This window comes from Xanthomonas sp. NCPPB 1754 (genome assembly GCF_041475725.2).
In the GTDB taxonomy this organism is placed as follows: Bacteria; Pseudomonadota; Gammaproteobacteria; order Xanthomonadales; family Xanthomonadaceae; genus Xanthomonas; species Xanthomonas euvesicatoria.
In genome coordinates this window covers 1,954,193-2,010,516 of record NZ_CM192982.1, presented here as the reverse complement: position 1 = coordinate 2,010,516, position 56,324 = coordinate 1,954,193, and the positions used below count along the sequence as shown (strand labels likewise).

Here is a 56,324-nt window from a genome sequence, read left to right as displayed (position 1 = left end):
GCTGTTGCTTCAGGCGATCCATCGCATCGCGCAGCGCCTTGGCATCGAAGCCCTCCAGACGCACCGCGACAACCTTGACTCCGGCGACATCGATCGCGCTAGCGCCCAAATCGGCAGTCGCACCCGACGCCAACTTGGCCTTGAGCGATTCCAGCTCGCGCTCCAGCCGCTTCTGGCGCTCGGTCAGTGCGCGCACCTTGTCCACCACCTCGGTGGTGTTGCCGCCGAGCAGATTGGCCGCTTCCAGCAGGCGACGTTCCTCGTCAGCCACATAGTCCAGCGCGCCCTGCCCGGTCACCGCTTCGATACGACGCACGCCCGACGACACGCCGCCTTCGGAGGTGATCTTGAACAAGCCGATGTCGCCGGTGCGGGTGACGTGGGTACCGCCACACAGCTCGGTGGAATAGCCGCCCATCTTGAGCACGCGGACATTTTCTCCGTACTTCTCGCCGAACAGCGCCATCGCGCCGAAATCCAGCGCCTCCTGCATGGCCATGTTGTGCACTTCCACGCCATGGTTGGTGCGCACTTCGGCGTTGACCTTACGCTCGATCACAGCGAGCTCGTCGGCAGTGATTGGCTGGAAGTGCGAGAAGTCAAAGCGCAGACGATCAGGCGCGACCAGCGAGCCCTTCTGTTGCACATGCGTTCCCAGGACTTCGCGCAGGGCGGCGTGAAGTAGATGGGTGGCCGAGTGGTTGAGGATGGTCTTGCCGCGACGTTGCGTGTCGATCCCGCCGGCAAGCACATCGCCAAGCGCGAGCGCGCCTTCGCTGATGCGTCCCACATGCCCGTGGAACTGGCCTGCGAACTTCTGCGTATCGGTAACGTCGATCGACACGCCGGGGCCGCTCAGCTGGCCGCTGTCGCCGACCTGACCACCCGACTCGGCATAGAACGGCGTGCGGTCAGTGAACACGATCACCTCATCGCCCGCTTCCGCACGTTCGACCGGGCGGCCCTGCTTGAGCAGTGCCACGACCTTGAGGGCATCGGCATCGTACGCTTCGTAGCCCAGGAACACGGTCGGCGACATGCTGGCGACCAGGTCCGCCGGCAATGCGACGCCACCGCCGAACTTGCCAGCCGCGCGCGCCGTCTCGCGCTGGCGCTCCATCGCGAACTCGAAGCCCTCCATGTCCACGCGCATGCCGCGCTCGCGCGCGATGTCGGCAGTCAGGTCGACCGGGAAGCCGTAAGTGTCGTACAGCCGAAACGCGTCGGCGCCCGGGATGATGTCCTGCGAGCGCGATGCGACCTCGTCGAAGATCTTCATGCCGGCGTCCAGCGTCTCGGCAAAGCGCTCTTCTTCGGCCAACAGCGCGCGCGCCACAGTGTCCTGCGCCACCACCAGTTCGGGATAGGCTTCGCCCATCAGCTCCACCAGCGTGGGCACCATCTTGCTGAAGAACGGCTGGCGCACGCCCAACATCCAACCATGGCGCAGCGCACGCCGGATGATCCGGCGCAGCACATAGCCGCGGCCTTCGTTGGAGGGCAACACGCCATCGACGATGAGGAAAGAACAGGCGCGGATGTGATCGGCGATTACCCGCAGCGACTTATTCTCCAGATCGGTGATGCCGGTCAGCGCACTGGCCTTGCCGATCAACGCCTGGAACAGGTCGATTTCATAGTTGGTATGGACGTGCTGCAGGATCGCAGCCAGACGCTCCAAGCCCATGCCCGTGTCCACGCACGGCGCCGGCAGCGGCACCAGGGTGCCGTCGGGCTGGCGATCGAACTGCATGAAGACCAGGTTCCAGATCTCGATGAAGCGGTCGCCGTCTTCATCCGGGGACCCCGGTGGACCACCGGCGATGTGATCGCCGTGGTCGAAGAAGATTTCGGTACACGGGCCGCAAGGGCCGGTATCGGCCATCTGCCAGAAATTGTCCGACGCGTAGGGGGCACCCTTGTTGTCGCCAATGCGCACGATGCGGCTTTCAGGGATGCCGATCATGTCGCGCCACAACGCGAAGGCTTCTTCGTCGGTGTGATAGACGGTGACCAGCAGGCGGTCGGCCGGCAGCTTCCAGACCTGGGTCAACAGTTCCCATGCCCAGGCGATGGCGTCCTTCTTGAAATAGTCGCCGAACGACCAGTTGCCGAGCATTTCGAAGAAGGTGTGGTGGCGTGCAGTGTAGCCCACCGAGTCCAGATCGTTGTGCTTGCCACCGGCACGCAGGCAGCGCTGCACGTCTGCAGCACGGACGTAGCTGCGCTTCTCCGCGCCAAGGAAGACGTCCTTGAACTGGACCATGCCGGAGTTGGTAAACAGCAAGGTGGGGTCGTTGCCCGGCACCAGCGGCGCGGATGGCACGATGGTGTGGCCCTTCCCCTCGAAGAACGCGAGGAAGTCACTACGAATCTGGGAAGTGCTGAATTTGGCAGGTGCGTTCATGTGCTGGCATTGGGCGGGCGGCAGTCCCGGTCACCCAATGACATGTGGGCGCAGATGAGCGGAACAACCTGAAACCACGAAGGGTAGCAGGCCTGACGCCCTCAGTCCTCAAGGTCGAAGCGCGTGGCGGCGCGAATGCTGTTGCCGTCGAAACCCCGCCGGGCCAGCAGATCGGCGGCCTTGCGCCGCTGCGGAAGGTCGGTTGGGCCTTGTTCGCCGAACCGACGGCGGATCAGGTCGCGCGCGTTTTCGGTCCAATCCCCTTCGAAGGTCGCCAAAGCGGCACTGATGGCCTCGCTATCCAGGCCATGGGTCCCGAGCTCGGCACGAATATGCAGCGGGCCATAACCAGAACCGGCGCGATTGCGCACCACTGCAGCAGCGAAGCGGGTGTCGTCCTGCCACCCCTCGTCCGTGAGCCGATCGACGGCCGCCTGCGCCGCATCTGGCTCGATCCCGCGGGCCAGCAGCTTGCGGTTCAATTCCTTGCGCGAATGTTCGCGCCGCACCAATAGGCCGAGTGCGCGCTGGACCGGCGTCTGTTCCTTGAACCGGCGCCCCCGCTTTGGTGCGGGCTCTTGCTCGTCCATCGTTGAGGTGTCCCAAATGGCCAAGATCAGTTACGACATCAATGCGCCGTCCATGGCGCCTGCCCTCCTGGCCTTCGATAGATCTACCGCGAGAAGCGACGGCACTGACTCCGCCGTCCTCGCGATAGAAAAACTTCAACACGCTCGAACCTGCTGCCCCAGCGCCGGGCGGACGTGGGCGGCAATGGAGCGGTGGCGTACCGTGCGAGGTTCCGCCCACCGCTCACCAATAGCATCACCGTCACCGACTCCCGGCAAACCGACTCCGGCGACTGGTGATGTTGTGCGGCTGCAACTTATTCCTTGTCTTCGTCGTCGCCGGCCTCGCGCGGTGCTTCGGCAGGCTGGAACTTCTCACGCAACTCGGCTTCCAGCCGGGTCGCAACCTGCGGGTTGTCGCGCAGGTAGGTCCGTGCGTTGTCCTTGCCCTGCCCGATGCGCTCATCGCCGTAGCTGTACCAGGCGCCGGCCTTGTCGACCAGCTTGGCTTCCACGCCCATGTCGATCAATTCGCCCTCGCGGCTGATGCCTTCGCCATACAGGATTTCGGTCACGACCTGCTTGAACGGAGGCGCCAGCTTGTTCTTGACCACCTTGATCTTGGTCTGGTTGCCGATGATCTCGTCGCCCTTCTTGATCGCACCGATACGGCGAATATCCAGACGCACCGAGGCGTAGAACTTCAGCGCGTTGCCGCCGGTGGTCACTTCCGGGCTCTGGCCCGGCATCATGACGCCGATCTTCATGCGCAGCTGATTGATGAAGACCACCAGCGTATTGGAGCGCTTGATATTGCCGGTGAGCTTGCGCAGCGCCTGGCTCATCAGGCGAGCCTGCAAACCAGGCAACTGGTCGCCCATCTCGCCTTCGATTTCCGCCTTTGGCGTCAGTGCGGCAACCGAGTCGACCACCACGATATCAACCGAACCCGAGCGCACCAGCATGTCGGCAATTTCCAGTGCCTGCTCACCGGTATCGGGCTGCGACAGCAGCAGGTCGTCGACGTTGACGCCCAGCTTGGCCGCATAAATCGGGTCCAGCGCGTGCTCGGCGTCGATGAAGGCAGCGGTGCCGCCGTTCTTCTGGCACTGGGCAATGGCTTGCAGGGTCAAGGTGGTCTTGCCGGAAGATTCCGGGCCGTAGATTTCGACCACGCGGCCCTTCGGCAGGCCGCCGATCCCCAGGGCGATATCCAGCATCAGCGAGCCGGTCGGGATGACTTCGACCGCCTCGATGACGCGGTCGCCCATGCGCATGACCGAACCCTTGCCGAATTGCTTTTCGATCTGGCTCAGTGCGGCGGAAAGGGCGCGCTTCTTGTTCTCGTCCATCTGGGTGATCCTCGTCAGTGATTTCGGTATGGGGCTAATGTAGCGGCGGTGTATCGCACAGGCTGAGACTGCAGGCGACACACTCAGATTAGGGAGGCGGAAGGTCCCGCGGCAGCGGGAAATCCTGCGGTGCCAGCTCGGAGAAACGCCGGCACGGCCATCGGCGCAGACCTCAGCGGTTAGGCCTCAACAGTCCGCAATACAGTCCTTCAATCGCGAAATCCTGATCCGGTAGCACCTCAATGGGCGCGTAGTCCGGATTGCGCGGCAACAGCCGGATGCGGTCCTTGCCGATCTTCAGCAGCTTTACCGTGATTTCCTCATCGATCCGCGCCACCACGATCTGCCCCGAGCGCGCGTCGCGGGTACGGTGCACGCCGATCAGGTCGCCATTGAAGATGCCTTCGTCGCGCATCGAATCGCCTTGCACCTTGAGCAGATAATCCGGCGAGGGCGAGAAAAACACACGATCCAGTACAACGAAGTCGTCCGAGCCGATATCGGCACCGATCGGCAAACCCGCCGCAACGCGGCCCAGCACCGGCAGGCGCAGCACATCGTCGCGGGCCGCCTCGCTCACCGGAGCCGTGCGTGTCTGCCCACCCTGCCCGGCCAGCCGTATCCCGCGCGCCTGGCCCGGAACGCGGCGGATCGCCCCCGCATGCTCCAGCGCTTCCAGGTGATATTGCGCCGCGCGGACGCCCTTGAAGCCGAACGCGCGCGCGATCTCGGTCTGCGACGGCGGAACACCATCGGCATCGATGCGCTCGGCGATCAAGGCCAGGATTGCTTGCTGGGTATCGGTCAGGTCCATGGTTAGTAGTATTACTACTAACGAGCGCCTGCGCAAGTGTTCGCCGCGCCCTACCTGACGCCACCACGATGCCCGCGCGTCGCGCTAGCGCCGGCTTCGCCAGATCGAAAACAGGATCCAGATACCGCATAGCGCCGCGCCGATGAAACCGCCCACGCCCAGCGCGAGCAACCAGCGGCTGGCGCTCCCGCCGACGCTGTTCATGACGATCGAGGAGCCGATCACCAACGCGGCAGTCACGATCCCCATCGTGAGGCGATTGGCCGCGCGGTCGACCTGCTCGCCGAACTCGCGCAATGCGCGTGTTTCGATCTGAAGCTGCAGCTTGCCGCGGCGTGCGGCTTGCAACAGGCGCTTGAGGTCGCGCGGCAGATCGCCGATCAGGTCGATTGCGCCAGTCACGGTCCGCCGGCCGCGCCGCACGATGGCGCGCGGCGCATAGCGCTGCAACACCACGCGTTCCAGATATGGGCGCGCCTCGGTGGCCATGTCGAAGTCCGGATCGAGCTGGCGCCCCATGCCTTCCAGGGTGAGAAAGGCCTTGATCATCAGCGCCAGATCCGATGGCAGCGTCAGTCCGTGATCGCGCAGGATGGAAGTGACGTCGCCAAGCATTGCGCCAATACGCAATTCTTTCAGCGGCACGCCGCGATACTCGTCGACGAACGCGCCGATGTCTTGCTGCAAACGCGCCTCGTCGATCTCCAGGCTGGTGCCCGCCCATTCCAGCAAGACGTCGATCACTGCTTCGGCGTCGTAGCTGACCATGCCGTGCAGCAGCTGTGCGACCTGAAACCGACGCTGCTCGGAGACGCGCCCGACCATGCCGAAATCGATGACCGCGATGCGCCCGTCGCGCAGGTAAAAAATGTTCCCCGGATGCGGGTCGGCGTGGAAGCAGCCGTCCTGCAACACCATCTTGAGCACGATGCCGGCACCGGCACGTGCGAGCGCCCTGCGATCCAGGCCGGCCGCATCGACGGCGAGCAGATCGCGCCCCGGAATTCCATCGATGAATTCCTGCACGTTGAGCGACTCGCAGGTCCACTCCCAGTACACCGCCGGCACCACCACCTGCGTATCGTGCGCGAAGTTGGCGGCGATGCGTTCGGCGTTGCGCCCTTCCGCAGCGAAGTCCAGCTCGCGTCGCAGCGAGACGGTAAATTGCTGCACCACCTCGGAAGGACGGTAGCGCTTGAGATCCGGTGCGCGGGTTTCGACGATTTCAGCAAGCCGGGCGAGCAGGCGCAGATCCGCGTCGATGGTGTCACCGATATCGGGACGACGAATCTTCAATACCACCGGCGTGCCATCGACCAACCACGCGCGATGGGTCTGTGCCAGCGAGGCGGCCGCCAGCGGCTGTTCGTCCAGGCGCGCGAAGACGGTTTCCGGCTCCATGCCCAGCGCAGCAACCAGCTGTGGGCGAATCTGCTCGAACGGCAGCGCCGGCACCGCGTTCTGCAGCTCGCTCAATTCTTCGATCCACTCCGGTGGCAGCAGATCCACACGCGTGGCCAGCACCTGGCCCAGTTTGACGAAGGTGGGTCCGAGCTCTTCCAGTGCACGCCGCACGCGCATCGCTGCGGACATGCGCAACCGGCCCTCGGCGTTCTGCCAATGCAACAGCCTGCCGGCGCGCTCAAGCACATCGGCCATGCCGATACGACGCACCACATCGCCGAAGCCGTAGCGGATCAGGACCGAGGCGATTTCCTGCAGACGCCCAAGATCACGTACCGTGCCGAGTGCTTCCCACATCAGCGCACCGCCTGCGAGCGCGTTGCGCTCAGGCGCTGCGTGACACTGCAGTAGATAGCAGCCTGCAACGCGGCGATCGATGGGACAGAAGCAAGAAACGAATGCATTGGCACGCTGGGCGGTGAGCAGACCTTGTTTGTAGCCGATCTGCCCTCCGCTGTCGCGCTCTCGCCTCGTCCAAGCTCAGCGCAGGTTGCAAGGCGCGCGGTACATGCGCAACAGGCAGCGTTCGCTGATGAGCTGCCTGCACCCGGGTTGCGCCATTGTCGCTTCGCAGCCTCGTTGCCGCATGTGCCAAGTAACGCGTCCGCGCAGCGTGCTGCAGCGGCGTGTCGACAACGAGGCCAAGCCAGTTCTTGGGACGGCGCTCGGTTACGGCCTTGGGTTCCCAGGCTGTGCGAGATTGCGCCGGAAATGGGGCGCCGCGGATCTGCTGCCGAACGCCATCAGCGAACCGGACGACCGCTAGAGCAGCGCGCTCAACCCGCGCAATGCTGCGACGACGGTCTGACGACGCACCGCATCGCGGTCGCCATTGAACTGGAACAGTTGTGCGGTGGCATAACCGCCACGGCGTTTCCAGCCGATCCAGACCGTGCCGACCGGCTTGTCCTCACTGCCGCCGCCGGGCCCGGCGATGCCGGTCACCGCCACCGCGATGCTTGCGCCGGAATTCACCAGGGCGCCAGAGACCATTTCGATCACCGTTTCGCGACTGACCGCCCCGTGCACTTCCAAAGTCTGTGGGCGGACACCGAGCAGCGCCTGCTTGGCCTCGTAGCTATAGGCGGCCATGCCGCAATCGAACCAGTGCGAGGAGCCGGCGACATCGGTCACCGCCTTGGCGATCCAGCCACCCGTACAACTCTCGGCAGTGACCAGGCGCTCGCGCGCGGCAAGCAATTGCTGTCCGAGGGCTTCGGCCAGCTGCTGCAGTTCGGAATCAGCGGAAAAAGACATGGGCACGGCAAGGAAGGGGCAGCGGACGTTTTAGCCCAATTCGTCGCGCCTGTCTGCCGCTGGCGCCGATTCCGGGTGGGCGCGAGGTGGCCAAGGTTCAGTGGCGATGTGCGGCCAATATGCGGTACGGCGGGTCTGGACGGGCTTGCATGTGCGCCGCTGTGCCGGCCGCACGTGGTCAACGTGCAGCGCCGCCTCCAAGCACCGAATCACCGCACCCAGGGCGTCATTCCTGATCACAGGTGTGATGCGCCACATGAGCGCACCACTGCACTCTTGCGCAGCACGCACTGCTCATATTGATTTCTGTGAGTTCCGGCTGGCCGGGACGAGGCCTGGCAACTGCCGCACAGCGACGCGCTCCACCCTTCCCCATGCGCCTTGAAGCAGCAGCACGGTCGTGTGCGACCGACCGTGCCGCGCCTATCACGCTTCCCAGTCTTCGCGACGATCCGGCAGCATCGCGCGCAGCGGCGCACCGTCCTGCCCGGCGGCCAACCGCTCGGCCTCGACCATCGGCAGATCGACCTCGAGCAACCAACCCTCTTCGTCGGATTGCTCATTGCGCACCACTTCCAGCTGATGCAGCTTGGAACGCAGGCGACCGGCAGACGGTGGTAACCGTAGCTGGCCGGTCAGGTGGCGCAGATCCAGCCGCTGGCCGAGCGCGTGCTGCAATTCTTCCAGCCCACGTCCGTCGCGCGCCGACACCCAGACACGCTCGCGGCGTGCCGGGTCAGGAATGCCGTCCTGCGCGTCGTGGCGCACTTCGGCGCCCTCGATCTTGTCGATCTTGTTGAATACCAGCAGTTGCGGCAGATCGCCGGCACCGACGGCCTGCAACACTTCATCGACCTGCAGGATGCGTTCTTCGCGCAACGGGTCTGCTGCATCGACGACGTGCAGCAACAGATCGGCATCGCGCGCCTCCGACAGCGTGGAGCGGAATGCGGCGACCAGCTCGTGCGGAAGATCGCGCACGAAGCCGACCGTGTCGGCAAGAATCGCGCTGCCACCCGGCAACGCAATGCGTCGCACGGTGGGGTCGAGCGTGGCGAACAATTGATCCGCCACGTAAGCCTCTGCACCGGTCAACACATTGAACAATGTCGACTTGCCGGCATTGGTGTAGCCGACCAGTGCAATCCGTGGCAATTCGCTGCGCATCCGCGCACGACGCATCTGGGTGCGCTGCACCTCGACCTTTTCCAGCCGCTGTTGCAACTGTTCGACGCGTTTTTGCAGCAGGCGGCGGTCGGTTTCCAGCTGGGTTTCGCCGGGGCCGCGCAGGCCGATGGAGCCACCGCGCTGACGCTCCAAGTGCGTCCAGCCTCGTACCAGCCGCGTGGCCATGTGACGCAACTGCGCCAGCTCCACCTGCAGCTTGCCTTCGTGGCTACGCGCACGTTGCGCGAAGATGTCCAGGATCAACCCGGTGCGGTCGATCACACGCCGCTCCAGATACCGCTCCAGGTTGCGCTCCTGGCCGGGCGACAAAGTGTGGTTGACCAGCACCAGATCGGCACCGGTGGCCTCGGCTGCGGCCTTGACCTCTTCCAGCTTGCCGCTACCGATCAAGGTCGACGGGCTGGGCTTATCGATGCGCGCGGTGAGCGTGGCGGCCACCGTGGCGCCCGCCGACTTTGCAAGGTCGGCGAACTCCTCCATCACATCGTCTTCGGCAGGCCCGCCGGAGTGGGTCTGTATCAATAACGCGTGTTCACCCTTGCGGGACCGATCAAACACGCACTGCTCCGTTACTGCTCGACGTCGTCATCTTCCGCCTGATTGCCTTCATTGGATTGCACATACCCACCACCGGGCCCCACGCGCACATTGCGCGCCGGCACCACCGTGGAAATGGCGTGCTTGTACACCATCTGACTCACGGTATTGCGCAGCAGGACCACGAATTGGTCGAACGACTCGATCGTGCCCTGCAGCTTGATGCCATTGACCAGATACACCGACACGGGCACCCGCTCGCGCCGCAGCGCATTGAGGAATGGGTCCTGTAAAGATTGCCCCTTAGCCATCGAAAAATCCTCTTCATTATTGTTCTTATTGTTCCGGTCGACACCTGCTATCCCCAGCCGGTCCCGGAAACGGGATGTTACACGCCTGAAGCCTGCCGTACAGCGGGACGATCAGCGAGGAAGCCGACAATTGCGTCCTCCAATTGATGGCGGTCACGCTCCGGGTCGAACCAGCGCGCGTCCAGCTCGCCGCGCAGCCAGGTGAGCTGCCGCTTGGCCAGTTGCCGGGTCGCCTGGATCGCCTTGTCGCGGAACTCGGCCAGGCCGCCAGCCCCATCCAGGTACTGCCAGGCCTGGCGGTAGCCCACCGCGCGCACGGCCGGCAAATCCAGCGGCGCTGCCACCGCCTGCATCTGCGGCAGCGCCCGCAGACGCTGCACTTCCCCCAGAAAATCCTGCGCCAACATCGCATCCAGCCGGTGTGCGATCCGTGCATGCAGCACCGCGCGCTCGCGTGGGGCCAAGACCACCTTCAACACGCGTACCGGCAGGCGCGGCCCTGCCGGTAGCGCCTGCCACGCGCTGATCGGCCGCCCGCTGATGCGGTAGACCTCCAGCGCCCGCTGGATCCGCTGCGGGTCGGTCGCATGAATGCGCGCTGCCGCAACCGGGTCCACACGTGCCAGTTGTGCGTGCAAGCCGGCCCAACCGATCTGCTGAGCTTCGGCCGCGATGGATGCACGCACCGTTTGGTCGGCTTCGGGCAGGTGCGACAAACCTTCCAGCAGTGCACGAAAATACAGCCCGGTGCCGCCGGCCAGAATCGGCAATTTGCCGCGTGCCACGATCTGCGCGATCGCCTGGCGTGCATCGGTGGCGAACTCCGCTGCCGAATACACCTGCCAGGGATCGCGCAGGTCGAGCAGATGATGCGGCACCGCCGCGCGCATTGGCGCGTCCGGCTTGGCCGCACCGATCTCCAGGCCGCGATACACCAGCGCCGAATCGACGCTGACGATTTCCCCGTTCCAGCGCTCTGCAGCTTCCAGCGCCAGCGCCGTCTTGCCGCTGGCGGTGGGGCCCATCACGGCGATCGCCAGCGGGCGTTGGTCGACAGGCATCAGTCCTCGTCCGGCCAACGGATCGTGGGCGCGACGGGCGCGCTGACACGCGGTACCGGAATCGCCGCCATCGCCGTCCACACCTTCAACGCATCCACGGTTGCCGCCACATCGTGCACGCGCAGCAACAGCGCGCCATGTTGTGCGGCGATCAGATGCGCGGCCACCGAGCCGTGCACACGTTCGGCGGCGATCTCGCGCCCGGTCAGTTCGCCGATGCTGCGTTTGCGCGACAGCCCGGCCAGCACCGGCAAACCGAATTCCTGCAGCCGCTGCAGCTGCGCAAGCAGGGTGAGGTTGTGCGGGGTGGTCTTATCGAATCCAAAGCCCGGGTCCAGGACCAGCCGGCACTTGTCGATGCCGGCCATCTCGGCAGCGAAGATGCGCTCGGCCAGAAACCGGTGCACTTCACCCACGATATCGTCGTAGTGCGGCGCATCCTGCATGGCGTGCGGCGCGCTGCGCGCATGCATCAAGACCACAGGCACGCGCAGGTCCGACGCCGCTTCCAGCGCACCGGGCGAACGCAGGGCATAGACGTCGTTGATTATGCCGGCGCCGGCCGCGACCGCCGCGCGCATGACCTCCGGTTTGAACGTATCCACGCTGATCGGCACGCTGGTGCGCTGGGCCAGCGCCTCAATGACCGGAACGACCCGCTGCAGTTCTTCTTCAACCGAGACCGCCGCAGCGCCCGGGCGGGTGGATTCACCACCGACATCCAGCACCGCAGCGCCCTGCTCCACCAACGCCAGCCCATGCGCGATCGCCGCTTCGCAGGTCGCATGCTGGCCGCCGTCGGAGAACGAATCGGGTGTGACATTGACGATACCCATCACCTGCGGTGCATCCAGTCGCAGGCTGCGGCCGGCGCAATCCAGTGTCAGGGTGGTATCGAACATCGGCAGTGTCTCCTGGGTTGGTGATGGTCGCCCATACGTGGGCATCGATGCGGCCCGATAACGCATCAAGGCCGGGAATTGCTCCCCGGCCTTGATGGATGCCTCGCAGATCAGCGCATGGCCGGCTTAGAGTTGCTCGGCGGGTCCGGCGATGGGCGGCAATGGACGCGGGCTACCCTTGTCGTTGTTGTTGCCACCGTCCTTATCGGACTTGCCCCAACCCGCCGGCGGCGGCGGCTCGCGGCCTTCCATGATGGCGTCGATCTGAGGCACGTCGATGGTCTCGTACTGCAGCAACAACTGCGACATCGCGTGCAGCTTGTCCAGATTCTCGGTGAGGATGGTCTTGGTCTTGCTGTAGGCCTTGTCCAGGATCGAGCGCACGACTTCGTCGATCTTGCGCGCGGTTTCGTCGGAGACGTTCTTGTGCTGGGTCACCGAACGGCCCAGGAACACCTCATCCTCTTCCTCGCCATAGGCCACCGGGCCAAGCTCGTCGGACAGCCCCCACTTGGTCACCATGTTGCGCGCCATCTTGGTGGCCCGCTCGATGTCGTTGGACGCACCGGTGGTGACCTTGTCGCCACCGAAGATCAGCTCTTCGGCAACGCGACCACCGTACAGCGAGCACAGCTGCGATTCGATCGCCACGCGGTTCATCGAATAGCGGTCGCCTTCCGGCAGATACATCGTCACGCCGAGGGCGCGGCCGCGCGGAATGATGGTGACCTTGTAGACCGGGTCGTGCTCCGGCACCAGGCGGCCGACGATGGCGTGGCCTGCCTCGTGATACGCGGTGAGGGTCTTCTCGTCCTCGCTCATGGCCATCGAGCGGCGCTCGGCACCCATCAGAATCTTGTCGCGGGCACGGTCGAAGTGGTCCATGCGGACTTCCTTCTCGCTGCCACGCGCCGCGAACAACGCTGCTTCGTTGCACAGGTTAGCCAAGTCGGCGCCAGAGAAACCCGGGGTACCGCGGGCGATGACCATCGGCACGACATCCTCGGCCAACGGCAGCTTGCGCATGTGCACGCGCAGGATCTGTTCGCGACCCTTGACGTCCGGCAGGCCGACCACGACCTGGCGGTCGAAACGGCCAGGACGCAGCAGCGCCGGATCCAACACGTCCGGCCGGTTGGTCGCCGCGATCACGATCACGCCTTCGCCGCCTTCGAAACCGTCCATTTCGACCAGCAACTGATTCAGGGTCTGCTCGCGCTCGTCATGCCCGCCGCCGAGACCGGCACCGCGATGACGGCCCACCGCATCGATTTCGTCGATGAAGATGATGCACGGCGCGTGCTTCTTGGCCTGCTCGAACATGTCGCGCACGCGGCTGGCACCCACGCCGACGAACATTTCCACGAAGTCCGAGCCGGAGATGCTGAAGAACGGCACCTTGGCCTCGCCGGCGATCGCCTTGGCGAGCAGGGTCTTACCGGTACCCGGCGGGCCGACCATCAGCACGCCGCGCGGAATCTTGCCGCCCAGCTTGGTGAACTTGGTCGGGTCGCGCAGGAAGTCCACCAGTTCGCCGACTTCTTCCTTGGCCTCGTCGCAACCGGCAACGTCGGCAAAGGTGATCTTGATCTGGTCTTCGCCCTGCAGCTTGGCGCGCGACTTGCCGAAGCTCATCGCCCCCTTGGCACCGCCGCCGCCGCCCTGCATCTGGCGCATGATGAACAGCCAGAAGCCAATGATCAGGATGACCGGGAGGAAATTGAGTACCAACGACCAGAAGCCAGGACCGGTCGAGGGCTTCTGGCGGGTCATTTCGATGCTCTTGCTGTACAGCACGTCGACCAGCTTGTCGTCGCGCGGACCGTAGACGGTGGCTTCGCTGCCGTCGGTGCGCTTGAAGCGGATCGCGTTGACGGCCAGGTTGGTTTCATCGGTGTAATCCACCGATTTGACGCGCCCGGAGTCCACTTCCTTCAGGAACTGGGTGTAGGTGATCGAGTCGGCACCGACGCCGCCCGCCATCCGCGGCGAGAAGCTCTGGAAGACAACCATCAGCACAACTGCGACGACCACCCACAGCAGCAGATTCTTGGTCAAGTCGTTCATCCTCATTGGCTCCGGTGCCCTCTACTCTTCGATGCTTGAAATACGATGGTCATTGGCAGCTTACTTGATCTGGACACGCTTGCCCTGACCGAGCGCATAAACTTCCGGGGAGCGCTTGCGCGAGGCCGCCGGCTTGCGAATCGTCACCTTCTCATAGCGGCGGCGAAGCTCGCGAATGTAGTCGTCAGACCCGACACCCTGGAACAGCTTGATCAGAAATGCCCCGCCCGGCTTGAGGTGGGTGTCGGCAAATTCCATGACCAGTTCCGCCAGGTGCATCATCCGCGGTTGGTCGACCGCATCCATGCCACTCTTATTGGGGGCCATATCCGACAGCACAAGGTCCACCGGCACATCGCCCAGCATCGCTTCGAATTGGGATAGGACGGCCTGCTCCCTGAAGTCGCCGTGAAGGAACTCCACGCCTGCCAGTGCCGGCATGTCCAGGATATCCAGCGCCACCACCCGGCCGCTGTCGCCCATGGATTTGCGCACCTGTTGCGACCACCCGCCCGGGGCCGCGCCCAGATCGACCACCACCATGCCGGGCTTGAGCAGGCGGTCGCGCTGCAGCAACTCTTCCAGCTTGTAGGCCGCGCGCGAGCGCATGCCCTCGGCCTGGGCCTTCTTCACGTAAGGGTCGGCGAAGTGTTCCTTGAGCCAGCGCTGGCTGCTTTTACTGCGGGAAGGCATTGGCAAAGGGGTCCGAACGGGTCGCCATGATACCCTGAACACCCTTTGCTTCCCTTCGATCCTGCATGTCCATTGTTCTCACCTCCGCCCAGAACCGTTTCCTGCGCGGTCAGGCCCACGACCTCAAAGCCTTGCTGCAGACCGGCGGCAAAGGGGTCACGCCGGCATTTCTGGCTGAACTCGAGGAAGTGCTCGAGCGCCACGAACTGGTCAAGGTGAAGGTGGCATCGGAGGATCGCGAGACACGTGATGCGCTGATTGCCGAGCTGATCGAACAAACCGGCAGTGCGTTGGTACAGCGCATCGGCCACGTCGCCATCCTGTACCGCCCCAGCAAGGAAAAGCGCCAGATCGTGCTGCCGCGCGGCTGAGCCAGCGAGTTCGTCATGCCTTTAAGTCAGGAACACCCCGATTACGCCTACGCGCTGCGCGCGGCCGACGGCCGCCATGCCAAGGTGAACGAGCAGATCCTGCAGCAGAGCTTCATCCTGATGCCGGATGAGCTGGTGGAGCACTGGCCGGTCCAGACGCTGGAGCAACTCCAGGCCAGTCACATGGAGGCGGTGCTGGCGCTCAACCCGGCCGTGATCCTGCTCGGCACCGGCGAACGCCAGTTATTCCCCAAGACCGACGTGCTGGCGGCCTGCCTGACCCGCGGCATCGGCCTGGAGGCGATGACCAATGCCGCCGCCGCACGCACCTACAACGTGCTGGCCAGCGAAGGCCGGCGGGTGGCCTTGGCGATGGTGTTGCCGGGCTGATTGGCTTGGGACGGGATTCGGGAATCGGGATTGGGGATTCGTAAGAGCGGGCTTCCGCAAGCTGCGCCTTCAATCGCCAAACCAGGCTAGAGCGTCAATTGGTCCAAGTGGTGAGTCCGAAGAACCCACTCTCTGTCCGGATACGAACAGCCCAGGGCCGTTGCGAATCCCGAATCCCAACTCCCCAATCTCATTTCTTCGGCAAATACAGCAGCGGATCGACCGGCTTGCCGTTGTAGCGGATCTCGAAGTGCAACATGTCGCGGGAGGCGCCGCTGCGGCCCATTTCGGCAATTTGCTGCCCCGCCTTGACGCTCTGGCCCTCGTTGAGCAGGCGCTTGCGGTTGTGACCGTACGCGGATAGCCACTGGTCGTTGTGCTTGATGATGATCAGCTCGCCGTAGCCGACCAGGCCGGCGCCGGAATACACCACCACGCCATCGGCGGCGGCACGCACGGCCTGACCGCTGGTGCCGGCGATGTCCACGCCCTGCTTGGTGGTTTCGCCAGTGACGAAGGTGCCCACCACGACGCCATCGGCCGGCCAACGCCACGAAAATCCGCTACTGACCGGTCCGGCGATCGGCGCGACGGGGCGCGGCGGGGCCACGGTGCCGCCAGCCACCGGCGCGCTGCCACCCGGCTTGCTGGTACCGGGCGGATACAACTTGAGCGTCTGGCCGGGATAGATGGTGTTTGGGGAAGACAGGCCATTCCAGGCGGCCAGATCCGCGGCGGTGATATTGGTCCGGCGCGAGATCGCGTACAGGGTGTCGCCGCGCTGCACGGTGACCGTGGCACCCGGACGCGGCACCGAAGGACGCGGCGCGGCGCTGGGGCGCGACGACGACCCGCCACCGCTCGCTCCGGGCGAACGCACCACCGTTGCGCTGCTGCAGGCGGTCAGTCCGATGGCCATTGCGAGCATGACTGCTGTCTTGCGTGCCGAATTCATCTGCGTCTTGCTCATCCGTTCGTTGTCTTCCACACCAACCAGCCCGCACCGACCGCCAGCACCGCCATTGCAACCCAGCCCAGCGGCTCGATCCAGCGATGCAGCGCCGCTTCGGCCCGCGCACCGCCCAGGCGGATCGCGCCGGCCACCAGATACACGCGCTTGCCGCGCCCGACCAACATGCTGGCGATGAATGGCAGGATCGGCACGCCGACCACGCCCGAGGCCCAGGTAAAGATCTTCAGCGGGATCGGGGTGAACCCGACCAGGACCAGCGCCCAGAACGCCTTCCACGGCGAATCGGCCACCAGCGTGCGCAGGGTTTCGATCTGCTGCTGGATCTTCGCGCTCCAGCCCAGCCATTCGATCAGCGGCTGCAGCGCGGCGAAGGCGAAATGGCCAAGCAGATAACCGACCAGGGCGCCGCAGATCGAGCCGATCAGGCTCAGGGTCGCAAACCAGAGCGAGCGCTTGGGCTCGGCCAGCGACATCGGTGCCAACATCACTTCCGGCGGCACCGGGAAAATGAAGCCCTCAACGAAGCTGAGACCGGTCAGCAGCGCGGGTGCGCGGCGATGGCGCGACCAACGGATGGCCACGTCGTACAACGGCCCAAAAATCTTCATCGAAGAACTCTCATGGATTCAATCCAGCATGCCCGACAACAGCGGGACGAACGTGACCGGCGCCAGAACCTGTTGTTCGATGGCGCCATCGGCCCCGCGGGTGAGTTGCACCAACGATTGCGAGGAAGGCCCTCCGACCGGCGCGACCAGGCGCCCGCCGACCGCCAGCTGGTCGACCAATGCATCGACCAACGCCGGTGCGGCAGCGGTCACCACGATGGCGTCGTACGGCCCGTGTTCGGGCCAGCCGATGCGGCCGTCGTCGTGCTTGCTGCGCACATTCATGCCCAGGTGCCGGAAGCGCTTGCGCGCCTGCCGCAGCAGGTCGCCGATGCGCTCGACGGTGTAGACCTCCAGCCCCAGCGCCGCCAGGATCGCGCCTTGGTAGCCGGAGCCGGTGCCCACTTCGAGCACCTTGGTCGGGGTCACCTGCAGCACCGCTTCGGTCATGCGCGCCACCACCCAGGGCTGGGAGATGGTCTGGCCATGGCCGATCGGCAGCGCAGTGTCTTCGTAGGCGCGCGAGGCCAGCGCCTCATCGATGAACAGATGCCGCGGCACGGTGCGCATCGCGTTGAGCGTGGCCTCGTCCTGGATGCCCGCCTCGCGCAAGCGCTCGACCAGGCGGTCGCGCACGCGTTGCGAGGTCATGCCGATCCCGACCGACTCCGGTTGCAGGCGCAGCCTCGGCGTCATGCCGGGCCGTCCAGCGCTGCGGTCAGCCCACCCACCCAGCCGGCAACGGTGTCCAGTGCCTGGTAGCAGGTGAGATCGACGTGGATCGGCGTGATCGAGATATGCCCGGTACGCACAGCGTGGAAATCGGTACCGGCGCCAGCGTCCTGCTCGGGACCGGCCGGGCCGATCCAGTACACGGTGCGGCCGCGCGGATCGCGCTGCGGCACGCACGGCTCGGATCGGTGGCGGTTGCCGAGCCGGGTGACTTCGAAACCGAGCACATCCGACCATGCCAGATCCGGCACGTTGACGTTGAGGATGGTGTCGGCGGGCAACGGGTCGGCCTTCAGCCGCGCCACGATTTCCACCGCTGCGCGCGCGGCGGTGTCGTAGTGATGCGCCTGGTGATTGTGCGTGACCAACGACACCGCCACCGCCGGCAAGCCGAGGAAGCGGCCTTCCATGGCGGCCGACACGGTGCCCGAATAGATCACGTCGTCGCCCAGATTGGCCGAATTATTGATCCCGGAGACCACGATGTCCGGGTCGTAATCGAGCATGCCGGTGAGTGCCAGATGCACGCAGTCGGTCGGCGTGCCGGCCACTGCGCAGGTCTGCGCATCGACGCGGCGGGTGCGGATCGGCACGTCCAGCGTCAGCGAATTGCTGGCGCCGGAGCGATCGCGGTCGGGCGCGACCACCATCACTTCATGACCGGCATGGCGCAGCGCCTCGGCCAAAATCTGGATGCCGGGGGCGTCGACACCGTCGTCGTTGCTAACCAGTACGCGCATGGGACTCCTCGGAAAACCGGGCCATGATACCGGATGCGTCCCGCGCCTTCGCGCTTGATCTTCGCGTGCGTCTGCGCTTGGACCGGGTACGCTGTGCAGATGTCGCATCCTGAAGACGAAGACGACGGCGCGTTGTTCCGCGCAGCGATCGGCGCGGTCAAGCCGATTCGTGAAGTCGCCCCACCGGCCAACGCCAAGCCACGCCCCAAGCCGCGCGCGCGCATGGCCGAGCGCGATGACGCCCAAGCGCATACCGAATTTGCGCGCCTGCTGCGCGACAGCGCGCCGTTGGAAGCGGGCGATACCGCCAGCTATCGGCGCGAGAATCTTCCCACCCGCTTGTTTCAACGGCTCAAGCGCGGGCAATTCTCGGTGCAGGACGAACTGGATCTGCACGGCGCCACCGCAGCGCAGGCCGAATCGTTGCTGCGCCAGTTCCTGCTGGACGCACACGCGCACGAACATGGTTGCGTGCGCATCATCCACGGCAAGGGACTGCAATCGGACACCGGTGCGCCCGTGCTGAAGAACCTCATGGACCGGCTGCTGCGTCAACGCAACGATGTGCTGGCGTTTCATTCGGCGCCGCCGACGCAGGGCGGTACCGGGGCGCTGCTGGTGTTGCTGGCGCGGCGGCGATAGGCCGATGATTACGCGCGAGTGATGCTAAACGGCAGCCATTGCGCATGGCGACGTGTTGTCTGGAAGGTCTGTCGCGCATGCTCGTCGGGCACGAGCCGATTCCTGTTGCGCGCCTTGTGCAGCTGGCCATCGCTCGTGGCGCCGCGACCGGCCACTATCGCCTCAGCGACCGCCGAGGCCGCTTTTGCGCGCATCGCATGATTGGACCGTCCATGCTGCCCAGCGCGATCGGCCGGCGTTTGTGCGCGATCATGCGTCGGCGCGCATGCCGACGTTGAAGCGACCGGCGTCGGTGACATCTCCCAGTTCCCACAGCACCGCGGTGGCATAACAGCCAGGCGGCAGCGCGAACTCCAATTGCAGGGTCTGTGCCTCCAGCCATCGATAGTCCAGACCCTGCGGGCGCAAGCGCAGCGCGCGGCGCTCCTGCTTCAGCCCCGCTGCTTCCAGGCCTTGGCGCAATGCTTCGGATTGCGGATCGGACAACGCGCCCTGCTCCAGCGCTGCCGCTTGATCGGTCGAGCGCAACGCGCCAATGCCCCACAACGGCCCGCTGGGATGGATATCGAAACGTGCCAATCGCTCTGCCAGGGCCTCGCTCCACGGCTCCGGGCCGAAGACGCTGCGCGAGCCGTCCAGCATCCACGCCTCGCCCTGCAGTGCGCTATCCCAACTGCCCTGCGCCAAGCGTGCGCCAAGCACGCGATTGAACAGGACCGAACGCGCTGCCGACAGCAACATCGAGCGCTGATCGTTGCGCAGCCGCCGCCTGGATGTGGGCGCCGGCAGCAACGTTCCGTCCTCAGCTTGCACATGACCGAACATCGCCAGCGCAGCCGCCACATTTGCGCCATCGCGACCGAAGCGTTGTTCGCCGAACCAATTGGGAATGCCACGCGCAGCAATCGCCTGCAGCCGTTGCTCGATCGCCTCGCGCTCGCCCTGCACCTGGCGCAGCGTCAGCACGAAGCGGTTCCCGTGCAGCGCACCGCGTTGCAGCTTGCGGTTGTGCCAGGCGCTCTGGACCACCTGCATCTGCGCATCATCCAGCGCGGCGATATCCGGCGCGATGCGCTTGGGCAGATGCACGCTGAAGCGCTGGGTGGTCACTGCATGGCGATCTTTCAGACCCGCATAGCTGACGCCCATCTCGGCGATGCCGGCCCAGTGCGCAAGCTGTTTGGCGATATACGCGGTGTTCTGGCCACGCTTGCGCACGGTGAGCAGCAGATGCTCGCCTTCGCCGGAGGGCTCGAATGCCGGCAGCTCGTCGACCTGGAAATCGTCCGGGGTGCTGCGCATCGCCGCGCTGAGCACGGCAGCGCCATGCGCACGCGGCAGCAAAGAGGTCTCGCTCATGGTGTGGTTCGCCTTCGCGCCGGACGTGGCGCGCTGTGCGCCGAATGATTCGGCGCGGTGATTGCGTCGGGCAGCATCGGCGCCGGCTCCGGCCCCAAGCGCTGCCTGTGTCGCTATTGATGAGGCACAGCGGTCCTGCCCAGCAACACCGCGGCCTGTGCAGCGATCCCTTCGCCGCGGCCGGTGAAACCCAACTGTTCGCTGGTGGTGGCCTTGACGCTGACCGCATCGAGTTCGATCGCCAGCAGGCCGGCAATGCGCTCGCGCATGGCCACCGCATGCGGGCCGACCTTGGGGCGCTCGCAGATCACGGTGATGTCGGCATTGCCGACGCGCCATCCGCGCTCGCGCAGCAAGCCATCGCAATGCTGCAGGAACTGTGCGCTGTCGGCGTCTTTCCAACGCGCATCGGAAGGCGGGAAATGCTGGCCGATATCGCCCAGCGCCAGCGCGCCCAGCATCGCATCGCACAGGGCGTGCAACACCACATCGCCATCGCTATGGGCGAGCACGCCGTGGCTGTGCGCCACGCGCACACCGCCAAGCATCACGTGGTCGCCAGGGCCGAACGCATGCACGTCGTAGCCTTGGCCGATTCGGAATTTGAAGGACATGGATTAGATCTCTTCGGGCCCGGAAACCCGGGACCCCGGGCCGGAGAAAGCAGAAGCCAGAACGGACGACTGGGGATGTGCGCTTTCCGGGTCCCGGGCTCCGAGCCCCCGGTTGACCAGTTCAAATTCGAAGCGCGCCAGATCCGCAGGGGTCGTCACCTTGAAGTTGTCTTCGGCGCCTTCCACCAGCAAGGGGCGCAGCCCCATCCGCTCCATCGCCATCGCTTCATCGGTGACCTCGACACCGGCCGCCGCGGCCTCGGTGAGTCCACGGATCAGTTGATGGCGACGAAACAGCTGCGGGGTGAGTGCGCGCCACAGGCGTTCGCGCGGTTCGGTGCCGTCGATACCTCCATCGTCGCCGGCACGCTTGAGCGTATCGCGCACCGGTGCAGCCAGGATGGCGCCGACCGGGTCGCCACGGCCGATTTCCAGCAGGCGGTCCAGATCGGCCAGGGCCAGATTCGGCCGCGCGGCATCGTGGACCAGCACGAAATCGTCGGCACGTACGCTCTCGGGCAAGGCCAGCAAGCCAGCCAGCACCGAGGCTGCGCGACTCGCACCCCCCAGGCAGGTCAGCACGGGCGTGGACTGCACGGCGGTCCAGCCGGGCCAATCGGCATCGCCGGGGGCGATTGCCACCATGATGCCGGCCAGCGCCGGATGCGCCGCCAGCGCAGCTAACGTATACGCCATCAGTGGCTGACCGCCGGCCGGCAAATACTGTTTGGGAAGCGGCCCGCCAAAACGGGTGCCGCGCCCGGCGGCCGGCACGATTGCCCAGATGGACCCGGTCATGGGTGATCCACCGGATCGATCGGCTCAGGCGCTTGCTGTGGGGGGGCCGGAGCCTCAGGCGATGCAGGTGCCGGCAGCGGCGCATCCTCGACCACGCGATAGAACGTCTCGCCCGGCTTGATCATGCCCAGCTCGCTGCGCGCGCGTTCCTCGATTGCCGCCTCGCCGTCCTTCAAATCCTTCACCTCTGCTGCCAACGCCTGGTTGCGTTGGCGCAGACCTTCGTTGTCCTGTGTCTGATGCGCGACCTGGGCTTCCAGCATCATCACCTCGCCGGAATTCCCAGGCCCGAACCAGAAGCGGTACTGCAGCCAAGCCAGCAGTACCGCCAGCACCAGCAGTAGCCAGCGCCAGTTGCGCACGGCTTATCGCTTGATCGAAACGAACGCGTCGCGGCCGGCGTAACGCGCGCCGGAGCCCAGCGCCTGCTCGATGCGCAGCAACTGGTTGTACTTGGCCACGCGGTCGCTGCGGCACAGCGAGCCGGTCTTGATCTGGGTGGCGGTGGTGGCTACGGCGATGTCGGCGATCGTGGTGTCTTCGGTTTCGCCGGAACGGTGCGACACGATCGAGGCGTAGTTGGCCGCGTGCGCCATCGCGATGGCTTCCAGCGTTTCGGTCAGCGTGCCGATCTGGTTGACCTTGATCAGGATCGCGTTGGCGGTGCCCGAATCGATGCCCTGCTTGAAGATCTTCGGGTTGGTGACGAACAGATCGTCGCCCACCAACTGCACCTTCTTGCCGACGCGCTCGGTCAGCAGCTTCCAACCGGCCCAGTCGTCCTCGGCCAGGCCATCTTCGATGCTGATGATCGGGTACTGCGCCACCCAGTCGGCCAGGAAGTCGACGAACTGCTCGCTGGTCAGGCGCTTGTTCTCGCCGACCAGGTTGTACTTGCCGTTGTCGTAGAACTCGCTGGAGGCCACGTCCAGGCCCAGCAGGATGTCTTCGCCCGCGGTGTAGCCGGCCTTGCCGATCGCTTCGAGGATGGTGTCCAGCGCTTCGACGTTGCTGCGGAAGTCCGGCGCAAAGCCGCCTTCGTCGCCCACCGCCGTGCTCAGGCCATGGCCCTTGAGCACCGACTTGAGCGAATGGAAGATTTCCGTACCGGCGCGCAGCGCTTCGGAGAACGAGCTGCAACCGACCGGCAGCACCATGAACTCCTGGAAGTCGACGTTGTTGTCGGCATGCGCGCCGCCGTTGATGATGTTCATCATCGGCACCGGCAGCGCCACGTCGGATTCGGTGATGGTGGACAGGTACTGCCACAACGGCTGCTTGCGCGAGGCGGCTACGGCATGCGCGGCGGCCAGCGAAACACCCAGCAGCGCGTTGGCGCCCAGGCGGCCCTTGTTCTCGGTGCCGTCCAGATCGATCAGGCGACGGTCCAGGCCCTGCTGGTCGGCCGCATCGAAGTTCTTCAGCGTCTCGGCGATGGTCCCGTTGACGTTATCCACCGCGTGGCGCACGCCCTTGCCCAGGTAGCGGGTCTTGTCGCCATCACGCAGCTCCACCGCTTCCTTGGTACCGGTCGAGGCACCCGACGGCACGGCCGCGCGGCCGAACGAACCGTCGTCCAGCGTGACTTCGGCCTCCAGCGTGGGATTGCCGCGGGAGTCGAGGATTTCGCGGGCGAGGATCTTGGCGATAGTGGTCATAGGTCCGTTCGGTTACCAGTAAGGGGGGAAGTACACCGGAAACAAGCTGCCGGATTATCGCTGCACACCGGTCCATTGCCAAATCGCATGTCGCCGCTACACGCAGCACGTCGCGGGCGGACCGCTACGCCATCAAGCCCAACAGCGACAAACCAGACAGCAGCAGCAAGACCAACAGCAGGATCAGCGCGGCGATCGCCGCACCAGGCTGGCGACTCAGCCGCAATGCAGCCGAGCCCGTGGCCAGGCTACTGACAACGGCCATGGTGGCCATGATCAGCGTGATGCGCATCGGCAGCTGCGTGGCTTGCATGGCATGGTCGCCATCGCCCGGCATGCCGATGCTGGCGGTAAACAGAACGGCCATGACCGCCATGCACGCCCACGCCGCGATCGACGCGGCCAGTGCCCACCAGCCCCAGGGCCACTGGTGCCACCGCCGCTCCCGGCGGCGCGCTGCAGCGGCCGCGCGCTGATCAGAACTCACGCAAAGCGCGCAAACCCGTGCTTCTTGGTGACGGCGTCCAGCTCCATCAGGGTTTCGAGCAGTTCTTCCATGCGATCCAGCGGCCACGCATTGGGACCATCGGACAGCGCCTTGGACGGATCCGGGTGGGTTTCGGCGAACAGGCCGGAAATCCCGACCGCCACCGCCGCGCGCGCCAGCACCGGCACGAACTCGCGCTGACCACCGGAGCTGCTGCCCTGCCCGCCCGGCAACTGCACCGAATGGGTGGCGTCGAACACCACCGGACAGCCGGTGTCGCGCATTACGCTCAGCGAGCGCATGTCGCTGACCAGGTTGTTGTAGCCGAACGAGGCGCCACGCTCGCAGACCATGATCTGCTCGTTGCCGGTGGATTTGGCCTTGTCCACCACCGGCTTCATGTCCCATGGCGCCAGGAACTGGCCCTTCTTGATGTTGACCGGCTTGCCGGCGGCGCAGACGTTCTTGATGAAGTCGGTCTGGCGCACCAAAAATGCCGGGGTCTGCAGCACGTCGACGACGGCCGCGACCTCGTTCATCGGGGTGTATTCGTGCACGTCGGTGAGCACCGGCACGCCGATCTGCTTCTTCACCGCATCCAGCACCTTCAAACCCTCTTCCAGGCCCGGGCCACGGAAGCTGGTGCCGGAGGTGCGATTGGCCTTGTCGAAACTCGACTTGAAGATGAAGTTGACGCCGAGCTTGCCGGTGATCTCCTTGAGCCTGCCGGCCACGTCGAGCTGCAGCTGCATCGATTCGATCACGCAGGGGCCGGCAATCAGGAACAGCGGCTGGTCGAGGCCGACTTCGAAGTCACACAGTTTCATCAGGTCACCTAAGTAATTAAGCCCCTCTCCCGTCGGGAGAGGGGTTGGGGTGAGGGTACGGGTTGCAAGCGCTTGTAAGGCCAGATGGTTTGCCCTGGTTGGCGCGGGGCGACGCGTTCATCACAGCTGCCATCTTCCAGTGCGTTGCGGTGCCCCTCTCATCCGCCCTACGGGGCACCTTCTCCCATGAAGGGGACCGAGGTCCCGATGGGAGAAGGAACTCACGCACGCGCTTCTTTGAGCAACTTGCCGCCAGCCTTCTTCTCGCGCGCCGCACGCACGAAGCCGATGAACAGCGGATGGCCGTCGCGCGGGGTGGACAGGAATTCCGGATGCGCCTGGCAGGCCAAAAACCACGGGTGCGTGTCGCGCGGCAGCTCCACCACTTCCACCAGGGTGTCGTCCATCGACTTGCCGGAGATCACGAGACCGGCGTCTTCCAACTGCGTGCGATAGCGGTTGTTGAACTCGTAACGGTGACGGTGCCGCTCGGCCACCACATCCTTGCCATAGACCTCGCGCGCCAGCGTACCGGGCTTCAGGCGCTGCTCCTGCAGGCCCAGACGCATGGTGCCGCCCAGGTCGGATTTTTCGTCGCGCTTTTCGACTTCACCGGTGGCGGTGCGCCATTCGGTGATCAGGCCGATCACCGGGTGCGGCGACTGGCGATCGTTCTCGGTGCTGTTGGCTGCATCCAGGTCGGCGACGTGGCGGGCATAGTCCACCACGGCCGCCTGCATGCCGTAGCAGATACCGAAATATGGCACCTTGTGCTCACGCGCGAACTTGGAGGTCTGCACCTTGCCTTCGAAACCGCGGTCGCCGAAACCGCCCGGCACCAGGATGCCGTCGATGTCTTGCAAGGCAGACATGTCGCTGCCCTCCAGATCCTGCGCTTCCAGCCACTTCAGGTTGACCTTGGTGCGCTGACGCAGGCCACCGTGACGCAGCGCTTCTGCCACCGACTTGTAGGCGTCCTGGTGATCGACGTACTTGCCGACCACGGCGATGTTGACCTCGTCCAGCGGATGCTTGACCGCATCCACCACCGCCGCCCATTCGGACAGGTCGGCCGCGGCGACCTTGTCGCGCAGCTTGAACTGCTCGATGACCAGTTCGTCCAGGCCTTGGCGCAGCAATTCCAGCGGCATGCCGTACAGCACGTCGATATCCGGGCAGCTGATCACCGCACGCTCGGAGACGTTGGTGAACAGCGCGATCTTGCGGCGCTCCGAATCCGGCACTGCCTGCTCGGACCGGCACAGCAGCACGTCCGGCTGGATGCCGATCGAGCGCAGTTCCTTGACCGAATGCTGGGTCGGCTTGGTCTTCAGCTCACCGGCCGCCGCGATGTACGGCACCAGCGTGAGATGCATGAACATGGCCTTTTCGGCGCCGCGCTCGGTGCGCACCTGGCGAATCGCTTCCAGGAACGGCAGCGATTCGATGTCGCCGACGGTACCGCCGATTTCGATCAACGCGACATCGAACCCGGCGGTGGCCTCGTCGATGCAGCGGCGGATCTCGTCGGTAATATGCGGAATCACCTGCACGGTGGCGCCCAGATAATCGCCACGACGCTCCTTGCGGATCACGTTCTCGTAGATGCGGCCGGTGGTCACCGAATTCTTGCGCGACAGGCGCGTGCGTACATAACGCTCGTAGTGACCCAGATCCAGGTCGGTTTCGGCACCGTCGTCGGTGACGTAGACCTCGCCATGCTGGAACGGGCTCATCGTGCCCGGGTCCACGTTGATGTACGGGTCCAGCTTCATCATCGTGACCTTCAGGCCACGCGCTTCAAGAATGGACGCAAGCGAAGCGGCGGCAATGCCCTTGCCTAGCGAGGACACTACGCCGCCGGTAACGAAAATCAGGGGGGTCATGGGGCTTGAAGCCTCCCGGAAAGCCATAGTTTAGCGGGTGATGGGCGAATGCCCAAGGGTTGCGTGACGACGAGGTCATCACACGTTGAAACAGTGCATGTCGTGCAGGCCTGAGCGGCTGGCAGACATGACGGGCAGTGGCCAGGCGATTGCGGGCTCTCTGCGGGGGCCGGAATGCATGCGCGTTACATGCCAGCCCCAGGCACCGGCTACGCCAACAGGGCGAATGCTGCGTGGTCTTACATAGCTGCCCCAAAAGCGAACGCCCCGGCAATGCCGGGGCGTCGGTGGCACCTGGCCGCTAGGCCGCGCGATCAGCGTGCAGGCTTTTCTTCTTCCTCTTCCTCGCGCGGGGCGCTGTCGGCCTTGGGCTTCTGCGCAGCGGCGGCAGCGCGGCGTTCGGCCTTGCGTTCGGCTTCGGTCTTGGCCTTCGCGTCATCGGCCTTTTGAGCTGCGGCGCCCTGTCCGGTCTGCTGCGGAGCGGCCTGGGCCATGGCGGGAAGCGCTGCGACTGCGGCCGCACCGAGGGTGAGCATCAGGATGTGCTTGAACTTCATGGCGTCCTCTTTGGCTTCGGTGACATCCTCAGGTGGGGACGTTTGATTGCGAAACCAACGCCAGGGTAGCCAATGCTGCCCGGCCCCCCACTGAACGCCGGTCGCGTGCAAAAAATCGGCTCAGCCCCCACACTTGCGCGTCGTTTCACGTGCCAACGAGATGCATGAACACCCGTTATAACGCCGCCGATATTGAAGTGCTGTCGGGCCTGGACCCGGTCAAACGCCGCCCCGGCATGTATACCGATACCGCGCGCCCGAACCATCTGGCGCAGGAAGTGATCGACAACTCTGTCGACGAGGCGCTGGCCGGCCACGCCAAGCAGGTCGAAGTCACGCTGTACAAGGACGGTAGCTGCGAAGTGTCCGACGACGGCCGCGGCATGCCGGTGGACATCCATCCGGAAGAGAAGATTCCGGGCGTGGAGCTGATCCTGACCCGGCTGCATGCCGGCGGCAAGTTCAGCAACCGCAACTACACCTTCTCCGGTGGCTTGCACGGTGTAGGCGTAAGCGTGGTCAACGCGCTATCGACCAAGGTCGAACTGTTCATCAAGCGCGAAGGCAGCGAGCACCGCATGGAGTTTCGCGATGGCAACGCCGCGTCCAAGCTGGAAGTGGTGGGTACCGTCGGCAAGAAAAATACCGGCACGCGGCTGCGTTTCTGGGCCGACCCCAAGTATTTCGATACGCCCAAATTCAATGTGCGTGCGTTGCGGCACCTGCTGCGCGCCAAGGCGGTGCTGTGCCCCGGCCTGACCGTCAAATTGCACGACGAGGCAACCGGCGAGCAGGACAGCTGGTATTTCGAAAACGGCCTGCGCGATTACCTGAAGGGTGAGATGGCCGAGCACGAGCTGCTGCCGGCCGACCTGTTCGTCGGTAGCCTGAAAAAAGACACCGAAATCGTCGACTGGGCCGCGGCCTGGGTGCCGGAAGGCGAGCTGGTGCAGGAAAGCTACGTCAACCTGATCCCCACCGCGCAGCATGGCACCCACGTCAATGGCCTGCGTTCGGGCCTGACCGATGCGCTGCGCGAGTTCTGCGATTTCCGCAATCTGCTGCCGCGCGGCGTCAAGCTGGCACCGGAAGATGTCTGGGACCGGGTGACCTTCGTGCTCAGCCTGAAGATGACCGATCCGCAGTTTTCCGGTCAGACCAAGGAACGCCTGTCCTCGCGCCAGGCTGCCGGCTTCATCGAAGGTGCTGCGCACGATGCCTTCAGCCTGTATCTCAACCAGAACGTGGAGATCGGCGAGAAGATCGCGCAGATCGCCATCGATCGCGCCAGCGCACGGTTGAAGACCGAAAAGCAGATCGTCCGCAAGAAGGTCACCCAGGGCCCTGCCCTGCCCGGCAAGCTGGCCGATTGCATCAGCCAGGATCTGTCGCGTACCGAACTGTTCCTGGTCGAAGGCGATTCGGCCGGCGGCTCTGCCAAGCAGGCGCGCGACAAGGATTTCCAGGCCATCCTGCCGTTGCGCGGCAAGATCCTCAACACCTGGGAAGTGGCTTCCGGCAGCGTATTGGCCTCCGAGGAAGTGCATAACCTGGCGATCGCGATCGGTTGCGACCCGGGCAAGGACGACATCACCGGGCTGCGCTACGGCAAGGTGGTGATCCTGGCCGACGCCGACTCCGATGGCCTGCATATCGCCACGCTGCTGACGGCGCTGTTCCTGCAGCATTTCCCCGCGCTAGTGGCCGCCGGCCACGTGTTCGTGGCGATGCCGCCCTTGTTCCGTGTCGATGTGGGCAAGCAGGTGTTCTATGCGCTGGACGAAGAAGAAAAGACCACGCTGCTGGACAAGATCGCGCGCGAAAAGATGAAGGGCCAGATCAGCGTCACCCGCTTCAAGGGCCTGGGCGAAATGAATCCGCAGCAGCTGCGCGAATCCACCATCCACCCGGACACGCGTCGACTGGTGCAGCTGACCATCGACGACGGCGAGCAGACGCGTTCGTTGATGGACATGCTGCTGGCCAAAAAACGCGCAAGCGACCGCAAGCAGTGGCTGGAGACCAAGGGCGATCTGGCCTCGCTTGAAGTCTGAGTGCTGAAACCGATAGCCCCTCTCCCGTGGAGGCGAGAAGGCACGGCCTGCGCGTGCTAGCGGCGCGCGACTTTGAGCGCCCGCGCCGCAAGCGCGGGCGGGGCGCAGCGCGGCGTTTGGGTGCGGGCGTATGCACTTGCGAAGTGAGTAGCACGAGGCTTCGCCCGCACCCTCATTCCCCTTCGGAGCACCGTCCGCATCAGGCGGGACAATGTCTCGACGGGAGAAGGAAGCGCCTTGCATAGGCGCTCATTTCGGCGGGCCGCACACACCTGCCTTTGCGTACCACCTCGGTCCGCGCGACATCCATGCCTTCCTGCACATCCACCGGGCTCTGCAGCAGCCTAGCATCGGCGCTTCCCTGCAACCACGTCGATGCCCATGCCCTTCTTTCTCCGTGCCGGCCTGCTGGCCTGCGTGCTGTTCAGCGGGACAGCGCTGGCCGAAGCGCCAGACAAAACCGATAAAAGCGATGCCAAACCCGATGCCGCTGCCGCTGCCGCCAAACAGGCGCCATTGCCGGCCGACGCCAGCGTGCGCCAGAGCACACGCGTGGCTGGCCGCAACCTGAGCTATACCGCCACGGTCGGCACGTTGCCGGTGCGCGATGCGCAAGGCAAGACCACGGGGGAAGTGGTATTCACCGCCTATACCGTCGATGGCAAGGACCGCCCGGTGACCTTCGCCTTGAACGGTGGGCCGGGCGCCGCATCGGTGTATCTCAACATGGGCGCGATCGGGCCGAAGATCGTCGGTTTCGGCGCCGAGGGCGACAGTGCGTCGGCACCGGCCACACTGCGCGACAACCCGGGCACGTGGCTGGACTTCACCGACCTGGTCTTCATCGACCCGGTGGGCACCGGCTTCAGCCGCGCGCTGATCGGCGACGACGATGCCAAGAAGCAGTTCTACAATCCGCAGGCGGATGTGGAATATCTCTCGCGGGTGATCTACGACTGGCTGCTCAAGAACCGCCGCCTGCAGGCGCGCAAGTATCTGGTCGGCGAAAGCTATGGCGGCTTCCGCGGCCCGCGCATTACCCATTACCTGCAGACGCAGCTAGGCGTGGCGATGAACGGCGTGGTGCTGGTGTCGCCGTATCTCAACCCGACCCTGGACGACAACGGCGATGTGTCGCCCCTGGCATGGATGCTGACGCTTCCCTCGATCGCCGCTGCGCACCTGGAGCGCCAGGGCCAGCTCAGCGACAGCGCGATGCGCCAGGTGATCGACTACACCCGCGGCGATTACGCGGTGGCGCTGATGAAAGGACGCACCGACCCGCAGGCCACCGAAGCGATGCTGCAGCAGGTCACCCGCATGACCGGGCTGGACCCGGCATATGTGCGGCGCTCCGGTGGACGCCTGGAAACCCAGGCCTATCTGCGCGAAGTGTTTCGTGACAAGGGCGAATTGGGCAGCCGTTACGATTCCAACGTGACCGCCTTCGACCCGTTTCCCAACGATGCCGAACAACGCGCCAACGACCCGCTGCTGGACAGCATCATTGCGCCCACCACCACCGCAATGGTGGACTTCGTCACCCGCGTGGTCGGCTGGAAGATCGATGCGCAGTATCGCGCGCTCAACTACGACGTGAACAAGCTCTGGGACTGGAACGACGAGCTTCGCAAAGGCGCAGTGACCCAGCTGCGTCAGTCGGTGGCGATCGATCCGAAGCTGCGCGTGTTGATCGCGCACGGCTGGAACGACCTCTCCTGCCCGTTCATGGGTTCGGTCCTGACGGTGGACCAGATGCCGGCCATGGGCAGCGACAGCAAACGCGTGCAGGTACGCGAATATCCCGGCGGCCACATGTTCTACAACCGCCCCGACAGCCAGGCCGCGTTCCGTGACGACGTCAAGGCGATGTACGAAACGCGCTGAGCGCAGCCAGCGCCGGCCGCACACGCGGCCGGCGACCAAGCCGTCGGGCAGCACCATCGTTTCCGAGTGCCGCGCATCTGCGTTGCCATCGTCAATCTGGAACTGGCAAGCACCGTCGCAAGTACATCAGCCAAGCAGATCTAGCAGCGCACCAGCTGTTACCAATCCCCAATCCCAAATCCCGGCTCCCCAATCACAACGCACCAGGCTCGCTAGCCTTCACGTTCCACCCCAACCACTGGTAGACCTGATAGCGCGCAATGCCCAGGTATTCGTGCAGGGCCACATCGGCCAGCGTGAAGTTGTAGCTCTGCGGCAGGATCGACCAGGTGGCGGTCAGCCAATCGGCGCGCACCGGTGTGGCATCGATGCCGAAATGGCGGAAATACAATTCGGCGCGACGCAGATGCGTGGCCGAGGACACCAGCGCAATGCGATCGGGCCGGTAGGCGCGCAGCAAAGGCTGGCTGAACTGCGCGTTCTGCCAGGTGTTCATGCTCGACGGCTCCATGATCAGATCTGCCCGCGGAATGCCCAGGCCCAGCAAGACACGCTGGTAGACCACCGCTTCGGACAGGCCCAGGCCGCGTGCATCGCCGCCGCTGATCTCGATCTTGCAATCGCCCCCGCTGTGCCGGCATTGCCAGTACAGCCGTGCCGATTCGACGATGCGGCCGTAGGCGAACAGATTGGCTTCGGCCACCGCGTCGCGGCCTTCCGGGCGCACGGTGCCGGCACCCAGCAGCACGATGACGTTGCGCGCGCCCCACGCGTTGAAATCGTTGACCCCGGTGCGTTGCAGGTGTTGCAGCATCCAGGAGGGCAACGGACCGCAGCCCACCGCGAACACCAGCAGCAAGCTGGCCAGGCCCAGCACGCGGGAGAACCGCCGCAATCCGCGGCGGTCGATCAACCAGGCAAACCCGAACAACACGCACACCAGGGCAAGCATCATCGGGAAAGGGTCTCACTCATGGCATGCGGGCAACCTGCCGCAAACAGGTCGATACGGCAACGGCGGCGCAGTCTGCCGACGGTGCGTGAGCGCACCGCGGCATCGCTCAGGTCCAGCCGAACAGCTCGAACAGCGTCAGGATCAGATACGCCACGCCGCCAGCGGCCGGGATGGTGAGAATCCAGGCCCAGACGATGCGCTCGATCACCCCCAACCGCAGCGAACGCGGGTTCTTGGCAAAACCCACCCCCATGATGGCGGTGGAAATGCTGTGCGTGGTGGATACCGGCATGCCGAAATGCGCCGCCACGGTGAGCACCGTCGCCGAGCTGGTTTCTGCAGCAAAGCCGTGGATGGGATGCAGCTTGACCATCTTGTGGCCGAGCGTCTTGATGATCTTCCAGCCGCCCGACGCCGTCCCTGCGGCCATCACCACCGCGCAGGTCAGCACGATCCACATCGGGATACCGGCGCCGGCGGCAAGGCCGGTGCCCGGATGCAGGAACGACAACCAGCTCGGCAAATCGTCCAGCGCACCGGCCGACTGCGCGCCGATCAGGGTCATGGCGATGATGCCCATGGTCTTCTGCGCGTCGTTGTGGCCGTGCGCGTAGCCCATGTAAGCGGCCGAGGCGATCTGCGCCTTGCCGAAGAACGCATTGACCCAGCGCGGACGCGCCAGCCGCCCGATCGGGCCGCCGAGTTTGGACATGCCGGCGATGATCGCCCACAGCAGCACCATCACTACGATGCCGAGCACGAAACCGGCGATCGGCGAGGTGATCATCGGGACGAACACCTTCCACAACAGGCCCTTGTTCTTGGCCCAGTTGCCGATGTTTTCCGACCAGATCAGCGCGTCCCAGTTGTTGTGCGCCGCGGCCAGGCCGGCGCCGCACAAGCCACCGATCAAGGCATGCGAGGACGACGACGGCAGGCCCTTCCACCAGGTGATCAGGTTCCAGATGATGCCGCCCAGCAGGGCGCACAGGATCACCTGCGGAGTGACGTCGACCACGTTGGTGTTGAGCAGGCCGGAAGCAATCGTCAGCGCCACGGCGGTGCCGGTCAGCGCGCCGATCAGGTTCATGCCGGCGGCCAGCATCACCGCCCAACCGGGCGAGAGCACCTTGGTGGCGACCACGGTGGCGATGGAGTTGGCGGTGTCGTGGAAGCCGTTGATGAACTCGAACACCAACGCGGCCAGGATCACCACCAGAACTAAGGTAAGCACGCGGCGACCTCAGCTGTTCTTCAGCACGATCTGGTAGACCACCACACCGGCCTCGCGGCAGCGGTCGATGGCCTTTTCCAGAATCTCGAAGAACTCCTTGAGCAGGAACATCTGCAACGTGTCCAGCCGGCCGGAATAGATGTCGCGATACAGCTCCAGCATCAGCCGGTCGGCTTCGTTTTCGAGCATGCGCAGCTTGTCGTTGAGCGCGGTCATGCGGTCGATGTTCATGTGCGGCAGGTCGGCCACCATCTCCACCACCACCGCGGCGGCCTGCTCCAGCATCGCGGCGCGCGGAGCGAAGTCGATGTGTTCCAGGTGCTTGGTCGCCAGCGAGTAGCGGTCGGCGAATTTCTCGACCTGCTTGGGAATCTTGTACAACGCCGAGCCCAACGCCTCGATGTCTTCGCGTTCGATCGGGGTCATGAAGCTATCCACCAGCGCCTGGCCGATCTTGTCGGAGGCGGCGCGTTCGCGCAGGCGGGCCAGCTTGAAGGCGTCCAGCGCCGGTTGGCGGTCGGACTCGCGCATCATGGCGTGCAACGCCCTGGTGCTGTCGTAGGCGGCCTGCGCCGCTTCGTTCAGAAGCGCATAGAACTGCTTGCCGGAACCGAAGATGGTCTGCAACGAGAACATGGGTGGACAACTTCCTGCCGTCGAGGGAGAGACGGCGCCAGACGCGAATTATGACCGTTCCATGACCTCTCTGGGTATCTCGCGCCGGGAGCGGCCTTCACATCGACATTTCCCGGCTCGAACCACCCTGTGGTTTGCTACCATGCCCCCGCGCCTTCGGGCGCACCCTATGGAAGACGACCCTATCCCCCCGTGTTGCCGCCCGGCCTGTGCGCCCGCCGGTAGCCCCAGTGCTCCCCCGCCCTCCCCTTCACTAACCGGGGAAGACGCCCGTGGTTGAGTTTTTGATCGTCATCGCCCTGATCGTGCTGAATGGCTTCTTCGCCATGTCGGAGATGTCGTTGATGACCTCGCGCAAGAGCCGCCTGAAGCAGATGGCCGGCTCCAGCAAGCGCGCCGCGCGGGCCCTGGCCCTGGCCGAAAGCCCCGAAAACTTCCTGTCCACGGTTCAGATCGGCATCACCCTGATCGGCATCCTGACCGGCGTGTTCGGCGGCGAGGCGATCGGCGAAGCCATCGCCAGCTGGCTGCAGGGTGTGTTCCCGGCCTTGGCGGGCACGTTCGAACTGGTCGGCAAGCCGCGCCCGTATTCGGTGGTGATCGGCAGCACCCTGGCGGTGGCGCTGATCACCTTCCTGACGCTGATCTTCGGCGAGCTGGTGCCCAAGCGGCTGGCACTGCGCAATTCCGAAGACATCGCAGGCGTTGTCGCGGTGCCGATGGCCTGGCTGGCCAAGATCGCCGCGCCCGGGGTGTGGGTGCTGGCGCGCTCCACCCGCCTGGTCCTGCGCATGCTGGGCATGGGCAAGGACGAGTCGGCCTCGGTGACCGAAGAAGAGATCCGCATGCTGGTGGCCGAAAGCCACGAGGCCGGGGTGATCGACGCGCACGAGCGCGACATGATGAATCGCGTGATGCGGCTGGGCGATCGTACCGCCGACAGCCTGATGACCCCGCGCAACCGCATCGCCTGGCTGGACGCCAACGCCGAGCCGGAACGCAATCTGCAGGTCATGCGCGAGCACGAATTTTCGCGCTACCCGGTGTACCGCGGCAGCGACCAGGACATTGCTGGGGTGCTGGAAGTCAAATCGCTGGTCACGCGCATGGACGGCCACGGCGCGCACCTGTTCCAGGCGCTGCGCGACACCTTGTTCGTGTCCGAATCCACGCACGCGATGAAGCTGCTGGAAATCTTTCGCGAAGAACAGCAGTCGATGGCGCTGGTGGTGGACGAATACGGCGAAATCCGCGGATTGGTGACCATCAGCGACCTGATGGGCGCAGTGGTCGGCCGCCTGCAGGCGGTGGAAAATACCGACGAGGACGCGCTGGTGGTCACGCGCGCGGACGGCTCGCTGTTGATCGACGGTTCGCTGCCGGTGGAAGAATTGCGCGAAGTACTCGGTGCCGAACTGCCCGACGCCGACGAGGGCGATTACCACACGCTTGCGGGCTTGTGCATTTACTATTTCGGGCGCATTCCGCAGGCCGGCGAGTTCTTCGATTGGGCCGGCTGGCGCATCGAGATCGTCGACCTGGACGGTGCGCGCGTGGACAAGTTGCTGCTGAGCCGGGTGGGCGACGAGGACAGCGATGACATCGTCGGGTGACGGCGGTGCGCCGCACGATGATGCCAGCGAGCAGATGCGCTACCGCAACGAAGGCATCCGCAGCCTGCTGGCAGCCTTCAGCGAAGGTGATCCGGACCAGGTGTTGCGCGTTCGAGAGATCTTGGCCGACCTGCAGCAAAGCGCCTTCGGCGTGTTTCTGTTTCTTGCGATCCTGCCCTCGTTCATTCCGATTCCCGGCGTTGCCGGTGGCATCAGTGGACCGTTGACCATCCTGATCGGGCTGCAGATGATGTGCTGCCTGCGCAAGCCGTGGGTACCGCGCTTCATCGGCGAACGCGGGCCGCGCCGTCGGACCAGCCAGCGCTTCGTGGCCAAACTGGGACCGACGCTGCAACGCCTGGATCGCCTGCTCAAACCGCGGTTGCATGGCATGCTGGACCGGATGCCGGCGCAGCTCCTCACCGGCTTGCTCCTGGTGCTGGTCGGCATCCTGCTGACGCTGCCGATCCCCTTCACCAACTACATCTTCGGCCTGATCCTGCTGCTGTTCGCGCTGGCCCTGCTCGAGCGCGACGGTGCGCTGATGCTGGTGGGCTGGGCAGCTGCGCTGATCTCGGTGGCCGTGTTCGGGGTCACCTCCGACCAGCTGGTGGATCTGATTCGCGATTGGTGGCCGGACGCCTGGCGCTGAGCGCAGCGCGTCCGGCGCGTCGCTTGCGACGCAGTTATTTCAGATCGACCACGCGGTTGTCCGACAGGCTGCCGGTATCGTCGGTGACCGCCGTCATCACGAAATACAGCGCCTTGCCGAGCAGCCCGCTGGGGCCGTCCCAGTATTCGGCCGATTCGGCGCGCACATGGATCAAGCGCAGGTTCGGGTCGTCCTTGCCGCCGGGGAAGAACACCTTCATTGCCGGCGACCACAGCTCTTCGATCTTGGCGCGGTCGTGGACCACGCGTGCGGTGCCGGCTACCGAGACATACGTGTTCTTCGAGGCCGACGCATAGGCCACGTTGACGCGCGGATCAGCGGCGATTTCCGCCACTTTCGGGCTGTCGGCGGCGGTGGCGAACCACAGGTCGCCATCGAACTCGACTTCCTGCGTGCCCAGCGGCCGGCTCACCAGTTTGCCGTCGACCGAAACGGTGGTGAACATCGCGATGTCCACCCCGCGGATCAACTCGGCCAACTGCTTAATGCTCTCGCTGCGTTGCTGAAGTTGCATGCTGGTCTTCCCAATGGATGTGCACGCATCACAGCCGATCGCCGCGCAAAGCGACGTGAATCACGCCAAGGTCACGTCCAGCTCGCGGCACGCGGCCGCGGCAATTTCGAAGGAACGCAGACGCGCGGCGTGGTCGTAGATGTTGGCGGTGAACAACAGCTCGTCGGGCGTGTGACGCTCGATGAACTCTGCCACGCCGCGCGCAATCTGCTCGGCATCGCCGAGTACCGTGCAAGCCAGTGCACGCTCCACCCCGGCACGTTCATGCGGCTGCCAGAAGCTGTCGATATCGTCGATGGGCGGCGGGATCTTGCCCGGCTTGCCGCGGCGCAGATTGACGAAGCTCTGCTGCTGAGTGGTGAACAGACGGCGTGCCTGCGCCTGCGTCTCGGCCGCCACCACATTCAGGGCCAGCATCACGTGTGGCTTGGCCAGCTGTGCGGATGGGCGGAATTCGCGGCGATAGATCGCCACCGCGTCGTCCATCGCGTCGGGTGCGAAATGCGAGGCGAACGCGAACGACAACCCCATCGCGGCGGCAAGGCGTGCGCTGAACAGACTCGACCCCAGCAGCCACACCGGCACCTCCAGCCCGGCGCCGGGCACGGCCTGCACCAGCTGCCCCGGCACCGCCGGCGCGAAATAGCGCATCAGTTCGGCCACGTCCTGCGGAAAATGATCGGCGCTGTCGAAATAGCGGCGCAAGGCCCGTGCGGTGGGCTGATCGGTGCCCGGCGCACGGCCCAGGCCCAGGTCGATACGCTGTGGATACAACGAGGCCAGGGTGCCGAATTGTTCGGCCACCTGCAGCGGCGCGTGGTTGGGCAACATGATGCCGCCGGCACCCACGCGGATGGTCTTGGTGCCGCCGGCGACGTGACCGATCAGCACGGCAGTGGCGGCGCTGGCGATGCCTGGCATGTTGTGGTGTTCGGCCAGCCAGTAGCGCTGATAGCCCCAACGCTCGGCGTGCTGGGCCAGATCGAGCATGTTCGCGAAAGCGTGGGTGGTGTCGCTGCCTTCGCAGACCGGCGCTAGATCGAGCACGGAAATGGGGGTCATCGAATGACTCCGGAAAGAGTGTTATGCCAGAGATGGGGCTGGCCCGGCGGCATTGCCAGCGGCCTGTTGGGTGCCGTGAGGGATTACAGCATTCCAGCAGTCGGACAACGCATGGGGTGCACGGGATTGGTTCCACTCGCGACAGCGGCGTTGTTGAGCTTGCTGCTGAAAAGGAGCGGTGCGGGCGCAATTCAATTATGAGGAAGAGTGCTGTTGCCTGGTCGGCTGCGCGCACCTTGGATGCCCAGTGCCCTCTTGCCACAGACGAACGCATTGACCGCGCGACGAAGTGTGCCCGCTGCGGCATCTGGACGCTGGCTATGATGAGACTGCCCTACCTGCGCCTGCCTGCCCATGTCTCCGAGTGTTTTAGCGCCCCCCGAACAGCCCTCGCCTTCCGCGCAGATTGCCGCCCGGATCGACCGGTTACCCGCCAGCGCCACGCTGTGGCGGCTGGTGGGGTTGCTGGCGCTGGGCGGGTTCTTCGAGTTGTATGACCTGTTCCAGACCGCCTACATCAGCCCCGGGCTGATTGGCGACGGCATTTTTGCCAGCGGCGCCGATGGCGCGTTCGGCATGTCCGACCAAGCCGCATTCGCGGCGGCCACCTTCCTTGGGTTGTTTGTCGGTGCCGCGCTATTGAGCCCGTTTGCCGACCGGTTCGGGCGTCGCCCGGTGTTTACCTTCGCCTTGATCTGGTACACCGCTGCGACCGTGGCGATGGGTCTGCAGAGCACGGCCAGCGGTGTGATCGTGCTGCGCTGTGTGGTCGGCATCGGGTTGGGAATCGAACTGGTCACCATCGATACGTATCTGTCCGAACTGGTACCGCGGCACATGCGCAGCGCGGCGTTCGCATTTGCATTTTTCGTGCAATTTCTGGCGGTTCCGACGGTCGCGCTGACCGCGTGGATGTTGGTGCCGTCTGCGCCGCTGGGCGTGAGCGGCTGGCGTTGGGTGGTGTTGCTCAGCGGTGCGTTTGCGCTGGCGATCTGGTGGCTGCGCAGCCGCTTGCCGGAATCGGCGCGCTGGCTGGCCGCACACGGCCGGCACGCAGAAGCCGATGCAGTGGTGACCGAACTGGAAGCGCGCTGCACGCGCGATGTGGGTGCGCCACTGCCCGCGCCGCAGGCGGCCACACCCGCGCCGGCCGGTGTAATGCCCAGCGCACTGCTGTGGCGTGCGCCGTATCGCGGGCGCATCGGGATGTTGGTGGTCTTCCATGTGTTTCAGGCGATCGGCTTCTTCGGTTTCGGCAACTGGTTGCCTGCGCTGATCTCGGCGCAGGGCACCGGGGCCGGGGTGACCAAAAGCCTGGCGTACTCGTTTGCGATCTCCTTGGCCTACCCGCTGGCGCCATTGCTGTTGCTGCGCTTTGCACAGCGCTGGGAAAACAAATGGCAGATCACCGCATCGGCGCTGGGCGCTGTTCTGTTCGGTGGGCTGTTCGCGTTGCAGCATCAGGCCGTCGGCATGGTGCTGTGCGGGGCGATGGTTGCGTTCTGCAACGCCTGGATGAGCTTTGCCTATCACGGCTATCAGGCGGAGCTGTTCCCGACCGGCTTGCGTGCACGTGCAGTGGGCTTCTGTTATTCCTTCAGTCGCCTCTCCACGGCGGTGAGCAGCGTGCTGATCGGCTGGTTGCTGACGCAGGTTGGCAGCCACGGGGTGCTGGCCTTCATCGCGCTCAGCATGTCGATCGTGGCGAGCGTGATTGCCGCGTTCGGGCCGCGCACGCGCAATCGGGCGCTGGAAGAGATTGCGGGATAAAACGGCTGACCCAGTGACTAGGCGCACGCCTGGCGTGCGCATCCGGTGCGCCGCGTGACCGGCCCATCCGGTGCCTGCGTGTCTCGACTTGAGCCCGACGATTGCGCGCTATGTACTGTCAGCGACTTGCAAAGCCACCGACCCGCCAGCGTGTGACCGGCCTAGCGCACATCGTACGGCGTGGCAATTTCCGGCGAACTGATATGCACCCGCCGAACAGGCGCACCATCCAAGTTCACCGTGCGATCGGCCACGGCGGCCAAGCTGGTGCGGTGCGAAACCACTACCAGCACGGTGTCCGGCAAACGCGCGCGCAAGGTGCTCAGCACCTGATGTTCGGCATCGGCGTCCAGCGCGCTGGTTGCTTCGTCCAACACGGCCAGGGTCGGCCGACGCAGCAGCACCTGCGCCAGCAACAGGCGTTGCGATTCGCCGCCCGAGAGGCGCCCGTCCTGTGCATTGATCGGCGTGTCCAGACCTTGCGCATCGCGCTGCAGCCGCGGACATAGGCCCACATCGGCCAGCACCTCCCACATGCGTGCGTCGGACGCTCCGGGCAGCACCCACTGCAGGCAGTCGCGCACCGTGCGCTGCCACGGCCGCACGCCCTGGCCGATGTAGGCGCTGTGTCGCACCAGATGTCGATATGCCGAGAATGTCAGCCGTCGTCCACCCATGTGCGCCACGAACTGCGCCGGCGGCGTCTGCCCGGAGAGCACATCCATCAGACTGCTTTTGCCCGCGCCGGAGGCACCGACCACCTGGGTCATCTGGCCTGGTACCAGCAATATCGATTCGATCGCGCATTGGGGCAGTGGCGGCGCCAGCCCGATGTGTTCGATATGCAGCGCAGCCGTGAGTGGTTCGGCCATTTGTTCCGGAACGTGTACCCGCGCAGCGCCCAGGTCGACATAGCGGCGCCACAGCTGCAGCGCCGGCCACGCCGAACGCAACTGCTGAAGGCTCTGCCGCGTGGTGACCAGGTACGGCAGCAGACGGCCGAGCAATAGACTGACGGTGATCAGCGCAGCACGATTGCCCCCCTGCCAGCGATTGGCCAGCACCAGGATGCCGGCGATGGCGACCACCGCGGCAAGTTCCAGCAGCAGGCGGCTGCCGGCAACCAGTGCTTGCTGTTGCGCATACCCGTGCCCCAGTCGCGCCGAAATGCGCTCGTAATGGCGGGTTTCGAGGCCTTCGCGCTGAAACGAGCGTACGTGGCGCAAGCGACGCGGAAAATCTTCGCTGAGCCAGAACAGCTGCGTCATGTCGGCCACATACGCGCGGCTGATGCGTGCCTGTGCGCGACTGCTGGAGAAGCGCAGACCCAACCCTGCCAGCACCGCCAGCAGTGGGGTGGTGATCAACAGCACAGGTGCAATCAGCACCGCGATGCACACGCTCACCAGCGCAGTGATGGCCGCGACCAGCAGCTGCAGCACGGCGCTGAAGCCTTGCGTGGCGATCTCGATGTTGTACGTGAGCACGTTGGCGATTTCTGCTGAGCTGGCCCCGGACAGGGCCGGCAACGGCGCATCGATCAGTGCCGCATGCACGCGTGCGCGCAGACCGATGGCATAGCGGCTGGTCAACTGCGCGGCCAGTCGCGCGCTCTGCCAGCGCAACACGGCAAACAGCAGGCTCACCGCAATGAACAGGCACGCCTGCATCGCCAGCCCGCCCGGCAAGGCCAGGCGATAGCCCGCCAGTTGCACGCTGTGGCCTGGCTGCACCAGCGGCAGCAGGCACACCGCCACCACGCTGCCGGCCAACGCGGCAGCCAGCGACAACGCGACGTAAAGCGCAATCATCGGCATGTCTGCAGGCACCAGCGTGCTCGCGAACTGTTGCAATGCAACGCGCATGCGCCGGATGGCGGTCATCGCCAGCGGCTCATTCGTGCGCAACATGCAGGCGCCAGTGCGCGATGCGGGTCTGCGGACCGGTGGCGTTCCAGGAGGCTTGCATACGGCCACTCATTGCAACAGCTGCAGCAGCGCATCCACCGATGCCTGCGGATGCGTGCCACGGAGCAAGGTGAACATGCCGATGCGCCGCACCTGTTCGACGAAGCGCTGCCAGCCGGGCTGACCGGCGGCGTACGGTTGATCGTTGGCCAGGCAGGCGGCGACTTGCTCCCCAGGCACCGCGACCAGGCGCTGTGCCGATGCGATGGCCGGCGACCTGGACACCATCACGACCGCATGCAACCGCATCGGCTTGGGCGCGAGATGCGCGTGGCGATGGCGAAGATCGACCTCGAATTTTTCCACGCCGCTGCGACGCCGGATCACCGGCGATGCGCTGATCCATGCGCGCGTGGGCGCGTCGACCAGGCCCAGCGCTTCGGCACGCAGATGCAGGAAATTGGCCACACCGGTGGTGAGCAGGCTATCGGGCGCCACAAAGACACCGTCTTCGGCGACAAAGTCCAGGCCATGCAACAGGCTATGCAAGGCCAAGGTCGATTTCCCCGCACCGCTGGCGCCAAGCAGCAACACGCTGCGTCCGCGTCGACCTACACAAGCGCCATGCAGCGGCACCAGCCCAATGCCACGCGCAGCCAGCAGGAATACGGCGAATTCGATCAGTTCGTAACGCACGTGATACGCGTGGGCAAGCATGTCCTCGGACACCACCAGCATCGCGCGGCGCTGTGGCACCGAGAGCATCAGATAATTGCACGCATCCATGACGCCGCACAGCAGGCCGCCGCTGGCGTGCGTGCGCACAGGCGGCGGCTCGGCATCGGTGCGGCCCGGCGCACGCGGCAGCAGGTCCAATGTGACATGAAATTCCGGAGCGCCCGGCAGCCGATGCGCGGGCAAACCCGCGTAGGCGACATCGACCAGCGCCAGCAGTGCCTGGCTATCGCTGTGGAAATGAAACAGCGCGCCGAGAATCTGCCGGCGCACGCCCAAGCGCCGCGGGCGATGCTCGCCGAACGGATCTGCCGCTACTGCGGCCCCTGCTGCGATGGCGGCTGAGCCATCGTTCAGCGGCGTGTGTTGCGCCCATGCAGCCGACTGCGGCATGCCTTCATCCGATGCACTGAATCAGCCGATGGGTGCCGCTTTCCTACAGAAAGGTTGCCTCGCCGCAGCCTTGCCCGCATGCAACGCGACGCAACCAAAGCGGCCTGCATCCGCACCTACTGCCGAGCCGAATGCCGGTGTCTGCGCACGCCGCTGCTGCGCCCGCCTGGCGAGAGAACGAGAGCCTTGTGCCGATGGTAAAGATCCAGGTCAGTCATTCGTATTTCCTGCGTTACGACCCCAAGCAATGGGAGCGCGGCAAGCCGTATCCGCCATTGGCGACGTTGCAGATCGCAGCGCTGCTGCGCGAGCGTGGGCATGCAGTGAGCCTGTTCGATGCAATGCTGGCCGACGATGTGGAGGACTACACCGCCGCACTGCGCGCTGCGCAGCCGGATCTGGTGGTTTTCTACGAAGACAACTTCAACTTCCTCACCAAGATGTGCCTGAGCCGGATGCGCGAGGCCGCCTGCCGCATGATCGCGCAGGCCCGTGCCGCCGGCTGCCGCGTGCTGGTGGCCGGCTCGGATGCGTCCGACAACCCGGATGCGTTCCTGGCCGCAGGCGCGCATGCGGTGTTGATCGGCGAAGGCATCGCCCCGTTGATCTCGTTGCTGGAGCGCATCGAAGCGAAGCCGGATATCACCACCGACCACTGGCTGGAGGGAGTTGCGCAGATCGCCACCAGCCAGCCTTGGGCAGTGCGCGTGCATCCCGGCGCGCAACCACCGGACGCACGGCTGAGCGGCCTGCCGGCATGGGACCTGGTGGATATGCCGCGCTACCGGCGTTTCTGGCAACAACGGCATGGCCATTTCAGCTTGAACATGGCCGCCTCGCGCGGTTGCCCGTTCCGTTGCAACTGGTGCGCCAAGCCGATCTGGGGCAATCACTACAAGCGGCGCGGCGCCGAAGAGGTGGCCGCAGAGATGATCCACCTCAAACGCACCTTTCGGCCGGACCATATCTGGATGGCCGACGACATCTTCGGCTTCCATATCGATTGGGTGGAGACCTTTGCGCAGCAATTGAGCGATGCCGACGGCGCGGTTCCCTTCACCATCCAGACCCGTGCCGACCTTGCCAGCGAACGCATGGCCGCAGCGCTGGCGCGCGCCGGCTGCGTGGAGGCCTGGATCGGTGCGGAAAGCGGCAGCCAGCGCATTCTCGACAAGATGACCAAGGGCACCCAGGTCGGCGAGGTCATCGCCGCACGTGAGCGCCTGGGCACGCAGGGCATCCGCGTGGGTTTCTTCATCCAGCTGGGCTATCTGGGCGAGGAACTCGACGACATCCTGGCCACGCGCGCATTGGTGACGCAGGCCAATCCGGACATCATCGGAGTCAGCGTGTCGTATCCCCTGCCCGGCACCAAGTTCTACGAAGAAGTAAAGAATCAGCTGGGCAGCAAGACGCACTGGCAGGATAGCGACGACCTGGCGATGATGTTCCGTGGCGCGTACGACTCCGAGTTCTATCGCAGCGTCCGCGATCTGCTGCACAGGCAGGTCGATCTGCAAAAGGCGCGTGCCGCGATGACGGCCGATGCGTTCGCGCAGGCGTCGGAGCAACTGGAAGCACACTGGTCTGCCTTGATCGCCAGTGAGGCCCGGCACCGCAGCGAGCCGATGACCCCCAGTGCTGCGCGTCAGCCACGCCACCTGAGCACCGTCCTGGTGGGCTAGCGCGCGATCGTTTCCACACTTTTCTATCGACACCTTGCCTGACCGGACCACGCGCATGCAGCCCTCCCTTCGCACCATCAAGCACCGCCTGCACACGGCGACCGAACGGCTGGCTCTGGAGCTGGCCCAGCCAGGCGATGCACTGCCGCAATGGGACCGGCTGCAGTGGCAGCTGGCGGCAGCGGCAGCGGCCGCGCACGGCGTTTCGCCGCTGTTGCAGCGCCGCTCGTTGTGGCAGAACGCCGAATGGAATGCCTTCCTGAGCGAACAGCGCAGCCATGTCGAAGACCGCCATCGGCGCATCGCGCTGCTGCTGACTCGTATCGATACCGCTGCCCGCAGCGTGGGCGTCGCGCTGGTGGGATTGAAAGGAACCGCTTTGCATCGACTGGGTGTGTATCTGCCTGGCGACCGCCCGATGGCCGATATCGATCTGCTGGTGGAACCCGACGACGCGCCTGCAGCGGCGGCGTTGTTGTGCGAACTGGGCTACGTCGCTTCTTTCGAGCAGTGGAAGCACCAGGTATTCAAGCCGCAGCACGGCGAGGCAGTGGCCGGGCTAGGCGAACACCGCGATGCGCCGATCAATATCGAGCTGCACACGCGCATCCAGGAACGTTTGCCGGTGAGCAGCGTGGAGATTACTGACCGAATCCGGCCGGAGCGGCCGCAACCGGGCTTGAATCCCTATCCATCGATCGGCGCATTGATGTGTCACTTGCTGCTGCATGCGGCAGGCGGCATCTGCCACCGCACCATTCGCCTGATGCATCTGCATGATCTTGCCTTGCTGGCAACGCGCATGGGCCCGCGCGATTGGGAGCAATTGTGGGAAGACAGCGCCATGCCGCCATGGTGGGCGTTGCCGCCACTGCTGTTGCTGCAGCGCTATTACCGCGCTGTGGTGCCAGCCGCGGTGATGGCGCGCCTGCATGCTGACTGTCCTGCGCTGCTGCGCATGCGAGCAGCCCGGCAAACGCTCACCGCCGCATCGTGCTCGAACCTGTGGTTATCGGCGCTGCCTGGCATCGAATGGTCGCGCTCGTTGGGCGAAGCGCGGCAGTATCTGCACAGCCGTGTGGTGCCTTCGGCAGAAAGCCGCAAGGAGCGCGCGGACATGCTGCAGACCCAGTTATGGCTGCAGGATCAGCCATGGGTGCGCCAAACCCAGGCGCGCCGCCTGGTGACGCGCCTGACCAGACCCGTGCCGCGCACGGACATGTTGTACGTGGTGCGTGCGGCGCTGGATGGCTATCTGCAGCCGGCGTGAGGCTGCGCTAAGCGCGGCTAACAAAACGTAGCGAGCAGCCGTCAGGTGGGCGCGGACGGCGCGCTCAGAACCGCAGCGTACATGTGGCACATGCCGATTCCGAGCACCGGTGGCACCCGCGTGGCGGCTGCACAGTCGTTTTGTCAGCTGCTAAGGAGTTTTCCTCGCTCAAGGCACGAGCGCACGAGATCACCGACGATAGCGCCCTGCCTTGCCGCGCACATCAACGCACTTCAGGCAGCGGCCGCTGCTCGCACAGCTGGCGATACAACTGCTCGAACAGGCGCGTGGTCAATGCAGCATCTTCGCGGACGGCGCGGCACTGCGCCGCCCAGGCAAGGCGCAAGCGCAGTTCGTCATCGCCGAGCACCTGGCGGATGGCCTCTGCCATTCCGGCCCAGTCGCCCGGCGGCACCGCCAATGCGCAGACAGGAGCCCACTCGACCAGATGCCCCACCGCAGTTCCCACCGTAGGAACCCCTGCAACGGCAGCTTCCAGCAGCACCAGCGGCCCGGCTTCGTGCAGCGAGGACAGCACCAGCAGATCGGCCGACAGCATGATCGGGCGCAACTCGCGCTGGGTCTTGAAGCCGAGAAAACGCACCTGTTGCTGCAAGCCGAGCTGCTGCACCAGGCGCTGCATGGCACCGCCCAATGTGTCGACGCCCACTATGTCCAGGGTGAAGGCAACGCCGGCGCGCTTGAGTGCGGCCATTGCCTGCAACAAGGTGGCCTGATCCTTGACCGGATTGAGGCTTGCCACATGCAGCAGGCGCGCGGTCGGCCCGGTACGGGCGCGCGGCGCTGCCGGCGGCCAGGCGCGCAGATCCACGCCCAGCGGTACGCGTTGCGCAGCAATGCCCAGTGCCTGCAGCGAAGCGATGATGGGCGCGCTGGCAGCCGTTACCTGGTCGGCAAGCCGCAGGATCACCGCCTCGCGCAGACGCCCTCGCCATCTGCGGCGGCCGCCGTAATCGATGCGATGCAAGGCCACCAACTCGCCGCCGGCGATATGCACCATGCTGGGACGGCGTAGCAGCTTGGCGGCAGTGACCGCGATCAAGCTGCAATAGCCGGAAAAAATCGCCTGAATCACAGCGAACGGTTCGCGCCGGTGCTCGTCGCAGATGGCGGCAATTGCGCGCAGCCGCGTCCGACGCGCGCCGATGTTGTGCACCGTGGCACCGCGCAGGCGCCAGATGCCCGGCTGCGGCTCTTGATGCAGCACGAACACGTGCACGTCATGGTTGCGTGCCAGCCACTCGATCAAGGTCAGGAACACCGGGATCACGCGGACTTCCCCGCTCCGATCCACACCACCTGGCACCACCAAGGCCAGCTTCATGCGGTGCGCTCCGGCGTGGTCGCGCGCAAGTGCGTATAAGCCTGCGCCCAGCGCCGGCCCACTGCGGCAAACGACAGGCGCGCGTCGAAATGGGCACGCACCTGTGCGCGCGAGGGGCGTTGCCGACTGACGCGCAGCAACAGTTCCGACAATGCCGATGCATCGCCGACCGGCCACAACTCGCCCATTGCGCCGTCATCGCTGAGCGCACGAAACGACGCAATGGCCGTCAGCAGCGGCAGGCAACCGCAGGCATAGGCTTCCAGTGCGGCATAACCGCAACTTTCTGCATGGCTGGCAGAAACAAACAAATCCGCCGCACGCAGCAGCTCCTGCACGTGTGCGTGCTCGACCTTGCCGAGCAAGTGGACGCATCTGGCCAGTTGTGGGTCGGCGCGCAGGCGCTGCTGCACCTGCGCCATCAGTGGCGCCTGGTCGAACACGCACCACAACCGCAGACCGGGCAACGCACGCGCAGCCAGGGCCACTGCATCAAGCACACAGAGCGGGTCCTTGGCTGGACTGAAATGGCCGATCCACACCACACAAGGGTCACCGTGCACCCGCGTCTGCTCGCGTGCCTGCAATCGGTCGCCCGGGGTGAAGCGGCTGCTGGATTCGGGGATGGCATACAGCTGCGTGCTGCGGCGAAACAGGCGCGCACGCACGAACGGCCGCGCCAGCTCCAGCGAGGTGAACGCGATGCCGGCTGCGGCCGCGTAGCGTGCGCGCCACAGGCGCCTGGCCCACCAGCGTGGTGGCCGGTTGGCATGATCCTGCAGCAGAATCGGCAGCTGCGGCAGCAGGCGCGCCAGACGCCGCGCGTCGCCGGCGAATTCCAGACCATGTACATGCAGCACATCGGCATCGATCTCGTGCAGCAATGCGGCTAGCGTACCGGCGCGGACTGCGCTGCCACGCTGGTGCAGATCGACGAAGCCGTAATCCACGCCCTGGTGGCGCAACCTGGTGTTCAAGGCGGAGGCCTGGATCACCGACACCTGCACGCCAGCACTGGCGACAGCTTCGGCGATATCTGCCAACGTCGGCCATTGCGCGAACACCTGCTCCACGTTCAGGCCATCGGGCGTGGGAACCAGATTCAGCTGTGCGACGTGCAGGCTCATAGGGCCGGCAGCGCCTGGATGGCGATCGACGCAACGTCGCTGCTGCTTGCCGCTGCGACCGCAGCGTGCCGCTGACGGGCAGTAACCCACGCACAGACAGCCACTGCGGTGTGCAAGATCTTGCTCACGCGACCCGTCGCAGCCGTAGCACCAGCGCAACCGGCACCTGCAGCGCCATCTTGTCGAAACGTGCCCCGGCCGGGATATCCGCGGGATCCAGTATCGGCTCGGACACGGCTTCGATCGCGAACCCGAGTGCGGTGCATGCCGAATGCCAGTGGCTATAGAGATGCGGGGTGTGGCGGACCGCGTAGTGCTGCCCATCGGCCTTGAAGTCGCGCCGCCAGCCCAGCGCGTGGCCGATCGGGTGGACGTCGCTGCACAGCACGATGCCGCCGACGCGGGTGACGCGATGCAGTTCTTCCAGCGCCGGCCATAGCTGTTGCAGGTGCCCCACCACCAGACCGCACACGCTCAGGTCGGCCACCGTATCGGGCAACGGCAGATGATCCAGGCTGCCTTGTTGCAGAACGATGCGTGCGGCCGGCCAGTCCTGTGCGAGCTCGGTACCGGCACGGTGCAGCATCTGCGGCGACAGGTCGACACCGGTCACTTGCCGGGCCCCACGGTGCAGTGCGTGCAGCATGTAGCGGCCGCTGCCACAGCCGGCGTCCAGCACGTGCTGGCCCTGCAGGCTGGATGGCATCAGTGCGAGCATGGCGCGCTCTTCGGCCAGCATCACCGGGTTGTGCGCGTGCGGTGGATACGCCTGCGCCCACAGTGCGTAGGCAGCAGCGGGCTCGAGCACCGGCACTGCGCTCACGAAAGCGCTCCATTGGCAACCGGCGCATGGGTAACCTGCGCGGCGGCCTGCGCCGGCTGCTCCTGCGTTAAACGCTGAAGACCGGGTTCGAGCGCCAGCACCGCGGGGTCGGCCAGCGTGGCATCGAGCAATTTGGGCCGTCCGTCCAGCAACACCGGCACGGTCCGGATGCCGGCCGCGCCGAACCACGGCGCAAAATCCGGATCGGCGATGCGCGGCTTGCCATCGCGAATCACCGCACGCAAGTCGCTGCGCGTGCAACCGATGATGCTGCTGGCAGGTTCGCCGCCGCGGTCGCGCACGATCAACACATCTGCAGCGGCTCCAGGCGCGATCCGCCCACGCGTTGCCATGCGCAGGATACGCGCACAATCACTGGTGACCATGCCAAGCAGTTGGTCCGGTGCCAGTCCGCTCCGGCTGGCGACCTGCAGTTCTTCCAGCAGGTCGCGCGCGCCGCTGATGCGCGAATCGTTGCCCAGCGCCAGCCGGCCGGCCATGCACAAGCGCCACGGATCGAGCGTGCGGCCGAGCAGCGCCTGATTGCTGGACGGACACCACACCACGGCTGCGCCACGCGCGATCACGCGCTCGATATCCTGCTCACCCATGCCTACGCCGTGGATCAACACCGTGTTGGCGGCCAGGCAGCCGAGCCGGTCGAGTTCATCGAGCTCGGCACGCGCCACCGCATCGGTGCCTTCGGCCAGATGGATCATCCAGGGATGCGCTGGCAGGGTCGCGGCAAAGCTGCTTTGTACGGGCGGGCCGTAGCCTGTCCACCCCAATGCGTAGCTCCAGCCGAAGTCGCGCAGCAGGCTCACCGGGAAATTCGCTTCGTCCAGCGTGGCGTGCCATGGGTCGTGCTGGGCCACGCACGTGACGCCGGCCAACAGGTTCTTCAAACCGCCATGGCGCAACCGCACTGCCTTGGGCACACGCAGTGCGGCGGCCACGTCCGGATGCTGGAAATGCGCCTGAAATGCCTCGATCCACGCGTAGCTGTTGCGAAACGGCGCGGTCTGCGGCAGCGGCGGCACGCAGTTGACCTGCAGATGTTCGTGCGCATTGATCAGGCCCGGCGCCAGCACATGCCCTTGCAGATCCATGCGCACGGTGCCGGTGCCCAGCGTGCCGCCGAAGCGCCCCGCGCGGATCGTCACTGCGGCACGCGACGGACCGGCCTGGGTGATCGCACGTGCGCCTTGCAGGCAGACATCGGCCATGGCCATCGACTGCTCCACTCAGCGCTTGCGCATCACGATCAGAAAGTGATCGCCCATGTCGCGCAGCAGCGGCAGCCCGCCCCACCGGTCGTCGCAGCGCCCCAGGCGCTCGGACAGGCGTGGATTGCGTTCGCAAAACTCCACCAGATACGGCGGCGGCAAGAACAGGCTCAAGGCGCGGTAGCTGTCCAGCACGAAGTACGTTTCGAATGCGCGGTAGAACTCGCGCGGCAGGTGGTACCAGGTCCAGATGGTGTGCCCATTCATGCCCACCGCAATTGCGCCTTTGGCGGCACGCACCGCCGCGCGCCTGAGGCGCCCACGCAAGGCGTAATGGCCGATTTCCCACGGGCAGATCCGCCCGATCACCGAAAACACCAGGCAGCCGTCCGGGCGCAGCAGGCGCGCGCACTGTGCGGCGACGGCCGGCAGATCCGGCGCGCAATTGAGCGGGCCGAAGTTGGAGTACATGCCATCGAAGCTGCCTTCCAGCCGATCGAGTTGCTGGATGCCGACATGCGCGGTGGTGAGGCGTTCTTGCAGGCCGTGCGTGGCAGCGCGATGGCGGGTGCGCTCGACCATGGCCGGCGACCAGTCGGTGGCCAGCACGGAATATCCGCGGCGCGCGAATTCGCCAGCATCCAGGCCGGTACCGCAGCCCAGATCGACCAGCCGCGACCCCACCGGCAACTCGCTCGCTACGGTGTCCCACAGCGTGGTGCGCATGCGCTGGATCAGCGCGTTGTTGCCGCGGGGACCATCGTAATCGGGAGCAACGCTGTCGAAAGCACGTTGCGTTTCCAGCAGTTGCTCCGGCGCGACAGTGCCGCCCCGCGCCGCATGCTCACTGAGTGACGACATGCGCAGCCTCCCACACCCGTCCTATTGTTTTCACCACACACTCTCCGGTCGCAACGCCACCAATGCGGCATCGCTTGATAGACCCGTGAGTGCGCGATGTTGCCGGTTTGGTTGCAGCGCACTGGATGGTGGCCGAGCTGGCACAGGCAATCACACCCAAGATGCATGCATTGGCCAAACGCGCCGCACGCGATGCACGGTCTCGCTTTCGCTCGCGTATCACCCGGCGCCTGCTGCATGCGAGAACGCATTCCCCAGATTGCGCCGAGGCACCACTGCAGCGTCACACACCAGCGTGTGCAGGAGTCCGCGCACGACGACGCACCGCATTGCGCAGCACCGCGGCCAGCACGCCCAGCCCTGCGCCGGCCAGCAGGCCGGCCGCCCAGACGGTGATCGCATTTGGATACGCCTGGCGGTCGGGCACGTACAGCGGCCACGCCAGCGAGGTCTGGTAGGTGTAGCGCGCGGTGAGCCGGGCGACGAGGTCGTCGCGCTCGGTCTTCAAGGCGCGAATCGTGGTGTTGCTGTCGGTGAGCAACACGCCCGCCAGCACCTGTGTCGGCGTGGCGGAAGCCCCTCCCTGCCCGGCCTGCAATTGCCGCTGCAGCTGCTCGCGATGGCTGGTGGCCGCGCGCAGATCCTCGCTCAAGCCCTGCAGGCGGGCGCGCGCAAGATCGAGCGCAGCTGCATTGGTGTCACCGTGCAGTATCTGCAGTTGCGTCACGGTGGCCGTGGCCAGCGTGCGCGCCTGCTGCGCCGATTCAGCCCGGATGGTCACACCGATCAGATTGGCGTAAGGGTCGGGGTCCGGCTTCAGGCTGCCGCGATACAGCTGCGCGGCGCGGCTATCGAGCGGCACCTGCGCCTGACGCAACACCGCATCCTGAAACAGCCGCGTTTTCATGCGATCGATCACGCGCTGAAACGGTTCGACCTTGGGGTCGCGGCCAGCAGGAGTCGGGCCGATTTCGCCAACCTGGATCCACGCGGTTGCCTCCCATTGCGGTTTGGCCAGGCGGGTGAAGGCGAAGGTCAGGCCCAGCACCACCACCAGCGCTACCACTGCCCAGCGCCATTCCCGGCGCAGGATGCGCCACAGGTCGATCAGATAGATTTCGTCGTGTTGATTCATGGGCGTGGCTCTGCAACGGGGCGAATAATGACGTGCTGCCCGCTCACGCGGCAGACGGATGTGCGGACAGGCGGTTGGGCAGCAGCACCGTGCAGGCATGCAGCACCAGGCACAGCGCGATAAAGCCGAAGTTGGTCCATGTGAACGCCTGTGGCGCGAAGGGCGACATCAGGCAGGCGTAGGCGATACGCAGGAAGATCAGCACATGGAAGATCGACAGCGAGCCATTGAGGCGGCGCACGCTCCAGACCAGCCCGGCGTACAGGGCCAACATTGCAAGCAAGGCACCGGCAGCGCCCCACGCCATCAAGAACGGAAAGAACTCGGTACCTACATTGATGTTGGGCGCATCCAGCGGAATGCTGGTCCCGGCGGTGGAAATCGAACCACTGAACGGCACCAGTTGATTGATCAGGAAGCTGGCGTTGAGGTAGCCCTTTGCCAGCATCGCACCGAAGTTATACGGCCCTGCGCTGATGTAGAGCAGCAACCATTGCACGCCCTGCGGCATGGCACGGTAGAACGCGCTGAACGGCAACGCCACGGTGGCCAGGGAACCGGAGCGCAACGCGCCAAGGATCGAAAACACGCCACCGCCGGCCAGCACGAGCAGGCCAATTGTCTTCCACGGCAGCCGACGCGCCGGATCGCGCCGCAGCAGCATCACCAGCACGAACGAAAACAGGCCAGCGAAGATGCGGTTGCGATCGATCACCACGATCGGAAACACGAATCCCAACGTCACCATCGCCGCACGCAGCCCACGATGGCGTACGCACAACAGGGCGATCGGCGGCAGGATCCAGCACATATTGGAGATGTGCCGCACATGCGCACGCAACGGGCTCAAGGTGGCGTACGACGCTGGATCGCTGAACAACGGAATCGGAAACAGCACCAGGTCGGCGATGCAGAACACCGTCACCGCCGCGGCCAGTACCATCGCCAGGAATGCATCGCGGGTACCGGCGTAACGGTAGTGGCGAAAGCGTTCCGACCAAGGAAGCTTTGGGCCAACCAGTAGATCCAAACATAATATCCCACCAGCTGCCGCAATCAGCAAAACGAGTCCCGCACGATAACCACTCGGTAACTCGTAGGTCACAAATGTGACTCCACAGCTAATAAAAATCGCTGGAATCAAGTATGTCGACGGTCTTCGTAGAAAAAAAACAATTGACAGACTCACCTTGCAATCCATGGCTTGTCCGTTAAAACCGCAATCAAGCGCCGCATTATGTATACCGCCAGATGCCAAAAAACCCCTAACCAGTTGGATTTCAAGAAAGAAACTTTCGCTCTTATAAGACTGTGCTGCGCACGCAACAACCAAAATTCCGCGCCCAAAAAATACTTAGCGCCGCGCTCCGCAACAGATGCAAATTCACTCAAGTTATCAATTCTTTTTTCCAGATTCCGCGTCTTGCTTACATTGGTACCGTGCAAGCGATAGGCAGAAACAGTTACATCTATGAATGCTAGATAATTACCAGAAACCAGCCTGATAAAGAGATCCCAATCCTCGACCCTGAGTGACTCATCCCACCTCATACCTTCATCAAAAGCATTGTGCCTAAGCATCATAACCGCACCACTGACGGCCCACTTACTAATCACGGCGCGGCGAATTCCAACGTCTGTTCCGTATTGAGCTTTGTTGGCGCGATGAAGATCACACATTGCACTCTCGCAAATCAACCTACCTACTCTATCTACAACGCAAGCATCACCTATGACCGCGGCTTTCCCGGGATTTTTTTCCAGGAACTCAACCTGTGCTTGAATCCCCCAAGGCATCATGTAGTCGTCACTTGCAACGATACGCATGTATTCACCTCGTGCTGTCCGTGCCGCCTCGTTCAGCGTCGCGGACACTCCCCGATTCTCGCGTTGCACGAAGTGCACCGGTAGCCGATGCCCATGATCGCTGATCCATTGACTGATCTTTTCGCCGGTGGCATCGCTGGAGCCATCGTCGATGATCACGATTTCCTTGCATGGATACGGATCTTCCAGGACGCTGTCCAGGCAGCGCTGCACGAAATGCTCATGGTTGAACGCCGGAATCAGTACCGACACCAACGGCCAGCGTGCACGTGCCGATACAGGTGCCTGATCGTTCATGCCGCCCGCTCCAGGTAGCGCCGCACCACCACGATGTTGAACAACAGATACAGCACGTAGTTTGCTGCAAACGCGTACATCGCGCCGATCAGCCCGAACTGCGCGGTGAACACATACACCAGCGCCAGATAGCTCGCTGCAAACACGCATTCGGAAATCACGAACAGCCGCGTCATCGCCTTGGCCACCATCACATACGACAGCACGAACGCCGCGATCTTGATCACATCGCCCAGCAGCTGCGGGCCGTACAAGGGCGCCGCCGCGGCGAATTGGGGATCAAACAGCAGCCGGGTCGCCCAATCGCGGCATACATACACGCCCAGCGCCGCCACGATCACCGCCGGCATGACATAGCGATATGCACTGCGCAGCTCGCTGCCCAGCCCCGCAGCGCCTTGCAGCGACGCCAATTTGGGCAGGTAGTACACGTTGATGGCGGTGGTGAAGAACAGCAGATAGGCATCGGAGACCCGGCTCACCGCCTGCCAGTAGCCCACTTGCCCCCAGCCGAATTGCAGCGCCAGATGATCGCGCACCAGGATGGTCGCCAGCTGCGGCACCAGTGTCGAGGTGAGCGTCATCAGCGAAAATGCCGCCAGCCGACGGGTCATCTCCGCATCGAAGCGCATCCGCCACATGGCAGGCTGAAAATAGGGGCTACGCCGCAGTGCCGGAACAGCAGCCAGCAGCCACAGTACCTGACCCAGGACCAGCGCCAGCAGCGCCCCGTATAGTTGCACTTGGCTGGAAAGCCACGCCACCAAGGCAACGCTCAGCACGGCGCCTGTCACTTGCACGAAGGCGAGCCGCCGCACGTCCATGAAGCCGTTGATCAGCGCCAGTATGTAGTTGAGCAATGCGATTCCCAGCTGCGCGATTGCCAACACGCAGATCAGCGGACGGTAGCTCGCATCGCCCAGCAAGCGCTCGGCAATGGCTCCGCTGAAGGCTATGGCCAGCAGCGCGATCACGCAGGCCGCGCAGAATGCGTATAAGAGCGCCGCACTCAGCAAGCGCGCCAACTCGGGCGCATCGTCGCGGTACTGCGCTACATGCTTGACGATGCCGGCACTGATGCCGCCACCGGCCAATACCGCCAGCACCGACATCAGGTTGAGGAACTGGCCAAGCCGGCCCACGCCCTGCGGCCCGGCGTAGACGGCGACCAGCTTGACCACCACCAATGCCGCCAGCAGCTTGGCCAGCGTCGCAACGCCGGTGTAGGCGCTGCTGCGCACGAGATTCATGTGTTGCTGCCGAACGATTGACAGGCCGCGATCACGTGCGCAACTGCTGCATCGTCCAGCGCCGGCCCCATCGGCAGGCTCAGTACTTCCCGATGCAGCTGTTCGCTCAGCGGCAGGCACGCCTCGCCCAGGGTGGCGTATGCCGGCTGCCGATGCGGCGGCACCGGATAATGAATCTGCGTGTGGATGCCCTGCCGCAACAGATGTGCCTGCAAGGCATCGCGCTGCGGGCTGCGTACCACGAACAGATGCCAGACGTGCTGCTGCTCTGCCACCGGCGCGGGCAGCACGATCAGCGGGTTGCAGATGCCGTGCAGATACCGCTGTGCCACTGCACGCCGCAGCGCGATTTCGTCCTCCAGATAGCCCAGCTTGACGCGCAGGAAAGCAGCCTGCATTTCATCCAGACGCGAGTTCACCCCCTGGCAGAGATGGTGATACTTCACTTCCGAGCCATAGTTGCGCAGCGCGCGAATGCACTCGGCCAGACGTACATCCGACGTCGTGACTGCGCCGCCATCGCCCAGTGCACCCAGGTTCTTGGTCGGGAAGAAACTGAAGGCCGCCGCATCGCCGAAGGCACCGGCGCGCCGCCCCTGTGCGCGTGCCCCGTGCGCTTGCGCGGCATCCTCGATCAGCAGCAGGCCGTAGCGATGGGCCAGGGTCTGCAGAGCCTGCATCTGGGCCAATTGGCCATACAGGTGCACTGCCATGATGGCGCGCGTGCGTGGCCCGATCGCCTTCTCCACCCTTGCCGGATCGATGTTGAAAGTGACCGGGT

General features: G+C 64.9%; 52 protein-coding genes and 1 other RNA gene (2 of these 53 running past the window's edge). 10 read left to right on the top strand and 43 right to left on the bottom strand.

Translation table 11 applies throughout. The annotated features are described in order from the left end of the window. From alaS to rlmE, 12 genes are all read right to left on the bottom strand, one after another. On the bottom strand, window positions 1–2,407 hold the 5' portion of the coding sequence (gene alaS / locus ACCQ15_RS08955; protein WP_031422302.1) for an alanine--tRNA ligase. Its footprint begins 242 nt before the window's first position; 2,407 of the gene's 2,649 nt are visible here — the first part of the coding sequence; the start codon lies at window positions 2,405–2,407; its stop codon lies off the left edge, out of view. A gap of 101 nt (window positions 2,408–2,508) precedes the next feature. After that, complete coding sequence (gene recX, locus ACCQ15_RS08950; protein ID WP_029819218.1) at window positions 2,509–2,997, bottom strand: recombination regulator RecX; 489 nt, start codon at window positions 2,995–2,997, stop codon at window positions 2,509–2,511. A gap of 296 nt (window positions 2,998–3,293) precedes the next feature. Next, entirely contained in the window at window positions 3,294–4,328 is a 1,035-nt protein-coding gene (gene recA / locus ACCQ15_RS08945) for a recombinase RecA (RefSeq protein WP_008574635.1), read from the bottom strand. Window positions 4,329–4,500: 172 nt separating this feature from the next. After that, a complete protein-coding gene (gene lexA / locus ACCQ15_RS08940; RefSeq protein ID WP_122273027.1) occupies window positions 4,501–5,142 on the bottom strand; it encodes a transcriptional repressor LexA in 642 nt (213 codons plus the stop codon). 84 nt (window positions 5,143–5,226) lie between these two features. Next, window positions 5,227–6,903, bottom strand: a complete 1,677-nt coding sequence (gene ubiB / locus ACCQ15_RS08935; RefSeq protein WP_008574639.1) for a 2-polyprenylphenol 6-hydroxylase — start codon at window positions 6,901–6,903, stop codon at window positions 5,227–5,229. Window positions 6,904–7,368: 465 nt separating this feature from the next. Then, on the bottom strand, window positions 7,369–7,863 hold the full coding sequence (locus tag ACCQ15_RS08930; protein ID WP_008574640.1) for a CinA family protein: 495 nt from the start codon (window positions 7,861–7,863) through the stop codon (window positions 7,369–7,371). Window positions 7,864–8,289: 426 nt separating this feature from the next. Continuing rightward, complete coding sequence (gene hflX, locus ACCQ15_RS08925; RefSeq protein ID WP_372381428.1) at window positions 8,290–9,609, bottom strand: ribosome rescue GTPase HflX; 1,320 nt, start codon at window positions 9,607–9,609, stop codon at window positions 8,290–8,292. An 11-nt stretch (window positions 9,610–9,620) separates the two neighbouring features. Beyond that, window positions 9,621–9,899 carry an RNA chaperone Hfq gene (gene hfq, locus ACCQ15_RS08920; protein ID WP_005915027.1) on the bottom strand — a complete coding sequence of 93 codons (279 nt, stop codon included), beginning with the start codon at window positions 9,897–9,899 and terminating at the stop codon, window positions 9,621–9,623. A 77-nt stretch (window positions 9,900–9,976) separates the two neighbouring features. Further along, complete coding sequence (gene miaA, locus ACCQ15_RS08915; RefSeq protein WP_127167514.1) at window positions 9,977–10,960, bottom strand: tRNA (adenosine(37)-N6)-dimethylallyltransferase MiaA; 984 nt, start codon at window positions 10,958–10,960, stop codon at window positions 9,977–9,979. Next, the gene (folP, locus tag ACCQ15_RS08910) at window positions 10,960–11,862 is read right to left on the bottom strand and encodes a dihydropteroate synthase (RefSeq protein ID WP_372381427.1); all 903 of its coding nucleotides are present in this window, start codon (window positions 11,860–11,862) and stop codon (window positions 10,960–10,962) included. Before folP ends, miaA begins: the two co-directional genes overlap by 1 nt. Before the next feature lie 126 nt (window positions 11,863–11,988). Beyond that, window positions 11,989–13,929 carry an ATP-dependent zinc metalloprotease FtsH gene (ftsH, locus tag ACCQ15_RS08905; RefSeq protein ID WP_277575017.1) on the bottom strand — a complete coding sequence of 647 codons (1,941 nt, stop codon included), beginning with the start codon at window positions 13,927–13,929 and terminating at the stop codon, window positions 11,989–11,991. Between the two features lie 60 nt (window positions 13,930–13,989). Beyond that, window positions 13,990–14,622, bottom strand: a complete 633-nt coding sequence (gene rlmE, locus ACCQ15_RS08900; protein WP_372381426.1) for a 23S rRNA (uridine(2552)-2'-O)-methyltransferase RlmE — start codon at window positions 14,620–14,622, stop codon at window positions 13,990–13,992. A 65-nt stretch (window positions 14,623–14,687) separates the two neighbouring features. Here rlmE and yhbY point away from each other — a divergent pair, with 65 nt between their 5' ends. Beyond that, window positions 14,688–14,993 (top strand): ribosome assembly RNA-binding protein YhbY, encoded by a 306-nt coding sequence (gene yhbY, locus ACCQ15_RS08895; RefSeq protein WP_005915020.1) that lies wholly within the window; start codon window positions 14,688–14,690, stop codon window positions 14,991–14,993. Between the two features lie 15 nt (window positions 14,994–15,008). After that, complete coding sequence (locus ACCQ15_RS08890; RefSeq protein WP_029819212.1) at window positions 15,009–15,383, top strand: Mth938-like domain-containing protein; 375 nt, start codon at window positions 15,009–15,011, stop codon at window positions 15,381–15,383. Window positions 15,384–15,573: 190 nt separating this feature from the next. Here the strand turns inward: ACCQ15_RS08890 and ACCQ15_RS08885 are convergent, their stop codons facing one another. From ACCQ15_RS08885 to surE, 4 genes are read right to left on the bottom strand one after another with little or no spacing between them, the layout of a single operon-like run. Continuing rightward, a complete protein-coding gene (locus ACCQ15_RS08885) occupies window positions 15,574–16,353 on the bottom strand; it encodes a peptidoglycan DD-metalloendopeptidase family protein (RefSeq protein ID WP_372381425.1) in 780 nt (259 codons plus the stop codon). Continuing rightward, a complete protein-coding gene (locus ACCQ15_RS08880; RefSeq protein ID WP_003481846.1) occupies window positions 16,350–16,964 on the bottom strand; it encodes a YqaA family protein in 615 nt (204 codons plus the stop codon). The genes ACCQ15_RS08885 and ACCQ15_RS08880 overlap by 4 nt, the downstream gene beginning before the upstream one ends. 18 nt (window positions 16,965–16,982) lie before the next feature. After that, window positions 16,983–17,660, bottom strand: a complete 678-nt coding sequence (locus ACCQ15_RS08875; RefSeq protein ID WP_127167516.1) for a protein-L-isoaspartate(D-aspartate) O-methyltransferase — start codon at window positions 17,658–17,660, stop codon at window positions 16,983–16,985. Next, window positions 17,657–18,436 (bottom strand): 5'/3'-nucleotidase SurE, encoded by a 780-nt coding sequence (gene surE, locus ACCQ15_RS08870; RefSeq protein WP_372381424.1) that lies wholly within the window; start codon window positions 18,434–18,436, stop codon window positions 17,657–17,659. The genes ACCQ15_RS08875 and surE overlap by 4 nt, the downstream gene beginning before the upstream one ends. Window positions 18,437–18,535: 99 nt before the next feature. Between surE and ACCQ15_RS08865 the strand changes: the two genes are divergently transcribed. Then, a complete protein-coding gene (locus ACCQ15_RS08865; protein ID WP_011347103.1) occupies window positions 18,536–19,078 on the top strand; it encodes a Smr/MutS family protein in 543 nt (180 codons plus the stop codon). A 249-nt stretch (window positions 19,079–19,327) separates the two neighbouring features. On the opposite strand, the gene truD is transcribed toward ACCQ15_RS08865, so the two are convergent. The 9 genes from truD to ACCQ15_RS08820 all read right to left on the bottom strand — a co-directional run bounded on the left by truD (window position 19,328) and on the right by ACCQ15_RS08820 (window position 27,264). Beyond that, complete coding sequence (gene truD, locus ACCQ15_RS08860) at window positions 19,328–20,437, bottom strand: tRNA pseudouridine(13) synthase TruD (protein WP_218533407.1); 1,110 nt, start codon at window positions 20,435–20,437, stop codon at window positions 19,328–19,330. Between the two features lie 113 nt (window positions 20,438–20,550). Further along, on the bottom strand, window positions 20,551–21,051 hold the full coding sequence (gene ispF, locus ACCQ15_RS08855; RefSeq protein WP_071118462.1) for a 2-C-methyl-D-erythritol 2,4-cyclodiphosphate synthase: 501 nt from the start codon (window positions 21,049–21,051) through the stop codon (window positions 20,551–20,553). Window positions 21,052–21,054: 3 nt separating this feature from the next. Further along, window positions 21,055–21,849 (bottom strand): 2-C-methyl-D-erythritol 4-phosphate cytidylyltransferase, encoded by a 795-nt coding sequence (ispD, locus tag ACCQ15_RS08850; protein WP_011347101.1) that lies wholly within the window; start codon window positions 21,847–21,849, stop codon window positions 21,055–21,057. Further along, a complete protein-coding gene (gene ftsB, locus ACCQ15_RS08845; protein ID WP_008577317.1) occupies window positions 21,846–22,211 on the bottom strand; it encodes a cell division protein FtsB in 366 nt (121 codons plus the stop codon). Before ftsB ends, ispD begins: the two co-directional genes overlap by 4 nt. Before the next feature lie 3 nt (window positions 22,212–22,214). Then, on the bottom strand, window positions 22,215–23,507 hold the full coding sequence (gene eno / locus ACCQ15_RS08840; protein ID WP_008577316.1) for a phosphopyruvate hydratase: 1,293 nt from the start codon (window positions 23,505–23,507) through the stop codon (window positions 22,215–22,217). A 124-nt stretch (window positions 23,508–23,631) separates the two neighbouring features. Next, on the bottom strand, window positions 23,632–23,874 hold the full coding sequence (locus ACCQ15_RS08835; RefSeq protein ID WP_041470058.1) for a hypothetical protein: 243 nt from the start codon (window positions 23,872–23,874) through the stop codon (window positions 23,632–23,634). A 116-nt stretch (window positions 23,875–23,990) separates the two neighbouring features. Further along, window positions 23,991–24,821, bottom strand: coding sequence for a 3-deoxy-8-phosphooctulonate synthase (kdsA, locus tag ACCQ15_RS08830; protein ID WP_011347098.1), 831 nt, complete (start codon window positions 24,819–24,821; stop codon window positions 23,991–23,993). A 221-nt stretch (window positions 24,822–25,042) separates the two neighbouring features. Beyond that, on the bottom strand, window positions 25,043–26,707 hold the full coding sequence (gene pyrG, locus ACCQ15_RS08825) for a CTP synthase (protein ID WP_008571227.1): 1,665 nt from the start codon (window positions 26,705–26,707) through the stop codon (window positions 25,043–25,045). Between the two features lie 314 nt (window positions 26,708–27,021). Continuing rightward, the gene (locus ACCQ15_RS08820; RefSeq protein WP_008571226.1) at window positions 27,022–27,264 is read right to left on the bottom strand and encodes a hypothetical protein; all 243 of its coding nucleotides are present in this window, start codon (window positions 27,262–27,264) and stop codon (window positions 27,022–27,024) included. 164 nt (window positions 27,265–27,428) lie between these two features. On the opposite strand from ACCQ15_RS08820, the gene parE reads away from it, so the two are divergent. Together parE and ACCQ15_RS08810 are read left to right on the top strand one after the other, a co-directional pair. Then, window positions 27,429–29,318, top strand: coding sequence for a DNA topoisomerase IV subunit B (gene parE, locus ACCQ15_RS08815; protein WP_003481816.1), 1,890 nt, complete (start codon window positions 27,429–27,431; stop codon window positions 29,316–29,318). 381 nt (window positions 29,319–29,699) lie between these two features. Next, window positions 29,700–31,205 carry a S10 family peptidase gene (locus ACCQ15_RS08810; RefSeq protein ID WP_014089971.1) on the top strand — a complete coding sequence of 502 codons (1,506 nt, stop codon included), beginning with the start codon at window positions 29,700–29,702 and terminating at the stop codon, window positions 31,203–31,205. A 193-nt stretch (window positions 31,206–31,398) separates the two neighbouring features. On the opposite strand, the gene ACCQ15_RS08805 is transcribed toward ACCQ15_RS08810, so the two are convergent. The 3 genes from ACCQ15_RS08805 to ACCQ15_RS08795 form a co-directional block, all read right to left on the bottom strand. Continuing rightward, a complete protein-coding gene (locus ACCQ15_RS08805; RefSeq protein WP_008571224.1) occupies window positions 31,399–32,160 on the bottom strand; it encodes a YdcF family protein in 762 nt (253 codons plus the stop codon). Between the two features lie 106 nt (window positions 32,161–32,266). Beyond that, entirely contained in the window at window positions 32,267–33,394 is a 1,128-nt protein-coding gene (locus tag ACCQ15_RS08800) for an inorganic phosphate transporter (RefSeq protein ID WP_008571223.1), read from the bottom strand. A 9-nt stretch (window positions 33,395–33,403) separates the two neighbouring features. Continuing rightward, window positions 33,404–34,030 (bottom strand): DUF47 domain-containing protein, encoded by a 627-nt coding sequence (locus tag ACCQ15_RS08795; protein ID WP_008571222.1) that lies wholly within the window; start codon window positions 34,028–34,030, stop codon window positions 33,404–33,406. 272 nt (window positions 34,031–34,302) lie between these two features. On the opposite strand from ACCQ15_RS08795, the gene ACCQ15_RS08790 reads away from it, so the two are divergent. Then, window positions 34,303–35,643 carry a hemolysin family protein gene (locus tag ACCQ15_RS08790; RefSeq protein WP_008571220.1) on the top strand — a complete coding sequence of 447 codons (1,341 nt, stop codon included), beginning with the start codon at window positions 34,303–34,305 and terminating at the stop codon, window positions 35,641–35,643. Then, window positions 35,627–36,295: an exopolysaccharide biosynthesis protein gene (locus ACCQ15_RS08785; protein ID WP_014089969.1), complete on the top strand. Its 669-nt coding sequence runs from the start codon at window positions 35,627–35,629 to the stop codon at window positions 36,293–36,295. Before ACCQ15_RS08790 ends, ACCQ15_RS08785 begins: the two co-directional genes overlap by 17 nt. 34 nt (window positions 36,296–36,329) lie before the next feature. On the opposite strand, the gene ACCQ15_RS08780 is transcribed toward ACCQ15_RS08785, so the two are convergent. Together ACCQ15_RS08780 and ACCQ15_RS08775 are read right to left on the bottom strand one after the other, a co-directional pair. Beyond that, complete coding sequence (locus ACCQ15_RS08780) at window positions 36,330–36,830, bottom strand: pyridoxamine 5'-phosphate oxidase family protein (RefSeq protein WP_029819203.1); 501 nt, start codon at window positions 36,828–36,830, stop codon at window positions 36,330–36,332. 60 nt (window positions 36,831–36,890) lie between these two features. Then, window positions 36,891–37,892: an LLM class flavin-dependent oxidoreductase gene (locus tag ACCQ15_RS08775; RefSeq protein ID WP_008574989.1), complete on the bottom strand. Its 1,002-nt coding sequence runs from the start codon at window positions 37,890–37,892 to the stop codon at window positions 36,891–36,893. A 354-nt stretch (window positions 37,893–38,246) separates the two neighbouring features. Here ACCQ15_RS08775 and ACCQ15_RS08770 point away from each other — a divergent pair, with 354 nt between their 5' ends. Then, window positions 38,247–39,662, top strand: coding sequence for an MFS transporter (locus ACCQ15_RS08770; protein ID WP_014089966.1), 1,416 nt, complete (start codon window positions 38,247–38,249; stop codon window positions 39,660–39,662). A 161-nt stretch (window positions 39,663–39,823) separates the two neighbouring features. Here ACCQ15_RS08770 and ACCQ15_RS08765 read toward each other — a convergent pair whose 3' ends face one another. Together ACCQ15_RS08765 and ACCQ15_RS08760 are read right to left on the bottom strand one after the other, a co-directional pair. Then, window positions 39,824–41,545 (bottom strand): ATP-binding cassette domain-containing protein, encoded by a 1,722-nt coding sequence (locus ACCQ15_RS08765; RefSeq protein WP_372381554.1) that lies wholly within the window; start codon window positions 41,543–41,545, stop codon window positions 39,824–39,826. Between the two features lie 93 nt (window positions 41,546–41,638). Further along, window positions 41,639–42,697 (bottom strand): phosphoenolpyruvate carboxykinase (ATP), encoded by a 1,059-nt coding sequence (locus ACCQ15_RS08760; protein ID WP_372381423.1) that lies wholly within the window; start codon window positions 42,695–42,697, stop codon window positions 41,639–41,641. 131 nt (window positions 42,698–42,828) lie between these two features. Here ACCQ15_RS08760 and ACCQ15_RS08755 point away from each other — a divergent pair, with 131 nt between their 5' ends. Beyond that, complete coding sequence (locus tag ACCQ15_RS08755; RefSeq protein ID WP_372381422.1) at window positions 42,829–44,382, top strand: B12-binding domain-containing radical SAM protein; 1,554 nt, start codon at window positions 42,829–42,831, stop codon at window positions 44,380–44,382. A 55-nt stretch (window positions 44,383–44,437) separates the two neighbouring features. After that, window positions 44,438–45,652 carry a nucleotidyltransferase family protein gene (locus ACCQ15_RS08750; RefSeq protein ID WP_011347084.1) on the top strand — a complete coding sequence of 405 codons (1,215 nt, stop codon included), beginning with the start codon at window positions 44,438–44,440 and terminating at the stop codon, window positions 45,650–45,652. Window positions 45,653–45,667: 15 nt separating this feature from the next. Here ACCQ15_RS08750 and ACCQ15_RS08745 read toward each other — a convergent pair. The 11 genes from ACCQ15_RS08745 to ACCQ15_RS08695 form a co-directional block, all read right to left on the bottom strand. Next, window positions 45,668–45,744, bottom strand: a non-coding RNA gene (locus ACCQ15_RS08745) — sX9 sRNA. 131 nt (window positions 45,745–45,875) lie between these two features. Further along, entirely contained in the window at window positions 45,876–46,997 is a 1,122-nt protein-coding gene (locus ACCQ15_RS08740; RefSeq protein ID WP_008574982.1) for a glycosyltransferase family 4 protein, read from the bottom strand. After that, window positions 46,994–48,124 (bottom strand): glycosyltransferase family 4 protein, encoded by a 1,131-nt coding sequence (locus ACCQ15_RS08735; RefSeq protein WP_372381421.1) that lies wholly within the window; start codon window positions 48,122–48,124, stop codon window positions 46,994–46,996. Before ACCQ15_RS08735 ends, ACCQ15_RS08740 begins: the two co-directional genes overlap by 4 nt. Window positions 48,125–48,248: 124 nt before the next feature. Beyond that, complete coding sequence (locus tag ACCQ15_RS08730) at window positions 48,249–48,947, bottom strand: class I SAM-dependent methyltransferase (protein WP_011347081.1); 699 nt, start codon at window positions 48,945–48,947, stop codon at window positions 48,249–48,251. Continuing rightward, window positions 48,944–50,179, bottom strand: a complete 1,236-nt coding sequence (locus ACCQ15_RS08725) for an amidohydrolase family protein (protein ID WP_029819195.1) — start codon at window positions 50,177–50,179, stop codon at window positions 48,944–48,946. The genes ACCQ15_RS08730 and ACCQ15_RS08725 overlap by 4 nt, the downstream gene beginning before the upstream one ends. A 12-nt stretch (window positions 50,180–50,191) precedes the next feature. Then, window positions 50,192–51,034, bottom strand: a complete 843-nt coding sequence (locus ACCQ15_RS08720; protein ID WP_218551120.1) for a class I SAM-dependent methyltransferase — start codon at window positions 51,032–51,034, stop codon at window positions 50,192–50,194. 283 nt (window positions 51,035–51,317) lie between these two features. Beyond that, window positions 51,318–52,169: a Wzz/FepE/Etk N-terminal domain-containing protein gene (locus ACCQ15_RS08715; protein WP_122273038.1), complete on the bottom strand. Its 852-nt coding sequence runs from the start codon at window positions 52,167–52,169 to the stop codon at window positions 51,318–51,320. Window positions 52,170–52,212: 43 nt separating this feature from the next. Further along, on the bottom strand, window positions 52,213–53,346 hold the full coding sequence (locus ACCQ15_RS08710; RefSeq protein ID WP_277570127.1) for a hypothetical protein: 1,134 nt from the start codon (window positions 53,344–53,346) through the stop codon (window positions 52,213–52,215). 8 nt (window positions 53,347–53,354) lie between these two features. Continuing rightward, the gene (locus tag ACCQ15_RS08705; protein ID WP_071117904.1) at window positions 53,355–54,293 is read right to left on the bottom strand and encodes a glycosyltransferase family 2 protein; all 939 of its coding nucleotides are present in this window, start codon (window positions 54,291–54,293) and stop codon (window positions 53,355–53,357) included. Continuing rightward, window positions 54,290–55,543, bottom strand: a complete 1,254-nt coding sequence (locus ACCQ15_RS08700; protein ID WP_011347075.1) for an O-antigen translocase — start codon at window positions 55,541–55,543, stop codon at window positions 54,290–54,292. The genes ACCQ15_RS08705 and ACCQ15_RS08700 overlap by 4 nt, the downstream gene beginning before the upstream one ends. Beyond that, window positions 55,540–56,324, bottom strand: partial view of a DegT/DnrJ/EryC1/StrS family aminotransferase gene (locus ACCQ15_RS08695; protein WP_039417108.1) — the 3' portion only. 340 nt of this gene lie beyond the right edge of the window; 785 of the gene's 1,125 nt are visible here — the last part of the coding sequence; the start codon falls outside the window, past its right edge; it ends in the stop codon at window positions 55,540–55,542. The genes ACCQ15_RS08700 and ACCQ15_RS08695 overlap by 4 nt, the downstream gene beginning before the upstream one ends.

Excerpts from the sequence above, each read along its gene's own strand:
- recX (WP_029819218.1), bottom strand. The coding sequence starts at position 2,997 with ATGGACGAGCAAGAGCCCGCACCAAAGCGGGGGCGCCGGTTCAAGGAA.
- recA (WP_008574635.1), bottom strand. The coding sequence starts at position 4,328 with ATGGACGAGAACAAGAAGCGCGCCCTTTCCGCCGCACTGAGCCAGATC.
- lexA (WP_122273027.1), bottom strand. The coding sequence starts at position 5,142 with ATGGACCTGACCGATACCCAGCAAGCAATCCTGGCCTTGATCGCCGAG.
- ubiB (WP_008574639.1), bottom strand. The coding sequence starts at position 6,903 with ATGTGGGAAGCACTCGGCACGGTACGTGATCTTGGGCGTCTGCAGGAA.
- ACCQ15_RS08930 (WP_008574640.1), bottom strand. The coding sequence starts at position 7,863 with ATGTCTTTTTCCGCTGATTCCGAACTGCAGCAGCTGGCCGAAGCCCTC.
- hfq (WP_005915027.1), bottom strand. The coding sequence starts at position 9,899 with ATGGCTAAGGGGCAATCTTTACAGGACCCATTCCTCAATGCGCTGCGG.
- miaA (WP_127167514.1), bottom strand. The coding sequence starts at position 10,960 with ATGCCTGTCGACCAACGCCCGCTGGCGATCGCCGTGATGGGCCCCACC.
- folP (WP_372381427.1), bottom strand. The coding sequence starts at position 11,862 with ATGTTCGATACCACCCTGACACTGGATTGCGCCGGCCGCAGCCTGCGA.
- ftsH (WP_277575017.1), bottom strand. The coding sequence starts at position 13,929 with ATGAACGACTTGACCAAGAATCTGCTGCTGTGGGTGGTCGTCGCAGTT.
- rlmE (WP_372381426.1), bottom strand. The coding sequence starts at position 14,622 with ATGCCTTCCCGCAGTAAAAGCAGCCAGCGCTGGCTCAAGGAACACTTC.
- yhbY (WP_005915020.1), top strand. The coding sequence starts at position 14,688 with ATGTCCATTGTTCTCACCTCCGCCCAGAACCGTTTCCTGCGCGGTCAG.
- ACCQ15_RS08890 (WP_029819212.1), top strand. The coding sequence starts at position 15,009 with ATGCCTTTAAGTCAGGAACACCCCGATTACGCCTACGCGCTGCGCGCG.
- ACCQ15_RS08885 (WP_372381425.1), bottom strand. The coding sequence starts at position 16,353 with ATGAGCAAGACGCAGATGAATTCGGCACGCAAGACAGCAGTCATGCTC.
- ACCQ15_RS08880 (WP_003481846.1), bottom strand. The coding sequence starts at position 16,964 with ATGAAGATTTTTGGGCCGTTGTACGACGTGGCCATCCGTTGGTCGCGC.
- ACCQ15_RS08875 (WP_127167516.1), bottom strand. The coding sequence starts at position 17,660 with ATGACGCCGAGGCTGCGCCTGCAACCGGAGTCGGTCGGGATCGGCATG.
- surE (WP_372381424.1), bottom strand. The coding sequence starts at position 18,436 with ATGCGCGTACTGGTTAGCAACGACGACGGTGTCGACGCCCCCGGCATC.
- ACCQ15_RS08865 (WP_011347103.1), top strand. The coding sequence starts at position 18,536 with ATGTCGCATCCTGAAGACGAAGACGACGGCGCGTTGTTCCGCGCAGCG.
- truD (WP_218533407.1), bottom strand. The coding sequence starts at position 20,437 with ATGAGCGAGACCTCTTTGCTGCCGCGTGCGCATGGCGCTGCCGTGCTC.
- ispF (WP_071118462.1), bottom strand. The coding sequence starts at position 21,051 with ATGTCCTTCAAATTCCGAATCGGCCAAGGCTACGACGTGCATGCGTTC.
- ispD (WP_011347101.1), bottom strand. The coding sequence starts at position 21,849 with ATGACCGGGTCCATCTGGGCAATCGTGCCGGCCGCCGGGCGCGGCACC.
- eno (WP_008577316.1), bottom strand. The coding sequence starts at position 23,507 with ATGACCACTATCGCCAAGATCCTCGCCCGCGAAATCCTCGACTCCCGC.
- ACCQ15_RS08835 (WP_041470058.1), bottom strand. The coding sequence starts at position 23,874 with ATGGCCGTTCTGTTTACCGCCAGCATCGGCATGCCGGGCGATGGCGAC.
- kdsA (WP_011347098.1), bottom strand. The coding sequence starts at position 24,821 with ATGAAACTGTGTGACTTCGAAGTCGGCCTCGACCAGCCGCTGTTCCTG.
- pyrG (WP_008571227.1), bottom strand. The coding sequence starts at position 26,707 with ATGACCCCCCTGATTTTCGTTACCGGCGGCGTAGTGTCCTCGCTAGGC.
- ACCQ15_RS08820 (WP_008571226.1), bottom strand. The coding sequence starts at position 27,264 with ATGAAGTTCAAGCACATCCTGATGCTCACCCTCGGTGCGGCCGCAGTC.
- parE (WP_003481816.1), top strand. The coding sequence starts at position 27,429 with ATGAACACCCGTTATAACGCCGCCGATATTGAAGTGCTGTCGGGCCTG.
- ACCQ15_RS08810 (WP_014089971.1), top strand. The coding sequence starts at position 29,700 with ATGCCCTTCTTTCTCCGTGCCGGCCTGCTGGCCTGCGTGCTGTTCAGC.
- ACCQ15_RS08805 (WP_008571224.1), bottom strand. The coding sequence starts at position 32,160 with ATGATGCTTGCCCTGGTGTGCGTGTTGTTCGGGTTTGCCTGGTTGATC.
- ACCQ15_RS08795 (WP_008571222.1), bottom strand. The coding sequence starts at position 34,030 with ATGTTCTCGTTGCAGACCATCTTCGGTTCCGGCAAGCAGTTCTATGCG.
- ACCQ15_RS08785 (WP_014089969.1), top strand. The coding sequence starts at position 35,627 with ATGACATCGTCGGGTGACGGCGGTGCGCCGCACGATGATGCCAGCGAG.
- ACCQ15_RS08780 (WP_029819203.1), bottom strand. The coding sequence starts at position 36,830 with ATGCAACTTCAGCAACGCAGCGAGAGCATTAAGCAGTTGGCCGAGTTG.
- ACCQ15_RS08775 (WP_008574989.1), bottom strand. The coding sequence starts at position 37,892 with ATGACCCCCATTTCCGTGCTCGATCTAGCGCCGGTCTGCGAAGGCAGC.
- ACCQ15_RS08770 (WP_014089966.1), top strand. The coding sequence starts at position 38,247 with ATGTCTCCGAGTGTTTTAGCGCCCCCCGAACAGCCCTCGCCTTCCGCG.
- ACCQ15_RS08765 (WP_372381554.1), bottom strand. The coding sequence starts at position 41,545 with ATGACCGCCATCCGGCGCATGCGCGTTGCATTGCAACAGTTCGCGAGC.
- ACCQ15_RS08760 (WP_372381423.1), bottom strand. The coding sequence starts at position 42,697 with ATGCCGCAGTCGGCTGCATGGGCGCAACACACGCCGCTGAACGATGGC.
- ACCQ15_RS08755 (WP_372381422.1), top strand. The coding sequence starts at position 42,829 with ATGCCGGTGTCTGCGCACGCCGCTGCTGCGCCCGCCTGGCGAGAGAAC.
- ACCQ15_RS08750 (WP_011347084.1), top strand. The coding sequence starts at position 44,438 with ATGCAGCCCTCCCTTCGCACCATCAAGCACCGCCTGCACACGGCGACC.
- ACCQ15_RS08740 (WP_008574982.1), bottom strand. The coding sequence starts at position 46,997 with ATGAAGCTGGCCTTGGTGGTGCCAGGTGGTGTGGATCGGAGCGGGGAA.
- ACCQ15_RS08735 (WP_372381421.1), bottom strand. The coding sequence starts at position 48,124 with ATGAGCCTGCACGTCGCACAGCTGAATCTGGTTCCCACGCCCGATGGC.
- ACCQ15_RS08725 (WP_029819195.1), bottom strand. The coding sequence starts at position 50,179 with ATGGCCATGGCCGATGTCTGCCTGCAAGGCGCACGTGCGATCACCCAG.
- ACCQ15_RS08720 (WP_218551120.1), bottom strand. The coding sequence starts at position 51,034 with ATGTCGTCACTCAGTGAGCATGCGGCGCGGGGCGGCACTGTCGCGCCG.
- ACCQ15_RS08715 (WP_122273038.1), bottom strand. The coding sequence starts at position 52,169 with ATGAATCAACACGACGAAATCTATCTGATCGACCTGTGGCGCATCCTG.
- ACCQ15_RS08705 (WP_071117904.1), bottom strand. The coding sequence starts at position 54,293 with ATGAACGATCAGGCACCTGTATCGGCACGTGCACGCTGGCCGTTGGTG.
- ACCQ15_RS08700 (WP_011347075.1), bottom strand. The coding sequence starts at position 55,543 with ATGAATCTCGTGCGCAGCAGCGCCTACACCGGCGTTGCGACGCTGGCC.